The organism is Candidatus Marinarcus aquaticus, assembly GCF_004116335.1.
Lineage (GTDB): Bacteria > Campylobacterota > Campylobacteria > Campylobacterales > Arcobacteraceae > Marinarcus > Marinarcus aquaticus.
In genome coordinates this window covers 1-57,671 of record NZ_PDKN01000011.1, presented here as the reverse complement: position 1 = coordinate 57,671, position 57,671 = coordinate 1, and the positions used below count along the sequence as shown (strand labels likewise).

At 33.7% G+C, this 57,671-nt stretch carries 58 protein-coding genes and 1 tRNA gene (1 of these 59 running past the window's edge); 15 read left to right on the top strand and 44 right to left on the bottom strand.

Annotated features, from left to right (window positions below; all coding sequences use genetic code 11):
* The 4 genes from CRV04_RS12215 to dapE all read right to left on the bottom strand — a co-directional run.
* Nucleotides 1-1,075 carry the 5' portion of a hypothetical protein gene (locus CRV04_RS12215; RefSeq protein WP_128997141.1) on the bottom strand. The gene continues 368 nt to the left of window position 1, outside the view, so only the first 1,075 of its 1,443 coding nucleotides appear in the window; its start codon is at nt 1,073-1,075; its stop codon lies beyond the left edge, outside the window.
* Nucleotides 1,060-2,610: a VPA1262 family N-terminal domain-containing protein gene (locus CRV04_RS12210; protein WP_128997140.1), complete on the bottom strand. Its 1,551-nt coding sequence runs from the start codon at nt 2,608-2,610 to the stop codon at nt 1,060-1,062. Before CRV04_RS12210 ends, CRV04_RS12215 begins: the two co-directional genes overlap by 16 nt.
* 35 nt (nt 2,611-2,645) lie before the next feature.
* On the bottom strand, nt 2,646-3,194 hold the full coding sequence (locus CRV04_RS12205) for an ORF6N domain-containing protein (RefSeq protein WP_128997139.1): 549 nt from the start codon (nt 3,192-3,194) through the stop codon (nt 2,646-2,648).
* A gap of 82 nt (nt 3,195-3,276) precedes the next feature.
* Nucleotides 3,277-4,377, bottom strand: a complete 1,101-nt coding sequence (gene dapE, locus CRV04_RS12200) for a succinyl-diaminopimelate desuccinylase (protein ID WP_128997138.1) — start codon at nt 4,375-4,377, stop codon at nt 3,277-3,279.
* A gap of 84 nt (nt 4,378-4,461) precedes the next feature.
* On the opposite strand from dapE, the gene CRV04_RS12195 reads away from it, so the two are divergent.
* The 3 genes from CRV04_RS12195 (at nt 4,462) to CRV04_RS12185 (ending at nt 8,132) form a co-directional block, all read left to right on the top strand.
* A complete protein-coding gene (locus CRV04_RS12195) occupies nt 4,462-7,056 on the top strand; it encodes a DUF748 domain-containing protein (RefSeq protein ID WP_128997137.1) in 2,595 nt (864 codons plus the stop codon).
* Between the two features lie 143 nt (nt 7,057-7,199).
* Nucleotides 7,200-7,745 carry a hypothetical protein gene (locus CRV04_RS12190; protein ID WP_228126556.1) on the top strand — a complete coding sequence of 182 codons (546 nt, stop codon included), beginning with the start codon at nt 7,200-7,202 and terminating at the stop codon, nt 7,743-7,745.
* On the top strand, nt 7,746-8,132 hold the full coding sequence (locus CRV04_RS12185; protein WP_128997136.1) for a DUF6858 family protein: 387 nt from the start codon (nt 7,746-7,748) through the stop codon (nt 8,130-8,132).
* A 68-nt stretch (nt 8,133-8,200) separates the two neighbouring features.
* On the opposite strand, the gene CRV04_RS12180 is transcribed toward CRV04_RS12185, so the two are convergent.
* Genes CRV04_RS12180 through aroB form a run of 8 tightly spaced genes read right to left on the bottom strand, consistent with a single transcriptional unit; the run spans nt 8,201 to nt 18,255 of the window.
* Nucleotides 8,201-10,402: an endonuclease MutS2 gene (locus tag CRV04_RS12180; RefSeq protein WP_128997135.1), complete on the bottom strand. Its 2,202-nt coding sequence runs from the start codon at nt 10,400-10,402 to the stop codon at nt 8,201-8,203.
* Between the two features lie 17 nt (nt 10,403-10,419).
* Nucleotides 10,420-11,754 (bottom strand): SLC13 family permease, encoded by a 1,335-nt coding sequence (locus tag CRV04_RS12175; protein WP_128997134.1) that lies wholly within the window; start codon nt 11,752-11,754, stop codon nt 10,420-10,422.
* Between the two features lie 17 nt (nt 11,755-11,771).
* Nucleotides 11,772-12,305 carry a molybdopterin adenylyltransferase gene (mog, locus tag CRV04_RS12170; protein ID WP_128997133.1) on the bottom strand — a complete coding sequence of 178 codons (534 nt, stop codon included), beginning with the start codon at nt 12,303-12,305 and terminating at the stop codon, nt 11,772-11,774.
* A gap of 19 nt (nt 12,306-12,324) precedes the next feature.
* Nucleotides 12,325-12,843 carry a pimelyl-ACP methyl ester esterase BioV gene (gene bioV / locus CRV04_RS12165; protein WP_128997132.1) on the bottom strand — a complete coding sequence of 173 codons (519 nt, stop codon included), beginning with the start codon at nt 12,841-12,843 and terminating at the stop codon, nt 12,325-12,327.
* Entirely contained in the window at nt 12,833-14,320 is a 1,488-nt protein-coding gene (locus CRV04_RS12160) for an AAA family ATPase (protein ID WP_128997131.1), read from the bottom strand. The genes bioV and CRV04_RS12160 overlap by 11 nt, the downstream gene beginning before the upstream one ends.
* Nucleotides 14,301-15,566 carry a tRNA (N(6)-L-threonylcarbamoyladenosine(37)-C(2))-methylthiotransferase MtaB gene (gene mtaB, locus CRV04_RS12155; RefSeq protein ID WP_128997130.1) on the bottom strand — a complete coding sequence of 422 codons (1,266 nt, stop codon included), beginning with the start codon at nt 15,564-15,566 and terminating at the stop codon, nt 14,301-14,303. The genes CRV04_RS12160 and mtaB overlap by 20 nt, the downstream gene beginning before the upstream one ends.
* Entirely contained in the window at nt 15,566-17,218 is a 1,653-nt protein-coding gene (locus CRV04_RS12150; protein ID WP_228126555.1) for a mechanosensitive ion channel family protein, read from the bottom strand. The genes mtaB and CRV04_RS12150 overlap by 1 nt, the downstream gene beginning before the upstream one ends.
* The gene (aroB, locus tag CRV04_RS12145) at nt 17,215-18,255 is read right to left on the bottom strand and encodes a 3-dehydroquinate synthase (RefSeq protein ID WP_128997129.1); all 1,041 of its coding nucleotides are present in this window, start codon (nt 18,253-18,255) and stop codon (nt 17,215-17,217) included. The genes CRV04_RS12150 and aroB overlap by 4 nt, the downstream gene beginning before the upstream one ends.
* A gap of 177 nt (nt 18,256-18,432) precedes the next feature.
* On the opposite strand from aroB, the gene CRV04_RS12140 reads away from it, so the two are divergent.
* Both CRV04_RS12140 and CRV04_RS12905 read left to right on the top strand, forming a co-directional pair.
* Nucleotides 18,433-18,657, top strand: a complete 225-nt coding sequence (locus tag CRV04_RS12140; protein ID WP_128997128.1) for a hypothetical protein — start codon at nt 18,433-18,435, stop codon at nt 18,655-18,657.
* A 47-nt stretch (nt 18,658-18,704) separates the two neighbouring features.
* Nucleotides 18,705-18,845, top strand: coding sequence for a hypothetical protein (locus CRV04_RS12905; RefSeq protein WP_164969167.1), 141 nt, complete (start codon nt 18,705-18,707; stop codon nt 18,843-18,845).
* Between the two features lie 143 nt (nt 18,846-18,988).
* Here CRV04_RS12905 and CRV04_RS12135 read toward each other — a convergent pair whose 3' ends face one another.
* From CRV04_RS12135 to CRV04_RS12095, 10 genes are all read right to left on the bottom strand, one after another.
* The gene (locus CRV04_RS12135; RefSeq protein WP_128997127.1) at nt 18,989-19,186 is read right to left on the bottom strand and encodes a hypothetical protein; all 198 of its coding nucleotides are present in this window, start codon (nt 19,184-19,186) and stop codon (nt 18,989-18,991) included.
* A 245-nt stretch (nt 19,187-19,431) separates the two neighbouring features.
* Nucleotides 19,432-19,507: transfer RNA gene (locus CRV04_RS12900), tRNA-Glu, on the bottom strand.
* A 78-nt stretch (nt 19,508-19,585) separates the two neighbouring features.
* Entirely contained in the window at nt 19,586-23,626 is a 4,041-nt protein-coding gene (locus CRV04_RS12130; RefSeq protein WP_128997126.1) for an immunoglobulin-like domain-containing protein, read from the bottom strand.
* 211 nt (nt 23,627-23,837) lie between these two features.
* Complete coding sequence (locus CRV04_RS12125) at nt 23,838-25,124, bottom strand: ATP-binding protein (RefSeq protein ID WP_128997125.1); 1,287 nt, start codon at nt 25,122-25,124, stop codon at nt 23,838-23,840.
* Nucleotides 25,125-25,162: 38 nt separating this feature from the next.
* Nucleotides 25,163-25,606: a Sua5 YciO YrdC YwlC family protein gene (locus CRV04_RS12120; protein WP_128997124.1), complete on the bottom strand. Its 444-nt coding sequence runs from the start codon at nt 25,604-25,606 to the stop codon at nt 25,163-25,165.
* Nucleotides 25,606-28,848, bottom strand: a complete 3,243-nt coding sequence (carB, locus tag CRV04_RS12115; RefSeq protein ID WP_128997123.1) for a carbamoyl-phosphate synthase large subunit — start codon at nt 28,846-28,848, stop codon at nt 25,606-25,608. Before carB ends, CRV04_RS12120 begins: the two co-directional genes overlap by 1 nt.
* A gap of 142 nt (nt 28,849-28,990) precedes the next feature.
* A complete protein-coding gene (locus CRV04_RS12110) occupies nt 28,991-29,671 on the bottom strand; it encodes a HesA/MoeB/ThiF family protein (protein WP_128997122.1) in 681 nt (226 codons plus the stop codon).
* 116 nt (nt 29,672-29,787) lie between these two features.
* Complete coding sequence (locus CRV04_RS12105; protein WP_128997121.1) at nt 29,788-29,994, bottom strand: exodeoxyribonuclease VII small subunit; 207 nt, start codon at nt 29,992-29,994, stop codon at nt 29,788-29,790.
* Nucleotides 29,991-31,106, bottom strand: a complete 1,116-nt coding sequence (gene metX, locus CRV04_RS12100) for a homoserine O-acetyltransferase MetX (protein WP_128997120.1) — start codon at nt 31,104-31,106, stop codon at nt 29,991-29,993. The genes CRV04_RS12105 and metX overlap by 4 nt, the downstream gene beginning before the upstream one ends.
* 84 nt (nt 31,107-31,190) lie before the next feature.
* Nucleotides 31,191-31,634, bottom strand: coding sequence for a protein tyrosine phosphatase family protein (locus tag CRV04_RS12095; RefSeq protein WP_128997119.1), 444 nt, complete (start codon nt 31,632-31,634; stop codon nt 31,191-31,193).
* Nucleotides 31,635-31,717: 83 nt separating this feature from the next.
* Here CRV04_RS12095 and CRV04_RS12090 point away from each other — a divergent pair, with 83 nt between their 5' ends.
* Complete coding sequence (locus tag CRV04_RS12090; protein WP_128997118.1) at nt 31,718-32,212, top strand: nucleoside 2-deoxyribosyltransferase; 495 nt, start codon at nt 31,718-31,720, stop codon at nt 32,210-32,212.
* On the opposite strand, the gene CRV04_RS12085 is transcribed toward CRV04_RS12090, so the two are convergent.
* A complete protein-coding gene (locus CRV04_RS12085) occupies nt 32,209-32,439 on the bottom strand; it encodes a hypothetical protein (RefSeq protein ID WP_128997117.1) in 231 nt (76 codons plus the stop codon). The genes CRV04_RS12090 and CRV04_RS12085 overlap by 4 nt on opposite strands.
* A 105-nt stretch (nt 32,440-32,544) precedes the next feature.
* Here CRV04_RS12085 and CRV04_RS12080 point away from each other — a divergent pair, with 105 nt between their 5' ends.
* Together CRV04_RS12080 and CRV04_RS12075 are read left to right on the top strand one after the other, a co-directional pair.
* Nucleotides 32,545-32,790: a ComEA family DNA-binding protein gene (locus CRV04_RS12080; protein ID WP_128997116.1), complete on the top strand. Its 246-nt coding sequence runs from the start codon at nt 32,545-32,547 to the stop codon at nt 32,788-32,790.
* Nucleotides 32,791-32,918: 128 nt separating this feature from the next.
* Nucleotides 32,919-33,878, top strand: a complete 960-nt coding sequence (locus CRV04_RS12075) for a HEAT repeat domain-containing protein (RefSeq protein ID WP_128997115.1) — start codon at nt 32,919-32,921, stop codon at nt 33,876-33,878.
* A 29-nt stretch (nt 33,879-33,907) separates the two neighbouring features.
* Here CRV04_RS12075 and CRV04_RS12070 read toward each other — a convergent pair whose 3' ends face one another.
* Nucleotides 33,908-34,333, bottom strand: coding sequence for a cupin domain-containing protein (locus tag CRV04_RS12070; RefSeq protein ID WP_128997114.1), 426 nt, complete (start codon nt 34,331-34,333; stop codon nt 33,908-33,910).
* An 86-nt stretch (nt 34,334-34,419) separates the two neighbouring features.
* Between CRV04_RS12070 and CRV04_RS12065 the strand changes: the two genes are divergently transcribed.
* Nucleotides 34,420-34,686, top strand: a complete 267-nt coding sequence (locus tag CRV04_RS12065; RefSeq protein ID WP_128997113.1) for a hypothetical protein — start codon at nt 34,420-34,422, stop codon at nt 34,684-34,686.
* Between the two features lie 4 nt (nt 34,687-34,690).
* Here CRV04_RS12065 and CRV04_RS12060 read toward each other — a convergent pair whose 3' ends face one another.
* Both CRV04_RS12060 and CRV04_RS12055 read right to left on the bottom strand, forming a co-directional pair.
* On the bottom strand, nt 34,691-35,398 hold the full coding sequence (locus tag CRV04_RS12060; RefSeq protein WP_128997112.1) for an NYN domain-containing protein: 708 nt from the start codon (nt 35,396-35,398) through the stop codon (nt 34,691-34,693).
* 37 nt (nt 35,399-35,435) lie between these two features.
* Entirely contained in the window at nt 35,436-36,071 is a 636-nt protein-coding gene (locus tag CRV04_RS12055) for a LysE family translocator (RefSeq protein ID WP_128997111.1), read from the bottom strand.
* An 88-nt stretch (nt 36,072-36,159) separates the two neighbouring features.
* Between CRV04_RS12055 and CRV04_RS12050 the strand changes: the two genes are divergently transcribed.
* The 4 genes from CRV04_RS12050 to CRV04_RS12035 all read left to right on the top strand — a co-directional run bounded on the left by CRV04_RS12050 (nt 36,160) and on the right by CRV04_RS12035 (nt 38,831).
* Complete coding sequence (locus CRV04_RS12050; RefSeq protein ID WP_128997110.1) at nt 36,160-36,774, top strand: acyl carrier protein phosphodiesterase; 615 nt, start codon at nt 36,160-36,162, stop codon at nt 36,772-36,774.
* 88 nt (nt 36,775-36,862) lie between these two features.
* Entirely contained in the window at nt 36,863-37,618 is a 756-nt protein-coding gene (locus tag CRV04_RS12045; protein WP_128997109.1) for a hypothetical protein, read from the top strand.
* Nucleotides 37,619-37,839: 221 nt separating this feature from the next.
* Nucleotides 37,840-38,328, top strand: a complete 489-nt coding sequence (locus CRV04_RS12040; RefSeq protein WP_128997108.1) for a type II toxin-antitoxin system antitoxin SocA domain-containing protein — start codon at nt 37,840-37,842, stop codon at nt 38,326-38,328.
* 29 nt (nt 38,329-38,357) lie between these two features.
* On the top strand, nt 38,358-38,831 hold the full coding sequence (locus CRV04_RS12035) for an SEL1-like repeat protein (RefSeq protein WP_128997107.1): 474 nt from the start codon (nt 38,358-38,360) through the stop codon (nt 38,829-38,831).
* 1 nt (nt 38,832) lies between these two features.
* On the opposite strand, the gene cobA (CRV04_RS12030) is transcribed toward CRV04_RS12035, so the two are convergent.
* The 3 genes from cobA (CRV04_RS12030) to CRV04_RS12020 form a co-directional block, all read right to left on the bottom strand.
* Nucleotides 38,833-39,570 carry a uroporphyrinogen-III C-methyltransferase gene (gene cobA, locus CRV04_RS12030; RefSeq protein WP_128997106.1) on the bottom strand — a complete coding sequence of 246 codons (738 nt, stop codon included), beginning with the start codon at nt 39,568-39,570 and terminating at the stop codon, nt 38,833-38,835.
* A gap of 93 nt (nt 39,571-39,663) precedes the next feature.
* The gene (locus CRV04_RS12025; RefSeq protein ID WP_128997105.1) at nt 39,664-40,347 is read right to left on the bottom strand and encodes a response regulator; all 684 of its coding nucleotides are present in this window, start codon (nt 40,345-40,347) and stop codon (nt 39,664-39,666) included.
* A gap of 95 nt (nt 40,348-40,442) precedes the next feature.
* Complete coding sequence (locus tag CRV04_RS12020) at nt 40,443-41,114, bottom strand: response regulator (RefSeq protein ID WP_128997104.1); 672 nt, start codon at nt 41,112-41,114, stop codon at nt 40,443-40,445.
* 88 nt (nt 41,115-41,202) lie between these two features.
* On the opposite strand from CRV04_RS12020, the gene CRV04_RS12015 reads away from it, so the two are divergent.
* Together CRV04_RS12015 and CRV04_RS12010 are read left to right on the top strand one after the other, a co-directional pair.
* Nucleotides 41,203-43,071, top strand: a complete 1,869-nt coding sequence (locus CRV04_RS12015; RefSeq protein ID WP_128997103.1) for a 7TM diverse intracellular signaling domain-containing protein — start codon at nt 41,203-41,205, stop codon at nt 43,069-43,071.
* Nucleotides 43,072-43,133: 62 nt separating this feature from the next.
* Nucleotides 43,134-44,396, top strand: a complete 1,263-nt coding sequence (locus CRV04_RS12010; RefSeq protein ID WP_128997102.1) for an Ig-like domain-containing protein — start codon at nt 43,134-43,136, stop codon at nt 44,394-44,396.
* Nucleotides 44,397-44,680: 284 nt separating this feature from the next.
* Here CRV04_RS12010 and CRV04_RS12005 read toward each other — a convergent pair whose 3' ends face one another.
* The 15 genes from CRV04_RS12005 to CRV04_RS11940 all read right to left on the bottom strand — a co-directional run.
* The gene (locus tag CRV04_RS12005) at nt 44,681-45,469 is read right to left on the bottom strand and encodes a precorrin-3B C(17)-methyltransferase (RefSeq protein WP_128997101.1); all 789 of its coding nucleotides are present in this window, start codon (nt 45,467-45,469) and stop codon (nt 44,681-44,683) included.
* A gap of 3 nt (nt 45,470-45,472) precedes the next feature.
* Nucleotides 45,473-46,474 carry a cobalt-precorrin 5A hydrolase gene (locus CRV04_RS12000; RefSeq protein ID WP_128997100.1) on the bottom strand — a complete coding sequence of 334 codons (1,002 nt, stop codon included), beginning with the start codon at nt 46,472-46,474 and terminating at the stop codon, nt 45,473-45,475.
* On the bottom strand, nt 46,471-47,211 hold the full coding sequence (locus tag CRV04_RS11995) for a cobalt-precorrin-4/precorrin-4 C(11)-methyltransferase (protein ID WP_128997099.1): 741 nt from the start codon (nt 47,209-47,211) through the stop codon (nt 46,471-46,473). Before CRV04_RS11995 ends, CRV04_RS12000 begins: the two co-directional genes overlap by 4 nt.
* A gap of 8 nt (nt 47,212-47,219) precedes the next feature.
* Nucleotides 47,220-48,383 carry a precorrin-6Y C5,15-methyltransferase (decarboxylating) subunit CbiT gene (gene cbiT / locus CRV04_RS11990; protein WP_128997098.1) on the bottom strand — a complete coding sequence of 388 codons (1,164 nt, stop codon included), beginning with the start codon at nt 48,381-48,383 and terminating at the stop codon, nt 47,220-47,222.
* A complete protein-coding gene (gene cbiD, locus CRV04_RS11985; protein WP_128997097.1) occupies nt 48,377-49,399 on the bottom strand; it encodes a cobalt-precorrin-5B (C(1))-methyltransferase CbiD in 1,023 nt (340 codons plus the stop codon). The genes cbiT and cbiD overlap by 7 nt, the downstream gene beginning before the upstream one ends.
* 5 nt (nt 49,400-49,404) lie before the next feature.
* Nucleotides 49,405-50,145: a uroporphyrinogen-III C-methyltransferase gene (gene cobA / locus CRV04_RS11980; RefSeq protein WP_128997096.1), complete on the bottom strand. Its 741-nt coding sequence runs from the start codon at nt 50,143-50,145 to the stop codon at nt 49,405-49,407.
* Complete coding sequence (locus tag CRV04_RS11975; RefSeq protein WP_128997095.1) at nt 50,138-50,590, bottom strand: (2Fe-2S) ferredoxin domain-containing protein; 453 nt, start codon at nt 50,588-50,590, stop codon at nt 50,138-50,140. The genes cobA (CRV04_RS11980) and CRV04_RS11975 overlap by 8 nt, the downstream gene beginning before the upstream one ends.
* On the bottom strand, nt 50,580-51,290 hold the full coding sequence (locus CRV04_RS11970) for a precorrin-8X methylmutase (protein ID WP_128997094.1): 711 nt from the start codon (nt 51,288-51,290) through the stop codon (nt 50,580-50,582). The genes CRV04_RS11975 and CRV04_RS11970 overlap by 11 nt, the downstream gene beginning before the upstream one ends.
* Entirely contained in the window at nt 51,287-51,979 is a 693-nt protein-coding gene (locus CRV04_RS11965) for an SAM-dependent methyltransferase (protein ID WP_228126554.1), read from the bottom strand. The genes CRV04_RS11970 and CRV04_RS11965 overlap by 4 nt, the downstream gene beginning before the upstream one ends.
* Nucleotides 51,972-52,799: a sirohydrochlorin cobaltochelatase gene (locus CRV04_RS11960; protein ID WP_128997092.1), complete on the bottom strand. Its 828-nt coding sequence runs from the start codon at nt 52,797-52,799 to the stop codon at nt 51,972-51,974. Before CRV04_RS11960 ends, CRV04_RS11965 begins: the two co-directional genes overlap by 8 nt.
* Before the next feature lie 58 nt (nt 52,800-52,857).
* Nucleotides 52,858-53,538, bottom strand: coding sequence for an energy-coupling factor ABC transporter permease (locus tag CRV04_RS11955; RefSeq protein WP_128997091.1), 681 nt, complete (start codon nt 53,536-53,538; stop codon nt 52,858-52,860).
* A gap of 51 nt (nt 53,539-53,589) precedes the next feature.
* A complete protein-coding gene (locus tag CRV04_RS12895; protein WP_164969166.1) occupies nt 53,590-53,766 on the bottom strand; it encodes a hypothetical protein in 177 nt (58 codons plus the stop codon).
* Nucleotides 53,767-53,892: 126 nt separating this feature from the next.
* Nucleotides 53,893-54,438: a DUF3124 domain-containing protein gene (locus CRV04_RS11950; RefSeq protein ID WP_164969165.1), complete on the bottom strand. Its 546-nt coding sequence runs from the start codon at nt 54,436-54,438 to the stop codon at nt 53,893-53,895.
* Between the two features lie 245 nt (nt 54,439-54,683).
* Nucleotides 54,684-56,729 carry a HAMP domain-containing sensor histidine kinase gene (locus CRV04_RS11945; RefSeq protein ID WP_128997089.1) on the bottom strand — a complete coding sequence of 682 codons (2,046 nt, stop codon included), beginning with the start codon at nt 56,727-56,729 and terminating at the stop codon, nt 54,684-54,686.
* Nucleotides 56,726-57,671 (bottom strand): ABC transporter substrate-binding protein (locus CRV04_RS11940; protein WP_128997088.1); only part of this gene is annotated, 946 nt, incomplete at its 5' end. The genes CRV04_RS11940 and CRV04_RS11945, both read right to left, overlap by 4 nt.

Here is a 57,671-nt window from a genome sequence, read left to right as displayed (position 1 = left end):
CAATAAAATCTTTCCATTTTGTAAAAATCTTTTCCATTATATATTTTTGGATTTCATCATCTTCTATTTTAAAAATACTATTATTTAAGGCTTCTTTGCTATCCTCATCAAAATATTGATTTATTTTTACAGTATCAATAAAAATATTTATTGTTTCATTACTACTTTGACTTAATACATCTGCAAGAGGTAAAAAAAGCTGTGGATTTCTTGAAGGGTAGATTAAAAAATATTGAAGAAAATCTTTCCAAACTTGTTTATCTTGTGTTAAAAAAAGCATGTTTTTTGAAATAAGCCCATTTTCGTCTTTTAAAAGATTGCTACAACTATTATGGTTAGATTTAAAATAAACACTGCTTCTAATAGCTTCAAATTTCACTAAAGTATTTTTAGTTTTATTAGCCAATAAAAGTTTCTCTTTTGTGGTTAAATTATTTAGCAAATATTTTATTTTAAAAACATTATTTATATTATCTAAAACCTTAACGAAATCATCAAAAAATATTTTAACAGAAACAAAAGAGAGAAAATCTATATACGGTTCATACATAAAATTCCCTCGTTGTACTGCCTCTACAAAATTATATATCTGTATAAAATCTTTTTGCACTAAAGCTTTTTGATAACTTTCATAAGCTTCACTTTCCCAATGGTATTTTGAGATACTTTTAATATCTACGCTGACACCACTATCTTCAAGAGTACCTATAAAATAATCTTTTACTTCTATAAAATTATCAAAATATTTATTCTCATACAAATAGTTATATAAAGTATTTTCTATGTCTAAATAAACAATTAGAGGGATTAATTTTAACCTTTTTTTATCATCAAATACATTTACAACACTTTCTACGAGTTGTTTATATATTTTAGTAGATTTATCATCATATGGCATTGAATATTTTTTTATATCATATGCTGTTTCCATATCTTTATAAATAGAATCAAAATCTTTTCCAAGATATTTTTTAGTATCAAACAACTGATAATATTTATCTAAAAAGCTACCATCTAACTTTGAAGTATCATTTTCATGTATTTGTGTTAAAATTTGATTTATCTGCTTTTCCATATCAAACACTCTTCTTTATCTAGTTTTTTCCACAAGTCATTAAATGTATTTAAAATATGTTGAGCATGTTTTACTTCTTGCATAATATGGTGGGATTTGCCAAGACTATTTACAGATGTTCCCAAAGACCATACTTTTGGTTTTTCTAACGGAAATATTAAAAACCTATCATGAAAATCATATCCATTATTATCTATTTTCCCTCTAACCTCTAAATTTAGAAATAAAAATTGTTGTTCATCAGAATTAAATATATTTTTCATATTTTCTTTAATCTGTTTTTTATGTTCTTGATTATCATTTTTTTTAAAGCCTCTTATTGCTTTTAATGGAACATGCGCATTAGCTGAGAAATACAATGTCTTTTTTATATCATCTGCACTTAAATATGGATCCCAAAGATAAACGCCATTTTCTCCATACTTTTTAATAAGTTCTCTAACATCTAAAAGTGCCTTACTTTCTTGTTTTCCATAGTACTGAATAAAAGATTTTTTTTCTTCAAGTTCTTTTAACTCATCTTCATATTTTCTATCTGAAATCCATAAATTAAATTCTTTATTATCTTTATTGGCTTTACCATATGTATTACTTTGATTATGTGACACTACAATTTCTTCAGTTTTTCCATTAACATTAAACACTCTTTTTTGAGGTTCTTGTATAGCAATTATAGAATTCATTTCTTTCATAATCGTAAATTTATTTTTATATAATATAAATGAACTTTTTTTATCAAAAATTTCAATAGTTGTTCCAAAACAATCATCTAACAAAATTTCTACAATATTATCTTTTACTTCAATTAATCTTTGTCTTGTAATAACATTATCATTCTCTTCATATATCCTTATAAGTAAATTATCTAGATTAAAGTTACTATTTTTAGGTTCAATCTCCACCTTTATTCCTTCATACCTACGAAGTTCTTTATTTTTAATAGTTGTCCAAGTCATCGTAAAACTATTAATAGGAAATTGAAGAATAATATTACCAAGTCTATCAGAAAGGTTCCCAATTTTTATAGGTAGTTTTTCAGTCAAATTTTCACTGAAACTATTTAAAAGTTCAGGTGCATCAAGTAGAAACTGACAATTGCCTTTATCTTCATCAAAAAACTCTAATATATAAGAGCCGTATTTAAAATTATTTTTTAAAATATGATTCAATTGAGGATTATTAAACCAATCTTCAGATTGTACATATTGTTCAGGAAGAAGTTTTAAAGAACCCACTTCTAATATATCGTCAATTTGAAAAATTTCGTTATTTAATAAATCATCATATAACTTTTTTACAATATCAATATTAACTATTCGCCTCTGGATTCCCCATTTAATATCTTTTATACCTTTAAACTTTTGAAGTTTATCAAATGAAAACTCTTTTGTTTTTTCTTGTTTTGTATTTTCAAAAACAACAAGTGTAAAAATATTAAAAGGTGTTTTATCATTTTTTCTGATACCAAAAACTTCTATAATTTCACATTTATTATATATGCCAATATTACTTTGATTAAGAATAAAGTCTAACAATAATAATTCCTTTCATTCAATTGCTTTTATTATATCTAATTCTTTTTTTCAACCCTAAACCCCATCACTTTATCATCTGTCTTTTTTGTATCTTCAAGTATTTGAGTAAGCAGTTCAAAGGCTGTTTTGATATGTTTTGTATTTTCTATTGTTTGATTTTTATTTAGTTTCAAATCTTCTTTTAGATTTTTTAGTTCTATTACTATATCTTTGTAAGTAAGTGCAAACTCTCTAAGCTTTGTAAAGGTTCGCATGATATTTATTGTTACATCTGTGGCAACTTTGCTTTTTAGTACAGTTGCGAGCATATATACACCTTGCTCGGTAAATACTTTTGGATTATATTTTCTATTATTTAAGCTATTTTTAAAGGTCGAAAATTTCGACCTCAAAATTTCTGTTTCTTCTTTTGTCAATTCAAAATAAAAATCTTCAGGAAATTTTTCAGGATTATTTTTTACAGCTTCATTTATTCTTTTGGTTTCAACTTGATAAAGAGTTGCCAAGTCACTATCTAACATCACTTTTAAGTTACGAATATCATAGATTTGATTTTCAATCAATTGTTTTGCTAAGTTTTCCATAGAACTACTCCATAAATAATATAAAGTAATTCTATCAGTGTTTTTTATAAATAATAAAAAATATTACATAATGTAATCAAATCTAAAAGTTTTTAATCAAGTCCTCAAAAACAGCAGTTAATCCCTCTACTTCTTTAACAGTTGTTCTCTCCCCTACAGAGTGAATAGTATCGTTTATAACTCCAAACTCTATGGCTTCTATTCCAAAAGCTCCAAAATATCTGGCGTCAGAAGTTCCACCGTGTGTTGAGTGTTTTGTTGTTACTCCTAAAACTTCTTTTATAGAGTTTTCCATAGCTTTCACCACTTTTGATTCTTTATTGGTTACAAACGGGAATGAACCTTGTGTCGTTCTAAAGTCATACTCTAAACCTTCTAGGTTTTTATGGATAAACTCTTCTACTGATTCTCTTGTAGTATTTGTTGAGTTTCTTACATTGAACATAAGTTTTAACTCATTTGGAGTTACGTTTGTAACTTGCATACCACCTCTTATATCAGTGATTACCATTTTACTAGGAGCAAAATACTCATCTCCATCATCAAGATTATGACCAGCTATTTTAGGAAGTACATGTGCAAAGTTATGTACTGGGTTTATACACTTTTCAGGATAAGCAGCATGACCTTGCTTTCCCTTGATAGTGATATATCCATTGATACTTCCTCTTCGCCCTACTTTGATTGCATCTCCAAAAATATCTTCACACGTTGGTTCTGCTACCACGGCATATTGTGGAATAAAATCAATCTCTTTTAAGTGTTCTAAAGCCTTGATGGTTCCATAGGTTCCTTCGCCCTCTTCATCACTTGTCATTAAAATAGAGAGTGTTCCATCAAAGTTTTTTGCATGTTTACAAGCATATAAAAAGGCAGCATCACCACTTTTCATATCTTGTGAACCTCTTGCAGTAATTACTCCATCTATAACTTCTGCAGCAAAGGGATCAACCTCCCAACCCTCACCTGGAGGTACTACATCAATATGTCCTGCAAAACATAGGTGCTGGGGATTGTCATTAAACTTTTTATAATAAAATCTGTTTTTTGTATCTTCTCTATCGATATTTATGCAAGTCCATTCCTCGCCTAAATACTCCTCTATAAAATCAAATGCTCCATCATCGGAAGGTGTGACCGATTTATAACGTAAAAGCTTCTGAAAAAGTTCTATAATTGTCATTGTAAGTCCTGTTATTAACTTCTGAGATTGTATCTAAGTTATCTTTATTTTGTTATAATAAGAGATATATGTAAAGGCTTTATTATGAATATGAAACGACTGCTTCAAAACAAAATAAAAGTGTTGATTTCTTTGATTATTTTAATCTATTTGGTATTGGGATTTTTTATACTGCCCATGTTAATTCAATCACAAGCCACCTCTTGGGTAAAGAGTAATCTCAATGCAACACTCAAACTCAACAATGTCCGCTTTAATCCATTGCTTTTTAAACTTCAATTAGAAGAACTTACATTGGAACAAAAAGAGAAACCTTTAGTCAGTTTTCAATCACTTGTTGTGGATTTTGATTTGGCACGAACAATCAGCAATCAATATTTGCATTTCAAACTTATACACATACAAAATCCAAAAATTCATCTGGAGATGAACACAAACAAAGAGTTAAACTTCTTAACACTTTTACCTTCTGATAACAAAGAAAAGACTCCCACCAATAAAGAAGAACCATCAAACTACAGTGAACTTTTAAAACTGAAACTGGACAAACTTCAAATTCAAAATGGGTCCATTGCCTTTACTGACAACTCTTTGCAAACGCCTTTTTCAACGACGTTAGATCACTTAAGCTTTGAATTTCGAGATTTAAGTACTTTAGAAAACAGTGTTGCTTCACACTCATTTGATACCGCCATCGATACAAAAAGTCGTCTCAGTTGGAACGGAGGTTTATACTTAAACCCATTTAAAGTCTATGGAAAACTTGATTTAAAAAACTATGCCGTTTCAAATTTTTGGGAAAGCATCAAAACAAATTATGCGTTTGATTTAAATAAAGATTTGACACTCAATGCGCACATTGGTTTTCTGCTTTCACTTGAAAATGGTTTATTTGCCCAAATCAATGACAGTTCTGTTGAATTTAAAAACCTTGCCGTCTACGATAAAAAAACTCAACCACTGCTTGAACTCAAACAACTTGTTTTGGACGATATGAACCTTTCTTATCCTGCAAAAAAAGAGAGAAAATCACTTCAAACCGATTTTACACTTTTAATCAATGAAGGGGAAATAAAAAACAATACAACACTTCTATTTGAACCTTTTGAAGTTGAAAGTCATTATACAGTAACGCAGTTGCCACTTGATATTTTAAACCCTATTCTTTCACAAAATGTTTATCTCAATATCGACTCTGCTTTTGTAAACAGTACGGGTGAAGTAAGCATGAGAAATGACCATACTGTTTTTAACAGCGATACTTCTATTCATAAAATAGAACTATCTAAAAAAAATCAAACTATTATTAAAGCGAGTAGAGTCAACCTTAATGGTATTAAATATGACTCTTTACAGCAACAAGCGAGTGTCAAATCTGTAGAAGTGGTTGATCCTTTTGCATATGTCCATATCAATAAAAAGAGTCAACTGAATTTAGCAACCATTCAAAAAAAAAGTACCTCACAAACAAAAAAGTCAAAAGAAGAGTCAACCAAAGAGACTCTGCACTTATTATTGGGACCATTGAGTGTTAAAAATGGATTCATCACATTTGAAGATGAAACACTGCCCATACCATTTAAAACCAATATTCATAAACTGCAAGGCTATTTCTCAACCTTTAATACCAAAGGAACCAGACCATCACAAATGAGTCTGGAAGGTGTGGTGGGCAAATATGGTCATGTGGCCATCAAAGGACTTACAACACACAATAACATCAAAGATACCACCGAAGTTAAAGTGGGCTTTTCAAATATCTCTATTCATGATTTAACACCTTATTCAGGCAAATTTATTGGCCGAAGTATTGATGAAGGAAAACTCAATGTAGATTTAAACTACATTATTAAAGATTCAAAACTCAATGCTAAAAACAATATTGCCATTGAAAAAATAAAACTGGGTGAAAAAATAGAGAGTAAAGAGGCTGTCAACTTACCATTGGAGCTTGCCATTGCTATTTTAGAAGACTCCAATGGTCTTATTGATATTTCATTGCCGATTAAAGGGGATTTAGATAATCCCCAGTTCAGTATTGCACCGATTGTTTGGAAAGCGTTTACCAACTTAATTTTAAAAGCCATTACCGCACCTTTTTCTCTTCTTGGATCACTGTTTGGTTTTGAAGAGGATGAGATCAATGCAGTGGCTTTTGATTATGGTGCAAGTGCCATCACACCTGTACAAAAAGAGCCTTTGGATAAACTCTTGAAAATTCTTGAATCAAGAAAAAAATTGGCGATCAAACTTTATCCTACCTATGACACAAAAGGCGACTACTACGCTTTACAAGAAGAGATATTGGATACATTGATCAAAAAAGAACTCAAAGATGTCAAAGATGAAAAGTATAAAGAGCGTTATGTTGAGCTTTTAGAAGAACTTTACGAATCCTATGATTTAGACAGCGATGATTTAAAAGAGAGATTTGAAACCAAAGAGAAGTTTGATGCATTGGCTTATGAAGAGGCATTGAAAAATCAACTCATACTTAAACAAACCGTTTCACAAAAGCAGATCAATGCTTTGGCACTCAAAAGAGTCAACAACATCAAAACCTATTTGCTTAAAAACCAAGCACTCAAACCCGAGCAAATTGAGATAGATTCAACATTTAAAACAGAACAGTTTGATAAAAAAACCATCTTAAATATTGAACTGGATACTTCAAAATAGTATTATATTTAATTATAATACTATTTTCGTTAAAAAACTTTTTTCACTCAATACAGCATAATATAACTATAACTTATATTTATATTTATAAAACCTTAAATTTTAAAAGAGTACAATCACAAATCACTTATAAAAGGGAGATTATGAAAAAAATTGCTACTCTTATTATAGTTCTACTTATAGTCACAATTGGACTATCAATATATAAACAGGTAAAAAAAGATTTAAAAATAAAAAGAGTCGAATGCCAAGAAAAAACCATTACTTTTGAAAAACTTTATAAAAAAGAGAGAGTTGATAAAGCAATTCAACTTTTACAAACACACAACTATCTGATCCACACAGATATTGAATACTCAAAACTTATGAAAAGTAATCTGGTGCACCACTTAAATCAACAACAAAATCAAACACTTTTTGAATCCGTATTACTCTCTTATTTAAAAGAAGCTGAACCTTCTAAAGAGAAGTTGGTCATTGATTATTATATTTATGAAAATGACAAAGAGGATAAAGGGAAAAAACAAGATGGTGCAAAAAAATATGCTGGTTATTTGGTGTTTGAATTCAAACTCAATAAACAAGTCATTTACAAAATTCAAACCGATTACATGAAACTTGATGGTTCAGACATATCTGAACGCATGGATTGTGTAATGAAATCATTTACAACATTAAAAGGAGAATAATTGAAACAAAAAGTTTTTAAAGAAAAATACCATATATTTGAGATTGAGTTTTCAAAAAGTGAATTAAACTACACTACTGTTGATGAGATTATTGATGCGTTAAAAAAAAGAATTGATGCCAATGATGTGATTGCTTACATTGCAACATTTAATCAATATGAGCATACAGTTAATATCAAAGGTGAGATTAATCCTATCATTAAAGATGCCAAAAATATTGTATTTTGTTTTGGTAAAGAGATACCCACATCCGAAGTTCTGGCCGTACGACCAAGGTCAATTGGTGTTGTTGAACTTGAAAAAAGTTTTATTGTGAACTTTCTTGAAGCACCTAATGAACAAGCCAATGTTACGATGGAGAATATGATTAAATCACTTAAAGACTAAAAGAGTTTTCTCTCTTAGTCTTTTTTGATGAAATTACAAGAAAAGAGGATATAAATTTTCTTTTTTCTTTAAAGTTTAATCACTTTTGCACCAAATCCACCTTGACTTGGATGTGCGTCTTCATACCCTTTGATTTTAGGGTGTTTATCTAAATATTTCTTTACAGCATATGAGAGTTTTCCTGTACCAATACCGTGATATACAAGCACTTCATCGAAACCCGCAATCAATGAATCAGAGATAAACTTATCTAAGTTTTCAACGGCTTCATCTGCACGTTGTCCATGTAAGTCTAAAGAGATGGTTCCACTTTCTGGTCGTTGTACATTCACAACCACCTTTTGCTTGGCAGCTACTTTGACAAGATTTCCACTTCGTTGAAGATCACTTAAATTGACTTGTACCCGCATCCCTAAGTCATTTTCAATAAAGGCTTTTTTACCTTTAATAGAGAGAATCTCACCTTTAGAGGTTTTATATTTGATTCTGTCCCCTACTTTAAAGCTCTCCACTTCTTGAACTTTTTGAGTTTTAATCTCTTTGACTTTTTTATGTGCTTCATTTAAGTGTTGGTGAGACTCTTTTGAAAGCTTCGCTTTAATTGCTTTTTTAGCCTCTTCTTTGGCATCATAATACTCTTTATGCAGTTTTGACTTCTCAGAATAAATGTGTTCATCCAGCTGCTTTTTTTGCTCTTTAAGGCTCTTTGTCAACCTTTCATACTCTGCAATATCATCATTGAGTTTGGCGATTTTTGTTTTATACTCTCGTTCCAACTCACTGCTTCGTTCAATCAGTTCATTGAGTTTGTCTTTATCTTCTCCATAGACCTTTTTGGCTGTTTTAATCACATTAATAGGAATACCATAACGTCCTGCTGTTTCAAAAGCGTAAGACTTACCAATGGTTCCTTGTAAGAACTCATAAGTAGGTTTTTGATTGGCTTCGTCATAAATAGCGGCCATCAATTCCACATCTTCATTAGCAGCCATGAGTGCGGCCAATCTTTTATGGTGCGTGGTAATGATGATTTTAATATCTTTTTGGATCAACTCTTCAATGATGACTTTAAACAGACTGGCTGCTTCATCTGAATCTGTTCCCAGCTCTATCTCATCCACACCCACAATGACATTTTTGCTGCCAAAGAGTTTTGAAAACTCCACCATTCGTCCTGCAAATGTAGAAATGTCATTTTTGACATTTTGTGGGTCATCAAGAACGGCTAACACATTTTTAAAATGACCAATTATTGAGCTTTTATGGGCTTGATAAGGAATGAGATATTTCGATAAAAGTACCGAAGAGAGAATCGATTTTAACATCATCGTTTTACCTCCAGCATTCACCCCTGTAATCATCACAACTGATTTTGAAAAATCAACCGTAATGGGTTTTGCATCATGCAAAGCAGGGTGTCTGAACTCAACGAGTTTACACTGTTTGCCTTTACTTGGTAAAATAAAGTTTTTATCTGAAATTTTGGCAAAAAAGACGCGTGCTTGGTAGTGATCAAATCGGTCAAACTCTTTATTGATAAACTTTAAAAACATCAAATTTTTCTCAAAATTTGAGCTTATCTCCTTACACAATTGCAGTAAAATCTCTTCTTGTTTGTTTTTAAGATTTGACTCTTTTTGCTTGAGTTCAGAAATATTGTGGGGTAAGATATAGAAAAACCCTGAAGCACTACGATGAACCACAGAAGCTTTAATAACATGATTAAACCCACCACGCACTAATAGCGTCTCTTCTCCATTGACAAAGTGCACTTGAGCATCGACTAAATAAGGCCGAATTTTAGCACTGTTGATCACTTTATACAAGGCTTGTTTAATCGACTCTTTATTGGAATAAAGCGCTTTTTTAATCATATCAAGGTCATCATCGATACCCTCTTTAAGTTCCCCTTTTTTGTTGAAGTAACTTGCAATGTTCTCAATATCATTAGGAATGATGATCTTATCCATCCACTCTTGCAGTTTACTCTCAAAATTAAAGCCTTTTAAATACTCAAAATAGTGAATGATTTTTACAAACTCATAAATATCATCGAGTTTTAAAATCCCTTGCTTTTGAATATGCATCAAAGCACTGTCAAGGTTTTGTGTCTGTAAAGGTTGTTTGATGTTATAAGAAGAGAGCTCTTGTATGAGCTTATAGTGAAGATTGATATCTCCTTCTAACACCACCTCTTTTTTTCGAGCGAAGAGTTTCGTAAACTCTTCAATATAATCAATTAAATCTAATTTTTTAAATATCTCTTGCATGGATTATTCAAATCACCTTATAAATAGTATTGCCAATATAGAAGAGCTACAGCCGTAATAGACAAGATTCCTAAAATATTAAATACAAATCCATATTTGGCCATGTCTTTTACTTTTACCGCACCACTGCTCATAGCAATGGCGTTTGGTGGCGTTGCAATTGGCAACATAAACGCATAACTTGCACAAATGGTTGCAACAAAAATAATCAACGTACCATCAATCTGTGTTGTTTGCGACAGTGAGTAAATGATTGGCAGAGCAATAGAGATTAATGCTGTGTTTGATGTAATCTCTGTTGTAAATGTAATCAATGACGCCACAATTAAAATCAGAACAATAGCAGGAAGGTTTGAAAGACTCAATAAATGATTTGCAATCTCTTCAGCCAAGCCTGTTGCAGAGAATGCTGCAGCAATAGAGAACCCTGCTCCAAATAAGAAGATAATCTCATACGGAATTTTCTTTGTATCATCCCATGATAAAAAACCAATCTTTGGTGCAAACATCAACAAACCATAACTTAACAAAATCCCTTTTTCATTCAAACCTAAACCTGAGTAGTATGGTTCAATTTTAGAGTTCACTAAAAGAAGTACGACCAATGAGCCTAAGATATATAACAATCGTTTCTTCTCTGGGTCGAGTACTCCTCGATCTTCTAACTCATTATCAAGCTTCACATCTGTTAAACCAATGGATAAAACAAAAGGAATCATAATCAACATTGCTATTGCTAATGGCGTTGTCAATAAAATCCACTTAATAAATGGAATGGCTTGCATACCGTGTTGCTCCATAAATCCAAGCAAAATCAAGTTGGGTGGTGTACCAATGGGGGTAACAATACCACCAATACTTGCTCCATACGCTATGACTAAAATCAATCGCACTTTAAACTTTAAATCATCGCTTAAATACATGGCAATTGGAATCAACAACAGTGCCGTTGTAGAGTTGGAGATCAATGAACTTAAAAATGCTGAAGTAATTGCCAGTGAAAACAATATACCTCTTGGAGTACTTGGAAATATGGTCAACAGTTTGTTTGAAATATATTTGTGCAGATTTGTTTTTTGTGTAGCAATGGCAATCATAAAACCACCCAAAAAAAGAAAAATCGTGGATTTTGAGTAGTTAATCGCCGTTGCATTGGTACTTAAAATATCAAATGATGGAAAAAGTACAATAGGAAGCAGTGAAACCACACCCAATGGCAACCCTTCATTGGTCCATAGAACAACCAAAAATACAATCAGTGCCATTAATGTGGCATGCTGCGTGTTAAATGCCAAATGTGCCACGGCAAACATGACTAACGATGAAATGATAGCTATTAATATCTTCTTCACAATCTCCCCTTTTCTACTTACTTTTTAGGCCTAAAAGGTTTTATGACCTCTTCATTACACTCTAAATACGGACCTTCCATCAAATCAATGCAGTATGGAATAGCAGGAAAAACTGCATCCAAACACTCTCTGATAGATTTTGGTTTTCCTGGAAGATTAACAATCAAAGAGCTTCCTCTTAAACCTGCTGTTTGTCGTGATAAAATCGCTGTTGGTACATATTTTAAAGACTCAGCTCGCATCAACTCACCAAAACCAGGCATCATTCTATCACATACATTTTCAGTTGCTTCAGGTGTGACATCTCTTTTTGCAGGACCTGTTCCACCTGTTGTTACTACCAAACAACACTTCTGTTTATCAACCAAGTCAATCAATGTCTCTTCAATCGTAATTTGATCATCTTCAATCACTTTATATACTGGTTCCCAAGCACTCGTTAAATATTCATTTAATGTATCTATAATGGCTTGTCCAGAAAGGTCTTCATAGATCCCTTTACTTGCTCGATCACTGGTTGTGACGATTCCTATCTTTGCTTTTTCATTCATTATTTGTAATCCTTAAAATTTATAAAATATGTCCACACTCTTTTATATAATAGACCGTGGCAAAGGGTGTAAAAAACTCTTTTATATTATTAGCATCAACAATTTTATCTTCACTACCAACATAAACTTCTATTTTTGTCCCTTTGTTACAAAGTGTTTGTACTTTCTTTGTATCCCAAACATAATGCAACAGTTCATCCAACTCTTCATAAGTTCCTTGTCTGAAAAATGGTTCAATATTTTTTGAAGAGGGATAGACCACATTCTTTAAAAAGTTTTGGCAATATCCTTGGGCATCTTTCTTAAAAAACATCAACTGCATGCGTTTAAACTTCTCATCTTTATCTTGAAAAAAAGCGGGAGAAAAAAGTTGCAACACATCGATGCGTTTTGAAGAGTGTAATGCCTCTTCAAAAGCGTTGATGGCACCATAAGAGAAACCAGCAAGAGTAAAATCATTATTGATTAAATATTCATCAAATAGTCCTTGCTCATTTTGTAAACAAAAACCACTGTAATACGTTGTCTTATAACTCATTATCAGTAATGACCTCATTGTGAAGTAAAATATCTTTGAGTCGTACCACATCAGCCGTGTGTTTATAGATTTCACTCTTTAAATCGCTTTTAACGGCCTCAATAAATGCTTGAACATCTTGTTCCATTTTATACTCATCCACCATTACGGAGGCCAACTCATACGCACTGTGTAAATCCTCAGTATGTATGGCATACGCTTCACCTTGTACTACTTCTACTCCAATAGAACCTGCTAAATACTCTTTGATTTGTTGAGTCAATACACTTTTTGAAGGAAAAAGTTCATCGCTTTTTTTAATTCCCTCTTCAAAAAGACGAATGGGTTTTTGAGCAATATACGCCTTACTTGCTTGATACAACGCCAATACCTCTTTTTGTTTACTGTTGAGCAGTTTATGCTCTTTTTTACCAAACTCAACTTTGGTTTTAGCCGTTTCAATGTCTTCTAAAAGAAGAACTTTGTCGCCTCTTTTTATCATATTTAAAAGAGCTTCATTAATCAATGTAGCAATGGCTGCTGAAGAGAAACCAGCTGTATTAAATGCCAACTCTTTGATATCAAGATCATGTTTTTTCTTATGTAAGTAAAGTTCTAAAATCTTCTCTCTGTCTTGGATGTTTGGAAGGTTTAAAAAGACACGTCGGTCAAAACGCCCTGCTCTAAGCAATGCATCATCTAAAACTTCAATTTTATTGGTTGCTGCAATGACAATCACCCCACTCTCACCATCAAATCCATCCATTTGTGTCAAGAGTTCATTGAGTGTTGCTTCTCGTTCATCATTTGAACTGCCACTTCGTTTCTTACCCACCGCATCAATTTCATCAATAAAAACAATCGCAGGAGCACTCGCTTTGGCCTTTGCAAAGAGCTCTTTGACTCTTTTGGCACCCATACCTACATAAATATGTACAAAGCTGGCACCGCTTTGATAGAAAAATGGAACCTTGGCTTCACCCGCAACCGCACGAGCTACAAGTGTTTTCCCAACACCGGGAGGGCCTACAAGCAATACACCTTTAGGCAGTTTCACACCATGTTTGACATATTTTTTAGGAGCATTTAAAAAGTCAACAATCTCTTCAAGCTCCTCTTTAACACTGCTGATACCTGCTACATCTTTAAAGGTGATTTCAGAAGTCATGGCTTCAATACTTGAATCCTCACTGTTTTCTTGAACAGATGTTGTTGCAGAACTTTTTTGAGAAGCTTTTTGTAACTCTTGGGCAAACTTATTTTGAGGAAGAAATTTTTTGATTTTATCTTTATAAAATCGAAGAAAAATAGCAAAGAACAGAAGAATAAAAAGAAAGATGACACCCACATAATAAGAGGTGGAGTTGATACTTGCACTGCTTTTATAAAGCGTGTAAATAAAAAGAGCCAACAAAATAATGGCTGACATACTCATCATCTTTAGATTTTTATCTAAAACCGTTTCATTATCATTTTTTTTATTCGAATTTTGCAACATTACACTCTGCCTTTGCTTCGTAGTTTGTTATTTGAATCCAATCTCCTACTAAATCAGCAGGACTTTCGACTTCGATTTTATTAAAAAATTGATCCAAACCTATTTGCTTGCCATCTTTTTCTTGTTCAATTAACACATCCAATACTTGCTTGTCTTGTCGAAACTTCAAGTTCTTCTCTTCAATAATAGAGACCAACTCATTGTATCGCTCTTTGGCAATGGCACCATTTATTTCTGGTTTCATTGTCGCACTTGGTGTACCATCTCGTTTTGAGTAAGTAAATGCATGCACGTGTGTTAAAGGAAACTTATGTAAATTCTCGATGGCCTCTTTCCATAAAGTTTCCGTCTCACCTGGGTGTCCCACGATAAAATCTGTACCTAAAGCATACCCATTATTGCTTAAAAATTCAAAAAGCTCTAAGTCAGACAAGACTTTGTTTCGTCTGTTCATGATTTCAAGCATCTGTTTGCTGGTATGTTGCAGTGCAATATGCAGATGACGTGCCATCCAAGGTTCGTGAATAATCTCTTTGAACTCATCATCAATTTGTATGGGTTCAACACTTCCTAAACGAACGCGTCGTACACCTTTAGTCATACCAATCTTTTTAAGCAGTTTGGCCAATGAGGTGTGCTGTTTTTTCCCGTAGCTTCCAACGTTGGTTCCTGTAAGAATAAACTCTCCAAAACCGTTTGAAGCTAAAGTCCTGATTTGCTCTAAAATCTTATCCTCTTTATAGCTTCGTGCATCTCCCCTTACATGAGGAATGATACAATAAGAGCATCTGAAATCACACCCCTCTTGGATTTTAATAAACGCCCTGCTTTTACCAATGAACTCTTCAACAATAGTGTCATCAATGTGTTCTAAATCACCTGCGTCAAAAAAACGCTCTTCATTTTTAAGCAGATCATTGATTTTCTCTTTTTCACTGTGTCCAAAAAGCGCATCAATCTTTTGTTCTTTAAAAAGATTCTCCCCTTTTGTCCAAACCCCACACCCCGTAAAGATAACTCTTGGATTATTCGGCAGTTTTTTCAAGCTGTTGATATAGCCTCGGGCTGTGCTGTCTGCACTGTTTGTAACTGTACAAGAGTTTATCACCACAATATTGGCCTCATGTTCATTTTGTGTGACTTCAAAATCTTGTAAGTTACTCATCATGACTTGGGTATCAAACACATTGGTTCGACACCCAAAAGTCTTGAAGTATACTTTTGGTTTATTATTTGAAAAGTTCATTAAGCCTTACCGTAGTGTGACTCTTGTTGAAGGTCTTTAGGCATTTCACGAGGCGTTGATTGAAGATTAATACTTTGCGTAGGGTATGCAATATGAATATCATCCTCTTTCATAAATGCTTCTAATATTTCAGGACTCATAGTACTTCTTAAAGCCAATGCCGCATAAGAATTGGTCAGATACCAAGATGAAATCACAATACCATATGGCTCAACAAAGGTATAGACACGTGGTTCAACTCCAGTTGCACGTAAAGAGTATTTGCTTCTCATTTTACTTAACTGTTTTCTTGTAATATCGGTATACCCTTTTGAGTACTGTTTTAAAATCTCTTTTGCAATGTGTTGCGCTTTTTTATAGTTTGAATCAAACGTAATCGTAATATCAATTCCATCCCACACCGTTCTTAAATCTGCATGCGTATAGTTTGCAATAAGTTCAGAGAAGATATAGTTGTTTGGAATAAAGAAGATTCTTCCTGTACGTCTGTTGGTTGTATAAGAGGTCAAAGTAATATCTTCTCGAATGGTGATTTTAAACAAAGAGATGTCTAAAACATCTCCCACCGCTTGAATACCATCTCGTTGAACTTTGATTCTATCTCCCACATGAATAGATCCTGATGTTACAATCACCATCCATCCAAAAATAGACATAAACCAATCTTTTAAAGCAATTGCGATACCCGCTGATGCAAACCCCAGAATGGTTACAAGATATGAAACGTTATCAATGTATGAGAACAACACCACCATGATGACCAAAAAGACAATCACAAAATTGATGATTTTATTGACCATATAATAGTTTTCATTTTGGAAGAAGTATCGTTTCAATGTTAATTTGATTAAGAAAGAGGCAATCAAAAGCACAAAAACCGTCATAAAAATCTTAACAGATTTCTCAACTTGATTTGAGATTTGACTTTGTATTTCTAAAATTACTTGCTCAATTTTTCTTGAATATACGTTGTTGGTTGTTGATACAATTTCAAGCACCATATTAAAATCTTTCTTTTGTTGCATTAAGAAGTTGATTCTCAGTTGAAGTGCCTCCGTTGGTTCTATCTCATATAATTCAAGATTTAAAAAAATCTTCTTTTCTAAAAGTTCAGTCAACTCTTCAATATCTTCATACAGCTTTTTAAAACGTACTTTGTTGTTTTCAAGTTTTTTAATATCAGAATAGGCATTGATAATTCCAAAAGGATTGGTTACAGGTTCACTTTTTTGAATCTCAGGAGGATTGATCAAATTCCCAATAGGAGAATCTTTATACTCTGCAATGAGTTCAAGCTCATTCTTTTTAATACGAATTTTATTGCTGGTTTGATACTCCAACTCTTTATATTTTTCACCTTTTTTGGTTTCATACTGTTTATATGCCTCTTCAAGTCTAAAAAGTTCATCTGAGATTTGTCGATAAGCAATATAGTTGCTGTATCGTTTAAGTAAAATATTGTCTTCAAGTTTCAGTCGTATCTCATTGATCTGTAGTTTAAGCTCTTGAATTTTTGCACGTTTATCTAACTCTTCTTGCGAAAGTGTCTCTTGAACTTGTTGTGTTGCTGCTTCTTCATTTGTTGCCGTTGCAGGTGATTGCGCCAACAGCAGTTGAGAACAGAATAAAAACATTAAGATTAAATTTTTCAATGTGCAAACCCTTTTAAAACATCCATGACTCTCTCTTTTTCAATCGCATCAGTGATTTCACAATCCCCGATGTGTTTTGGCAAAATAAACTTGATTTTATTATCCATTGATTTTTTATCTAAGAAGAAGTGTTCATAAAAATCTTCCACATCTTTGATTTCATAATCAGTTGGGATATCATACTTTTCAAGCAACGTTTTGATTCTTTGAGCCTCTTGTGCGCTCATCATGCCAACTTTAACTGCCAATTCATTGGCCATGACCATTCCAATCCCAACGGCTTCACCGTGCAAATACGTGCTGTATTTGGTCTCATTTTCAATGACATGCCCAAAAGTGTGCCCATAGTTCAACGCAGCACGAATACCTTTTTCTTTTTCATCTTGTGAAACCACCCATGCTTTTGTCTCAACCGATTTTGCAATGGCCGTTTTGATGTTCTCTTCAGAGTTTAAATCATTTTGCTCTAACCACTCAAAGAAATCTTTATTAAAGGTAACGGCCATCTTAACAATCTCTGCCACACCTGCAGCAAACTCTCTTTTTGGAAGTGTACTTAAAAAGTATGGATCAATATTGACTTCAATGGGTTGATGAAATGCGCCAATAAGGTTTTTACCAAACTTATTGTTCACGCCTGTTTTTCCACCCACACTCGCATCCACTTGCGAAAGCAGTGTGGTAGGAATTTGCATAAAATCAATTCCTCTTTGGTACATTGATGCTGCAAAACCGGTCATGTCACCAATCACGCCACCACCAAAGGCAATCAAAACAGACTTTCTGTCCAGTCGTTTTTCAAAACAGTGTGTCAAAATCATATCGATGGTTTCCATGTTTTTATACTCTTCCCCATCAGGAACAGTGACGACACTCACCTCTTTTGCTTGGATGTGTTGCATCACATAATCTAAATGTAACGCACTGATGGTTGGGTTTGTTACCACAACAACTTTGGTATCAAGTTTAATCTGTTTTAAACTCTCAATATTAATATCGTATTTCGTATTATCGGGTAATTCTATCTTTACGGTCATAAATCTGGTCCAATATATCTTATAATTTGTTTGAATAAGTAGATATTATATCGCAAAATTACTAAATCTTGATATACCTTTATATTTTCAAAGACTTGACAAAATAACAAAAATATCATATAATCTCTATAATTTATTACTTTTAGTAATATAAAATAGCAAAAAAGGACACAAAATATGGCAAAAGAACTTAAGAAAAAAGTTGTAAAAAAAGTTGCTGCAAAGACAGTTAAGAAAGCGGTTGCAAAAAAAGATGTTAAGAAAAAAGACTCTAAAGATGTAACTAAAAAAGTAACTAAATTAGTATTAAAGAAAAAACCAGCGAAGAAAAAAGTAGCTAAAAAAGTAGCTAAAAAAGCAGTTAAAAAAGCAGTTAAAAAAGCAGTTAAAAAAGTAGCTTAACAAAAAAGAAGTAGATTCCTACTTCTTTATTTACAAAGGAGTAAATCATGTCATGCAGAACAATGGTACTGATGCGTTATGCACTATCAGATAACAACAAAGAAAAACACAAAAGCTGTGACGACAAAACTTTTAAAGAGACGTTACAAACATTTTTAAAAAAGTTTAAAGAGTTCAAACTCTTTTAATTAATGACCATTTAAATAGCTTGCCGTAAACTATTTAAATGGTTGTTTTCAAACTCATAATCAAACTCTTGATTGAACTCATAGTCATAAATAGAGACTTTCTCCTTTTGACTTCACCTTGAAAATGAAAAAACCTCCCATAATCATACCCTTTTAAAAGTGTGACCCAAAATACTGAGTTCTACAAAGTGTTGTCCTGTAACATTAAAGAGTTCATAACTATTGTTATAGCTATCTCCTAAGTGTTTACAACAATTCTCTTTATCTTCTATTTCTACTTTAAAACTACCAACCACACCATTTAACGCTATACTTTTTTTCAGTGCAATCGTATATATCAAAAAGCTCTTTGTTAAGGACAATTCTTCCAGCCGTATATGCAATATAAGCTCTTACATTTGGTTTTATTTTTTTCCTATGTTACGCTTATATCATTTTACTCCTTTTTTATCACGAAAAAGTTTTTTTGATAATTTTTTAAAATATATTATGAAAATGATTTGTACGGATATTTTAATATTTATTTAGAACAGAAGAAAAAGAGATTTATAAAGGGAATCAATTTTAAGAAAAATCACAAAACAGTTGGCGACCCCAGTATGATTCGAACATACGTTTTCAGGAGGAAATCCTGACGTCCTTGGCCTCTAGACGACGGGGTCAAATGTAGAGTCGCCATTATAATCAAATTATTTTTTAGGACAGCTTAAAAATTAAAAGAGAGGTGTTCCTCTCTTTTATTAAATACCTCCAGTGATATTTGTATCTGCATCACTGTCAATAAATACGGTAAGATCTTGGTTGGTATAGACATCAAATGTTTCACCATCTTCATCAGTAAACTGCTCTTCAGATTTCGTCCATTTGTTGTCTCCTTCACCATCTTTGAGGTTAACAGTATCTTCACTGTCACCAAGAATTTTGAAGATTTTTTCAGAATTCTCATCGGTACTTGCCATGCTTAGAATATCTTGATATTCAACATTTTCAAGTGTTTGTGCACCATTACCAAGTTCAAGTGTAGATGCTTGTGGCAATTGATCTTGTGATAATGAATCAAAGTCAAGTACAGTATCTTCTTCAATGATAAAAGAGTCGTCAGTTGCAGAAACCGTTTCGGTATCGCCTCCATTCTCTTCTGTTGAAGTCACACTTGCTTTAATCTCTTTTAATGCACTCTCGTCAAGTTGTGTTTGACTTGATAAAGTCACACTCACTTCTCCACCATTTTCATCTACAGGCACCGTATAACTTCCATCATCATTTGCTGTAAGCTCATTGCCATCACTGTCTTTTAAAACCGTTCCTGCTGGAAGATTTGTTAATGTGATATCCGATAATGTTTCACTGCCATCCGTATCTGTTAATTGTGCATTTAAGTCAATTGTATATTCATAACTGTCTTGCGCATTATCAGCCATATCACCTTCAAATACAATTTTCTCAATGCTCTCAACTTTTAGTGGATTACCTTGAAGCGTACCATTACCATCAACTTTATAAATTTTATATTCATGTCCAGTGTAATACTCACCTGCATTATAATCCTCAAAAGAGAGTCGATTACCCCAGAAGTCAACGATGGCATAATTTGATGCATTTCCCGTAAAGAAAAGAGTATCTTTTCCCCAACCTCCATCAATTTTTGCGCCACTGTTAAAATTAGCATCCGATGCAATTTGGATATTGTCATCTCCTGAACCTAAATGCACATATGAACCCATATTTCCATCGATTTGCACATTATCATCACCGCTTCCAGCATAAATTGTACTATTATCAGCACTTCCACCTATGACTAAATTATCATCACCGCCACCCAGTTCAATATATTTTCCATTGACACTGTATTTGATACTGACATTGTCATCACCATGACTTAAATTAATAGTATGTGCATTCATATTATCAATTTTCAAATCTTGATCATGATGATTTGAATAGTAACTGTGATCCAAGTTTTGACCATCTTCAATTGTTAAATCATCAAATAATCCCCCTTGTGGTTCACCTGCGATAACATTCGCATCGCTGATATCCATATCTAACGTTGGTGCATCAGCTACTGCCGTTACTTTAATGGTAGTGGTATGTTCTGTGTTTTTAAAGTTTCCATTTCCATCATCTGCTTGAAACTTAAAGCTACCATCTTCATCACTGTTTGAATCTGGTTCAAATGAAACTTTTCCTGCTGCAATATCTGCCATTGTTATAACTGTGCCAGCTGCAATTGGTTGTTTATTTTCATAAACATTAATCTCTTTTCCATCATTGGTGACAATAGTTTCTACAATTTTTCCACTGTTCATGTAAAGTGTACCATTTTCAGGTAACTCAGTAATTTTAACTTGTGAAACATTTATTTGTTCATCTCCAAAGTCTGTCGTATCCAAATAGTAGGTTTGGTCTTCTACTGCATCAATATTGTCATCTAATGAAATAAGTTCTGATGCTAAATCCCAATTGGCATTTGAAGTATCCACATCTTCAAAATTTCCACCAATAATCTCTTTTACCGTTGCTGTTAAGTCTGAATCACCATTAACTTCAACATTTAAAGTTCCTCGACCATTCACATCCAATTGTACATGATACTCTTTTCCACCTACTTCTACAACAGCTATTGCCGTTGTTCCTGCTTGTGGAGGGTTTGACGTTTGAATTTCTAATGTAACTTCTCCATTATTTGTAATAACATCCGTTACATCTGAATTAACGACTTCTTTATAAGTGATTTTATTAATTAAATAATCATCATCATAACCTGGTGCTGAGAACTCTACTTTAGAGAATGTTTGTCCATTTCCTGGCTCAAATTTATATGATAAGTCAACTTTGTCTGAACCACCTTGTGCAGTTTCAACTTTTGTTACATTACCATTTTCATCATAATATGTTACAAGTGCTTCATTGTTGTTTCCACCTCCAGAAACTGTCGCAGAACCTACTTCATTTCCTTCGTCATCAAAAAATGTTACTTTTGCGGTTTCTCTGTTGTTTCTCCATGCAAAAGAGACATCTAAACTTTTTACTTCAGAATCAAAATCTACAACAATTTTTTCGCTCACTCCATTGTTACCATGACCAAGTTCTGAACTTGCTCCTGAACCAGAAGTTTTTCCATTTACACCAAAACCATCATGGTTGGTTCCTTTTACAACCGATAAATCTTGAACGTCTCCATTTAAATCAAGAGCATAAACATTGATCCCATTTGGTTCTGAATCAATATTGGTTACGTCAATGGTTGAAGGACTTGTAACTGTTCCCGTAATGGTTACGGTGGTTGTATCAATGGTATCTGTGATGGCTGTTGTTACAGTCGCTCCTGAAATATCTAACTTCTCAAAGTTTCCACCTGTGGTTGATTCTACTGTTGCTGTGTAGCTTCCGTTATCATCATTATACACATCACTCATCTCTGCTAAATTAACTTCCGTGCTTCCTTCTGTTTTTCCAGCTTCAATCGTAATCTCTGTTCCATCTTCTAATGTTACTGTCATATCTGTTTGTGCTGGGTTATCCAGTTTTGCAGTCACCGTTACGGTTTCACTGTCTTCATTAATGGCACTTGTTTCAAGGGTCATGGTGGTTGTATCAATGGTATCTGTGATGGCTGTTGTTACAGTCGCTCCTGAAATATCTAACTTCTCAAAGTTTCCACCTGTGGTTGATTCTACTGTTGCTGTGTAGCTTCCGTTATCATCATTATACACATCACTCATCTCTGCTAAATTAACTTCCGTGCTTCCTTCTGTTTTTCCAGCTTCAATCGTAATCTCTGTTCCATCTTCTAATGTTACTGTCATATCTGTTTGTGCTGGGTTATCCAGTTTTGCAGTCACCGTTACGGTTTCACTGTCTTCATTAATGGCACTTGTTTCAAGGGTCATGGTGGTTGTATCAATGGTATCTGTGATTTGTGCAGTTGTTGTCGCATCAGAGAAATCAACATTGTCAAAATTACCACCTGAAACTTCAGAAACAGTAGCAGAGAATGTTTGAGGGTCAAGATATACATCAGAGTCTTGTACATCTACAACTAATGTACCTGTTGTTTCACCTGCTGGAATAAGAATATCACCATGCTCTGTTGTAATAGTTACATCCGTTTCACCTGCAGTTGTAAGTGTTGCAGTGATAACAATCTCACCCACATCTTCATTGGTATCTGTTGCAGAAAGAGATACGACTGTATTTAAAGGTGTTGCCTCTGTACCTGTACCATCTGTACCAGCATCACCTGTACCCGTACCATTATTCGCTGCTTCGCCCGGTACTAAGTCATCATTTAAATCGGCTTGTGCTGTTCTTAAGTGACCCAGCTCATACTCATTGTCACTTGCTTTATAATCACCAATATTAATCTCTGGTGCAGCACTTCCGTCTTCTAACACTTCTTGACCAGCGGCTGCTGCTTGCAATGCATTTAACAACTCTGCATAATTTGAAATCACAGCACCTTCATCAAACAGGTCATTTTGAAGAAACTCTAATTTTGTTGTCAAACTGTTTATTAACTCTTCATCACTGAACTGCGGTGCTATCTCTCCGGTTGGGTTCTCGCTGATTAATTTTGCGATATCATTCAACACAACTTCATTACCATTTGGAAATACTACTTTTAGGTTATCGTTATTGATAATCTCTAATTGTACAGCATTCAATAGTTCATCAATAAAAACATAGTCCCCACTTTGGACGCTTAATTCTATGTTCTTATCTACTTGTAACTCTTGGATATTCCCATTTTTGTCTGTGATTTTAATTACGTTTGACATCTTCTTTCCTTAATGTAAAGTTAATCTTCTCTATATTAATTTTATGTCAGGTAGTGTTAGCTCAAACTTAATTTGGTGGTCACAAAAAAGAAATTTATAAAAAAAACGTTATTTATTATGTAAACAAACATAATTAAAACTGTTATACAAAACATGGATTATTGGGAGTTTACCACATGTACAAAACATGTGGCATAGGAATTTCTTAGAATTAATGAGCTGTTTTAGAAAAGATTATAAAATTTTTATTTAATACTGTATCAAAAAGTCTGGATTTTTGTTTTAAGATTTCATACGATTGAGAAGCCGTCTCTTTTGTTCTCCATTTACAATCAATAAACGTAATCTCACTGTTATTATATGCAACAATATCAATCTCTTTGTCTTTGTTGTTCCACCATCGACCAATCTTTATTGGAGTAAAACTTAAAAACTGTTCTGGCGCATTATTAATAAGCTCAAAAATATAGTTTTTGTATGCAGGATGAACCATCTGTTTACTATAAGTTGTTCGTATTTGATTTAAGACACTGTAGGTGTCATGTTTATTAAGCTGAGACATGTTGGGATAAATATAGGCAAACCAAAACTTTAAATAGTTGTCTTCAATTCTATAACGCCCAAATTTACTTTTAGAAGGATCATCTGTGATTGGAACTTGTTTGGCAATGATCATCATATCAACCAATTTTTGTAAATATCGTGTCAAATATGATGACTTTACATCTAAAAATGAAGCAATATCTCCTATTTTAGAATTTCCTTTTGCAATGGCATACAATATAGAAGAATAAGTTCCTATCTCACTTAGATCATTTTTCACAATATTCAGACCATCATGAAAAATATCACTGTTGGGATTTAAAAAAATCTCTTTTAAATTCAGAACAAAATCTTTTTTTATATTGTATTGTTGAAGGTATTTTATATTTGTACCCAACGAAGCATAAATATACATCAAATCATTTTTAGAGACATCTTTAATGATGTCTTTAATCACAGTAAAATGAAGTGATTTTAAAACAATTTGAGCATTGGCACTCTCATACACTTTTCTGTCTTCAGGCAAACTTGAATTAATTGATGTGCTGATGATCAGTTGTATGTTTTTTTGTTTCAGTTTTTTATTCCAAACTTTATATAAAACGGCCAAAGCATCTTTTTCTATTTTTGTTAAATTTTGAAAATTATCTAAAACAACGACTGTCTTTCTTTTGATATCACAACTGCTTAAAATTTCTAAAAAAGTACTGAACGAAGCGGTTTGTGCCATATTTTTATTGAAATATTTACTGATAATAGCTGTAAAATTTTCAAACAAAAGCTTGGAAAGAATCTCTATACAAGAGAGATAAATGGTATCTTTATTTTTTGTATACTCATTAATCAATGCGGTTTTCCCCACTTGTTTTCTTCCAAAAAGAAAAACCAAAGTAGAAGTTGGTAATTTGTAGTCTGCCTCTAACTGCTCTAATTCTCGTCTTCTGTTTAAAAACATGGAATACCCTATGAGATTATTTAATTAAAATATAATTTTTATCTTAACTTTTTTATTTTATTACAAGAAAACTTAATTATCTGTGAAGAGTTTGTTTCAAAAAGTTGATTTTTATCTTCAACAATGATATTTGCATGTTTTAGCGCATAACTTTTTTCAAAAGCATGAGAGGTGCGGTTGGCAGAAGTGGAGTATATGACATTAAATTTTTTTACAAAGTCATGATGAGCACTTGTATAAGGTACAACTCTGTAAGACTCACCGTTAGGATAAATAAATGTTGTCTTTTTTGCATTTCTAACCATTTTACGATACTTCTTAGGAATGCGAACTTGGAAGTTTAATGTGGCAAAAGAGTTCACAACTTGAAGAATTTTTTGTGTTGTGGGACGTTGTTTGATGCGGCTGAGCTTTTCATCATCTTGTGATAAAAAACCAACCGTTGTATCCGTTTGAGCTAAATAGACTTGTTTTGAGTCCATCAGTCATTTAAAAAGTCTTGGATAGACTTCACATTGCTTGCGTTACCTGCTTTAATCTCTTTGATTGCCTCAACAGCTGGTAAAGCTGCAGCAACCGTTGTAAAGTATGGTACGTTCATTTTTAGAACCGTTCTTCTGATATCTCGTCCGTCATCTTTAGAGAGCTCTTTTTCATCTGTGGTATTGATTGCCATGGCAATTTCACCGTTGGTTAAGTGGTCAATGATGTTTGGTCGACCTTCACTTACTTTCAGTACTTTCTCACACTCAATACCAGAGTCACTGATGATTTTATGTGTTCCACCTGTAGCAACAAGAGTTAATCCTTGTTCAATCAATCCTCTTGCAATCACTGGCGCAAACTCTTTATCCAAATCACATAAAGAGATAAATACTTTACCTTCAGTAGCTAAACTGTTTTTAGCTGCACTTTGAGATTTTGCAAACGCAATACCAAAGTTATCTGCAATACCCATAACCTCACCTGTTGATTTCATTTCAGGACTTAAAATAAGGTCAGCACCATTGAGTTTATTAAATGGAAAAACCGCTTCTTTAACAGCAACGTGGTTTTTCAATCGTGGTTTAAGTACTCCGTTCTCTTCAAACACAATGTTTTTGTCATATACTGCTAACGCTTCTCTTAAAGGCTCACCCCACATAACACGAGTGGCTACTTTTGCTAAAGGCATTCCTGTTGCTTTAGAAACAAATGGTACTGTTCGTGAAGCTCTTGGGTTTACTTCAATTAAGTAAATTTGCCCTTTATGAATTGCGTATTGTGTGTTCATTAAACCAACAACACCTAGTCCTAAAGCCATCGCTTTTGTTTTCTCTTCTAACTCTTTGATTAACTCATCAGAGATAGACACAGGAGGCAATGAACAAGCTGAGTCACCTGAGTGAACACCTGCTTCTTCAATATGTTGCATAATTCCACCAATATAGACCTCTTTCCCATCACAAATACAATCTACATCAAGCTCGATTGCACGATCAAGGAATTTGTCAATAAGTACAGGTGCATCATTTGAAACCGATACTGCTTCATCCATGTACTGTTTCAACTCTTCAGTAGAGTAAACAATCTTCATACCTCGTCCACCTAAAACAAATGATGGTCGTACAAGTACTGGGTAACCAATCTTTTCTGCAATGGTCACTGCTTGTTCAAAAGTAACTGCTGTTCCATTGTCTGGTTGTAGTAACCCTGCTTTTGTAACAAAACTTGAGAATTTTTCTCTGTCTTCAGCTAAGTCAATTACTTCAGCAGTCGTACCAATGATTTTAGCTCCCGCATCGGTTAAAGCATTTGCTAGTTTAAGTGGTGTTTGTCCACCAAAGTGTACAATAACACCATCTGGTTGCTCTTGTTCTACTACACTTCGTACGTGTTCAAAATCAATTGGTTCAAAATAGAGTACATCGGATGTATCATAATCGGTTGAGACTGTTTCAGGGTTACAGTTGTACATGATGGTTTTTACACCCATTTCATTCAAAGCAAATGAGGCGTGTACACAACAGTAGTCAAACTCAATCCCTTGACCAATTCTGTTTGGTCCACCACCGATGATAAGAACTTTCTTCTCATCGCTCTCTGGTTTTTTAACTTCTGGTAAGATAGAGATGTTTGTTGTAGAGTAAAGGTAAGGAGTTAATGCTTTAAACTCAGCCGCACACGTATCTACTTCATTGTATTCAAAATCAACCCCCAATGCTTTTCGTGCTTCATAAATATCCTCTTCAGATTTTCCAAGCAGTTTTGCAATCATCTTATCCGAGAAACCATTTGATTTGATGTTTCTCATTGCTTTTGCATCACTTAAAAGTGCTGGTGTGATTGATTGCTCTAACTCATAGATTTCTCTGAATTTACTTAAGAACCATGGGTCAATTGCACACAATTCAAAAATTTCTTCGTTTGTTAATCCCTCTCTCATACCTTGCATTACGTATAACATTCGAGAGTCATTTGGTCGTCTGATTTCTTTTTTGATGAAGTCTAAGTCTGATTCAATCATGTCAAAACCAATCAGTCCGGTCTCCATAGAGCACAGCGCTTTTTGAATTGATTCATTAAATGTTCGACCAATCGCCATGGCTTCACCCACTGATTTCATACCAGTTGAAAGGGTTGAATCTGCTTTAGGGAATTTTTCAAAAGTAAATCGAGGCACTTTTGTCACGATGTAGTCAATCACTGGTTCAAATGATGCAGCAGTTCCTGTAATATCATTTGTAATTTCATCTAACGTAAACCCAACTGCAAGAAGTGTCGCCACTTTTGCAATAGGATAACCCGTCGCTTTAGAAGCCAATGCAGAACTTCTTGAAACTCTTGGATTCATCTCAATAACAATCATTCGACCTGTTTCAGGATTGATAGCAAACTGTACGTTTGACCCCCCAGTATCGACACCAATCTCTCTTAGAATTGCAAATGAAGCATTTCTCATGGCTTGATACTCTTTATCTGTGAGTGTCAATGCAGGTGCAATCGTGATAGAATCACCTGTGTGTACTCCCATTGGGTCTAAGTTCTCAATTGAACATACGATGATACAGTTATCTTTATGGTCTCTGATAACCTCCATCTCGTACTCTTTCCAACCAAGCATTGATTCCATGATTTCAATTTCGTTGATTGGACTTGCGTCAATTCCAGCTTCAGCCAAAGCTTTAAACTCTTCCATATTGTAAGCCACACCTGACCCACCACCAGCAAGTGTAAATGAAGCTCGACTGATTACAGGAAAACCAATCTCTTTTGCAACTTCAATTGCTTCTTCTAGCGTATATGCATTTTTACTCTTTGGTAAGTCCATACCAATTTTAATCATTGCTTCATTAAAAAGATGTCTGTCTTCACCCTTTTTAATTGCTTCTGGATTTGCCCCTAAAAACTTAACATCTTTTAACATCCCTTTATCATACATAGAAGTAGCAACATTCAGTGCAGTTTGACCACCCATTGTTGGTAAAATTGCGTCAATATTCTCTTTTTCAATTATTTTTGCTACCACCTCTTCTGTGATAGGTTCAATGTATGTTTTATCTGCAAATTCTGGGTCTGTCATAATCGTAGCTGGGTTTGAATTGATCAGAACAACTCTGTATCCAAGCTCTTTTAATGTTTTTGTTGCTTGTGTACCTGAATAGTCAAATTCACACGCTTGACCAATGACAATTGGCCCTGAACCGATAAGTAAAATAGATTTTATGTCTTCTCTTTTTGGCATTAAATTTCCCTGTTTGTGTATTTAAAAATTTGATTATTTTATCCAAAAAGTGCTTAAAAAAATGTTAGATTTAAAGGGGTTAAAAAGAAGTTCGATTTTATAGTGTGTTTCGTTACATTCAAGCAAGACACCAAAGGGTGGCTTACTGTTTAGGAAGGTTAAATTTCTTTGTAGTGTATTCGCCTTCTTCGTTGAAAGAGATGTAGTATAAAACATCTTTTTTAACACTCAATCCTGTTAGATATCTTATGGCCAAATTGGCTTGAAGTGAAGCAATGTGCATCACGATTGGACACGCAATTCCATTAGGTTTTCTGTCATTTATTTGGAAAACTGCTTCATATGAGGCCTCTTCAAAGAAGCAGACTTGTCCATGAAACTCCTCCACGCTTCCATAAATCCAAGGTTGGTTTTTACTCATACAGTACTCGTTAATTGCTGCACGTGTTGGAAGATTGTCTGTTGCATCAATGATTAGGTCAAACTCTAAATTCCGCTTGGCAAAATCTTCAAAACCTTCAGTATAAGTGGTCACCTTTGTATATGGACAACGAGACTCAACCAGCTCTTTTAAAACTTCTGATTTATACTTTCCATCATCTCCTACTTTAAAACCAATTTGACGGTGAATATTGTGTACACCCACTTCATCAAAATCGACAAAAGAAAATTCACCAATTCCACTGGCACCCAAAGCAATCCCTAAAGAACACCCCAGACCACCACTTCCTATGATGGCGACCTTTTTTGAAGCCAATGAATCTTGTGTTGCTTCACCCCAAAGTTTAATTTGTCTGTTAAAATATTCATGTGCTTCATTCATTTTTAATCCTTACTAAATAAGTAGAGTTTATTTATTGTTTTGTATTGTAATAATAGCAGAATTTCTTTAAAATTGTTTGACAAGCATCAAACAATACCCAACTATTTTAGTTGGGTTTATTTATTGAGTTCTTCAAACTCCAGTTTAGCTTCTTCCAGAAGTTTTTGTGCTTCGCTTAACTCTTTCATACCCGCTTTGTAAACTTCAACTGAGTCTGAAAGAGTAATTTCTGGGTCAATGAGTTTGTTTAACAATGCTTTTGAGTTTTCCAATTTTTTCTCAAAACTGACTGCTTCTTCTTCATTTACGGGGGTATCACTCACTCTATTTCCTTTAAAATTGCTTTTACGTGGTCACTGAATTTATCCACTTCCACTAAGAAGGAGTCGTGTCCATGTTCACTCTCAATCTTTTTATAGGTCACTAAATCCTCTTTTCCCAGTTCAATCATAATATCTCGTATCTCTTCCATCTCTTCAGGGAAGAACAACACATCATCAGAAAATGAAATCAGATGCAGCTTTCTTTGAACATTTGCTAAAGAATCAGGAAGCTTATCACTTCCTCGTGAAGCATCAAAGATATTCATGGTCTTACAAATATAAAGATATGACAAGGGGTCAAAAATCTTTGGAAAATTGTATGCGTTGTATTCTAAATATCGTTCTACTTCAAATCGACCAAAGAGTTCATACAAACCATCTGTGTGGGCATAATTTCGTCCAAACTTGTTGTTCATTGAGTTTGGTCCCACATATGCAATCAGACCTGCCATTCGTCCAATGGCAAGTCCCGGAAGTGATTCAGCAATTAAATCGCCTTTTTCATACATCCCATTTTTAAAGGCAGGATCATGACGTATGGCTTCAATGGCAATTTTATTCAAAGCAATCGCCCAAGGTCGTGTATAAGCAGTGGTTGCCATCGCAATATAGGTATCTGCAAAAGTAGGATACTCAATGGAGTAACACAGTGCTTGCATTCCACCCATACTACCACCAATCACGGCTTTCACATGTTCTATACCTAAATGTTTATAGAGTTGCATTTGTGCTTTAACCACATCTGAAATCGTCAATACAGGAAATTTAAATCGGTAGGCTTTATTTGTACGTGGTTCAATGCTCATAGGAGAGGTTGAACCAAAACAAGAACCCAAGTTATTGGAGCAAATTACAAAATATTTTTCAGTATCTATTGTTTTCCCTGGTCCTATAAAGTTATCCCACCATCCCGGTTTGGCTTCATCTTGGTAACGACCTGCAGCGTGGTGTGAACCACTTAATGCATGACAAATCACAATCACGTTGCTTTTGTCTTCATTGAGTGTCCCATAGGTTTCATATCTGGTTTTATAGCTTTCTAAAATTCGACCGCTCTCTAAGTGTAACGGAGTATTAAATTTAGCGGTAAGTGTTTGTATATTTAAATCCAATTAAAATCCATCATTATTAAATTGAGTTATTTTAACAAAAATAATCTAAAAGTGGTATATGGGCATCTAGTAAGAGGTGCCCTTTTACTCAAGTTCATCTGGAGTGATTTTCATGAGTTCTTGCCATTTTGTATTGGGACACCACTCTTCAAGCAGTGTAAGATCAATCTCATCAAATGGAGTTTGATAGATGTATTTATGAAAAACATACATAAAGGCACTGACCCGATAATTCAACGCACAATGAATCCATACTTTTCGTTCATCTAAACTGGCAAGTATTCGTAAAAACTGTTTTAAGTGCTCTTTTGAAGGCTCTTCAAAATCTACAGGAATATGAATATAGGTCATACCCAACTCACTGACAATTTTGTCTTCATCTTTAATGGCATTTGAAGAGGTACTCAGCGCTAAATTAATAACGATTTCATACTTTGCATTGGCAATCTCTTCAAACTGTTTGGGTGTGGGTTGTCCTGAAGTTGCAATATTATTGTTCACTTGAATGTAGTTTAATATTTTATGCATCATACTCCCCTTTTTTCATATCTTACGGTTATCTTTCTTATTTAAAGATAAATTCATCAGATTAATTCAAGTATAATGTTTTCATGAAAAAGATATACATAGCAGGATTTGATGTCTTTAAACAAGACTCCATACAAATCGGTCAACACTACACTCAATTATGCCACAAGTATGGATACCAAGGTTTGTATCCTTTGGATAATGTGGTTGATTTTAGTCAAAGTAAAAACAAAATTGCACACGACATTTACAAAGCCAATGTCAAACTCATTCATGAAGCAGATATTGTCATTGCAAATCTCAATGCTTTTAGAGGCAAAGAGGCAGACTCAGGTACGGTTTGGGAGTGTGGATACGCCAAAGCTTTAGGCAAACACGTATTGGGTTACATGCAAGAAAAGAAAAGCTATTTGGACACTTTCAAAAAAGAGGAAAAGCAACTGATCAATGATACCTACGTGGACAAAAATAACATGGTCATTGAAGATTTTGATTACCCCATTAATCTTATGGTTGCTTGCAGTGTGGATAAAATGGTATTTGGAAGCTTTGAAGATTGTCTTAAACTCTTAGATTAAACAATCTCATCAATTTCAAATCTTGCGTATTGTTCAATATCACTGAATTCAAAATCTGTATACTCTTTAGAAACCACTTCATAATTGAGTTTAATCAATTCTGTGTTCAAACTCACTTCCTTAAAATCAATTGTTTTAAGATGTTTAAATTTTGAGATAATATCACCTACAGTAATGGTTGAAAAAAATTCATCGGGATTAAATGCCATGATCTCTCTTTTTTTCATTTACTATGCATTTTTCATTCCCATAAAATAACAGAATTAATTACTTTTAAGCGACTATTAATCAAATATTCACAATAATGTGATATTTTACTTTAAGGAGATAACATGAAATTACTTTTAGGAATGATGCTTTTTTGTGCATCACTTTTTGCAGTGGATATTAACAATGCAAGTGCTGAAGAGTTAATGCAACTCAAAGGTATTGGTGCAGCGAAAACTGAAATGATTGTTCAATACAGAAGTGAACATAAGTGTTTTAAAAGTAAAGAGGAGCTTCTTAAAGTAAAAGGCATCGGAAAAGGTTTGCTACAAAAAAATGAGAATATGATTGAACTCTCACAATGTAAATAACTCTTTTTTAATGTGATGGATTCCCTTTAAGCCTGCCTAACTAAACGTTAGGTGGGCTTTTTTATTTTGTTAAAACATTTTAACAGAAAAATGTTGTTATAGTAACAATTAAATAATTAAGGATAAAAATGAAAAAGAGATTAATATATACACTATCATGTTCTTTAACTATAATATTTATGACGGGCTGTACAGTTAAAATACCAGTTAATGAGGTGATACCTTCAAAGCATTCTTTTTTGATCAATAAAAAAAGTGAAAAAAGTTTAGCATTAGTAAATGGCCTTCAAGAAAATCACACTGTAGAAACAGGAATATTTAAAAAAGTTTTTTTACTGCATTATAGAAATCAAAGAATTAACGGTTACAATTTTGTAAAAGAAAATTTAGAAAAAGAGTTATCGGCTCGTTCCCTTCCACTTTCTTTAAATGCAGCATCTCATGAGAAAATTGTACTTGATGATTTTTCAATTTTAACGTATAGAAAAAATGCATATGTACCAACAGTTACTCTTTCAACGTTAAAATTAACATATAAAAACAAACCAATTGTTTCTTTAGTTAAACGAGCTAAATTTCAAGTTGCAGGAGTGGAACCAATTATTGATGCGTGCTACAATGATGCAATAACCATACTTTTTAGAGAAGCCGTAGCAAAACTGAATAAAACAATCTATGGTTTTTCTTTGGATAACTCAACAATACAAAAAATACAAAATAAAATAGATTTAGGATTAAAAAACAAAGATAACGATATATATAAGAAAGTATATGCATTAGGGTTTTCAAACAATAAAAATGCGCTTCCATTTCTTTTAAATCTTGTTGATAATCCAGATGAATATGTACGAATTGCCTCAATTGGTACACTTGGTTTATTAGGAGGAGAGACTTATTTAAAGGAACTCGTAAATATATACTATACATCAAAATACTGGTCAGATAAACTTATGGCATTAAAATCAATTGGTGACATACAAACAACTTCATCTATTCATTTCTTACAACAAGAGAAACAAAAACTAATAAGCCCCTCTTCTATTGAAGAAGAGTGGTATTTAAATACAATTAACCTCTATTTAGAGTGATTTAAGATTGTACATACAGATGCTTACGTTTACTCTTTTTTTACAGTAATTGGTAAATCTGTTGTTCCTGCATAAAACACCATTATTTGTGCAGGGATATCCCCTCTGTTTTCACCATAATGCCAAGTGTTGACAAGTTCAACGATGCTCTCTCCTTTTTTGAGTTCTAAGGTCTCTCCCTTCTCACTGATGACACTCAACTCTCCGCTAAGTAAAACCCCTGCATTAATCACAGGATGTTTATGCCAAACCAACTTTGAGTGAGGCGGAATTGTAATATTTAAAATCGTCACCTCAGGTTGCCCTTTGGGGTATGACGGCAAAGCAACACCATTCCAACTTTTCGTTGATTTTGCCAAAGTTTCTACGTGCAATACTTCACTTGCTTCATGTGCAAACCCATTTATTGAAACCGTCGTAATAATTACTAAGTATAAAAGTAATTGCCGAACCATAATGCCTCCTAAAATAATTTAATATCCTAAGTCTATTCTCTTTTAAATAAAAAACTTGTATAGTTTCACATATACAAAGGATCGTTATGGATAAAATCAAAGAGCTCGAAACACTGTTAAAAGAAGATGTACTTATTGAAGTTGCTCAAGATATCAAAGAACTTGAAGAGCAACTGGCTAAAAAGAAAAACAGTAAAACACTTCAAGAAGAACTCGATTATATGAAACAAGTCAAACTCTATTTTGATGAAGTCATTTTGGATATTGAGCATAATAATCTAAAAGAGCAAGATGCCATAGACATTTTAGAAGGGCTTGAAGATATGAGAGCAGAGAATCAACCTGACTTTTAGTCGGTTAATTCTTTCCTCTTCTTCTGTCTCTGAACCACAACGACTTAGGTCCCTCTTTTTTCATTTCAAACAGATCAATTGCCCCAAACAAATCACTGAGTTTTTTAAAGCCATAGTTTCGCTGGTCAAACGATGCGTGGTTAGAGATATGTTGGCCTATTCTATCAAGTCGTGCCCAACCATCTTCCTCTTCTACACTCTCAATGGCTTGTCGAAGCAAATTAATAAGTTTTGTATTTCCTTTGAGGTTGACTTCACACTTCTCTTCATTATCACACTTTTTCTCTTCATCCAAATATAAAAAGTGTGAACAACTGTTTGCAAAAGCATCGGGTGTTTTTCGCTCTCCAAAACCAATCACAAATTTTCCATCGGCCAATGCACGTGTGACTAATGGTGTGAAGTCACAATCAGAAGAGACCAAACAGATAATGTCAATATCTTTGGTATAAAGTATGTCCATAACATCAATCACCAAGGCCATATCTGTAGCATTTTTGCCTTTGGTTAAATCAAACTGTTGTACAGGTTGAATGGCATGTTCATGCAACACATCCACCCAAGATTGAAGCGTTTGATTTTTCCAGTTTCCATACGCTTTTCGAATATTGACCACACCACGCAACGCTAACTCTGAAAGAACGGTGTCAATCTTTTTTGCAGGTGCATTGTCTGCATCAATAAACATTGCTATTTTTTTATTATTTTCCAAACATTATCCTCATTTGATATGGTGTATTCTACCTGTATTAATTCATTTTATTCTTAAGCTGCAACAATCCAATGCCCATGGCAATAAACAGACCACCCGTGAGCTTATGAAACCAATCCATTCTGCTTTGTTGTGTCAACCACATTTTTGAACGTCGAGCGATATATGCATAAGTGCAAAGAGAACAAAAAGAGATACATAAAAAAATCAAAGTCATCACAAAAAATTGTTCTGTGATATTTTTATGAATATCTAAAAACTGAGGAAAAATGGCAGTAAAAAACAGTATGGGTTTCGGATTAGTCACCGCTAAAAAAAAGGCTTCAGAAAAGTAAGATTTTTTACTTTTTTGAATCACTTTTGTTTCACAATTGCTCATATTAATCTGCGTATTAGAACGTAAAAACTTCACACCTAAGTAGATTAAATAGAGTGCTCCTATAACTTTTACAATCATGAACAGTGTTGCAGATGTTGTGATAATCACACCCAAACCTAAAATAGAAGCCGTTGATAAAATAAAAAGCCCCAATACATTAGCACTTGAAGAGATTGCCACAGTAGGCATATCGGAACGTAAACCATTGGCAATGGCTAAAAAAATGGCAGGACCTGGGCTTGTGACATAAAAAAAAGCTACAACGGTATAAGCTAAAAGCAGTTCCATATTCATAAGGACTCCTGATATAAAGTGATGTATTATACTCTTTATTCGTCACACTCCCAAATAATATGTTAAAATAGAAATATCAAGGAGCATTATGAATTGGCTGGCACATATCTTTTTATCGGAGCAAGATATCGACTTTCAAATTGCAAACTATTTAGCCGACCCTTTAAAAGCAAGAGCTTGGGAGAATGCAAATAATGCCATACGTAAAGGGATGCAAACACATATATGTATCGACTCCTATACAGACAAACATCCTCTTTTTTTACAAAGTAAGCAACGCCTTAAATCAAGTGGACTTTTAAGAGGCATTGTGATTGATTTAACATATGATTATTTATTGACAAAAAACTGGGAACGTTTTTGTAATATCCCACTTAAAGAGTTTTTAAATACCTATCATAATGAAGCAAAAAGAGTTTTGCCCACTCTTCCTTTAAAAGTACAAATACCTCTGCAAAGAATGGTCGAGTTTGAAATTTTGCACCAATACCAAACACTCAACCAGTTACATGAAGCTTTTCAAAGAGTTGACAAAAAAGTTTCACAAAGAGTACTCAACCGCGACAATGCTACACATTACTATGATGCCGTTAAAGAAAATATTGAAAAGATTGAAGAGGATTTTTTAGCTTTTTTCCCTCAACTGTGTTGGCATATAAAGCCTTTATTAAATGAAAACAGACTCAATCACTGGCGTATTTAATTTATTTTATACTTGAATGACTATTCATTTAAGCTGAACCTAAAGATATTGATTATACAATTCTTAAATATAGATAAAAGGATAAATCATGCAAGTAAACAGCACTTATCACACGCGAATTTTTGGAGAAGTACAAGAGCTTCCTGAACCTACAAGAGTAGACAAAGATACATTTAATGCCATCAGAAAAGCTCAAGCAAAAGTAGAGGAAGAGAGAAAAGAGTATACTCCTACTCATAAACAATTAGAAGAAAATCCTTGGTTGAAAAATGCAGCAATTGGTCTTAATAAAGTCTCAGATATTATTAAAGATTACGAAAGAGGCATTGATGGTTCTGGAAAATTTTCACTATCAAAATTGACCAATGACTCTATAGATATCGTAAATGACAAAGACCAAGTTACGGGTACTTACGGTATTTTTACAAAAGTAGAGGAAACCACTACTCACTTACCTTGGGATGATGAGAACTATACAAGACAAGGCACAAAAGAGACAACGGGTATGAGTTTACGATATACATACACTTCATACAAAAGCAACTCTTTTAAAAGTGCTGACATAACATTTGATCTTAAAAACACAGATGCAGAGATTGATTTTAATAAACTCACCGATAAATTAAAAGCGGATAAAGAGTTTGAAAAAAACTTTTTAGCTTCAATGGAAGATTATATGAATAATAGTGACAGCAGTAAGCTCATTAAGTATGTAAAGCAAGCCTTAGAACTTGAAAATGCAGATATAACTATAAAAGAGCCTAGCAGTTCATCAATCTATGGTGATAAAGGACAATTAAGTTCTGTAGTAAATAATAGTTCACATTTACACCTTTTAGCATAAAATTGATTTTTACTACTATCTAAGAGGAGAACTCCTCTTAGATGAAATACCTGCACTAACGAACAGCATTATAAAAAACTTAAAAGAGTATTTTAACCTTTTTCATTCAAAATTATCGTGCTTATATGGCCTGTATTAAATAAAAACAGACTCAATCACTGGCGTATTTGAATTATTTTAAATAATTTTGTATACTTCGACAAACCAAACAAGGACTCCTTATGGATATGACCAAAGTAGCAAACGTTATTTTATACATGCTTCACAAACAAGTAAAACATCTTAATGATAAAAAAGTATCCATTCTTCTTTTTTTAATGGATTATAACCACCAAAAATTTTGCGGACAAAAAATTTTTGGTGATGAATATGTCAAAGTTTCAAGAAACCCAGAACCTGTAATATTAAGTGAAATTTTTGATATCATTGCCAACCAAGAAGATTTGGATGAAAGCGATGAACGTCTCTTTTTGATTCAAGAACTGCTTGATTATTTGGACATTGAAATCGAAACTAAAGAGAACTATATTGAACTCGATTTTCTACAAATGGAAGAAGAGTTTGATGAATCACTCTTTTCAAAAGATGAGATGAAAACCATTCATAAAATCATTCAAGATTTTGCAGATACTACTCCAAGAAATATTGCTAATGCTTGCTTTAAACTTGAAGAGGTTCGTAATACAACAAAAGGTGATGTAATTCTTTGATGCGCTTTTTCCTTTTTCTATGCCTGTTCTTGTTCAGTTTCACTGAAGCAAAAAGTACCAAACCAGAGTTTTTAAGAACTTGCCAAAAGAGTCACACTCACAATATTTGTAAATGCAGCTACAGTCTTTTTACTCGTCGTTTTCAACCTAAAGAGATTAAAGACAAAGAGAAACAAACACAACTGCAAAAATATGTTCAAGCATGCACGAATTTAAGCAATCAGCTCAATATCTATAGCTTTGATAAGTTTGAAAAAATCGTCACAACAAGTCAACATGTCAATTGGAAATCTTTTTCAAATGAGAAACAAAACAGACTTTTACATATCATCAAAGAGAGTCGTCGAGTCTATTTTAAAACATGTCAAGTTGGATTTGAACAAGGGTGTTTTAATATTGCTACTATTTACCAACAAGGTTTAACCACCGCTAAAAATCTCTCAAAAGCAAACCTCTTTTTAAAAAAAGCGTGTCAAAATGGCATGAAGAGTATCTGCCATTAAGTTAACAAAGTAATACTTTTGTTGCATTAAGCGTTTCACCCACAAAAATAATCGCAGGTGTAAGTTTTTTCGCCTCTTCAAAAAAACTTTTCTCTTTGTGTTTCAACTCTTCAAGTGTAAAGAGAAGTTGTTGTGCATTTTGGGTTGTACCTCGACTTAAAATGGCAATAGGCATACTGCTAGGAAAGCCTTTTTCCAACAGGGTATGCACAATCTTTTCTAAGTTGTGTACACCCATCATAATTACCAAATTTTCTCGGGGATGAAAAGCGGTAATAATTTCAGAAAAACGTTGAGTGTCATGCCCTGTAATGGTTCTGTATGCATCACTGAACTCTCTGTCAATGGATGGGATCATAAAATTTTCAAGTACAGACGTCGTGGAACTCACCCCACTTATTACCACAGGTTCATATCCTGCTTGTTTAATTGCACGAACTTCTTCATAGCCTCGTCCAAAAACAAAAGGCGTTCCTCCTTTAAGGCGTACTACAACTTCATACTCTTTGGCATAGTTGATAATGAGTTCATTAATCTCTTCTTGTTTTTTTAAATGATAATCTTTTCTTTTTCCCACATTGATTTTTAGGGTATCTTGTTTACAAAACTCCAGCATTTTTGGATTAACTAAGGCATCATATAAAACCACATCTGCTTTTTTTAAGATATTCAAACCTTTGATGGTCAACAGTTCAATATCCCCTGGTCCTGCGCCCACTAAATATATTTTTTTACTCATAATATTATTCTCATTTGTATCTATATACGTTTATTATAGCGTTTCAATTTTACAAAATACTTGATATATACTATAAAAGAATTATTTTAAGAGTCACAGAAGCTCTTCTGAAATAAATTTATAACCTACACCTTTGATGGTTTGAATATTAAGTTGGGGCAGTTTTTTGCGTAATCTGAAAAGAAGTTGTCGACGTGTTGTATCATCCACTGGATTATCGTGCCAAAGCAGTGAATCGATTTGTTCATTTAAAACGATTCTGTTTTTATTGACCACTAATAAATGCAGTAGTTGTTTCTCATTCCGACTGAGAATCATCTCTTCTTCGTTCTCTTTAAGACTTTGTTCTTGAATGTTATATGACAAAGTTTGAGTAAGTTTTAGGCTGATGTTATTATGAGAATTCAAGATCGTATAATAAGCAAGTTTGACCTCTCTTAAAAATGTCTCTTCAAAATAGGGTTTAACAATGTATCCTAAAAAGTTTACTTGTGAAGCTTGTTTTAAAAACTTCTCTTCTTGGTGGGCTGTGAGAAAAATAACAGGTATATCAAAACTATTTTGAATCAATTTCACCGTTTCAATGCCATTTAAATGACCTGCAATATAAATATCAGCTAATATCAAATCGATTTTATTATTTTGAACATGAAACAGTGCGCTACTGCTGTCTTTTGCAATGCCAATAACTTTATAATTATTTCTTTCTAATATCTGTTTTAAATTAAGAGCAATGAGAAATTCATCTTCGATGATTAATATATTAAACGTCTTCATGGTCTTTGATTATAACTAAATCTTGTTATATTAACGTTATAATTGAGTTATTAAATATAATGAATGATTATAGATATACACACCAAAACTGAACCTTATACCTTTAAAATATACCCTTTACCTTTGAGTGTTTCAATGTTCAGTTCAGGTACCTTTTTTCTTAAACGAAAAAGCAACTGACGTCGGTTTTCATCATAAGTTGTGGAGTCATGCCACAAAACCAAATCAACATATTCATTGGAGATCATGCTGTTTTTATTTTGAACTAAAATATGCAAAAACATCTCCTCTTTTTTGGTTAATGTAATCTCTTTATTCTCTTTATGCAACCGTTTACTGGTTGCATCATAGATATAACCACTGTTTAACGTGATGGGTTCAATTCTATCATTTAATCCAAAACGAAATGAAGCCAATTTGACCTCTCGTAAAAGGTGTGCATCCAAATAAGGTTTTACAATATAACCTGTAAAATCAACACTTGAAGCTTCTGCCAATGTAGAATCATCATGATATGAAGTTAAAAATATAACGGGTACATTGAAGTTTTTTTGAATCACTTTTGCTGTTTGAATACCATTGATTTCCCCTTTGATATTAATATCAGCAATAATAATATCAATGTGCTCTTTAAACATCACACCTATGGCCGCATCACTGTTATATGCTATGGCAGCGACATGGTAACCCGCCCACTGTAATGTTCGTTTCATTTTTTGGGCCGTCAATGTGGTATCTTCAATGATTAATATATTGATTTTTTTCATAACTTTATTCTATCGCTCTTGCGTTATATTTACCGTTACATTTAAAAAAGTAACTTTTTTTATGTTAAAATTTTAAAAAAAGATTTTTATGCGCTCTTTAATTCTGTTTATTCTGTTCTGTTTTCATCTGCATGCTTTCAGTGTTACTGAAAAAGACAAAGTAATACCGCTGTTAGAACATGCCACCATTTATCATGACATGGGAAATAAAGAGAACATTACAACCATTCTGGCTCAACCAGAAAAGTTTTCATTACCCTCAAAAAATCAAATTGATTACTGCAACTTAAAACCCGAAAGTGTTTGGATCAAATTCAGATTAAATAATGAAAGTGAAATTTCACTTGAACGCATCATATCCATTAATAACCTTACAACAGAAGAAGTCACTCTGTATGAAATAAAAAACAACCAAATACTTTGGGAAAAAACCACCGGACTTTTTCACCTTGATAAATTTGCGGGAACCATTTTCTACAATATCACCTTTACACTGCAACCCCATACGACTCATGAGTTCTATTTATATGTAAAAAATGAACAACTCTCACTGTGGTTTAAACCTGAACTTTTTACACCCGATGAGTTTTATAAAAAAGATTCACTGGAACAACTTATTTGGGCTCTGTTTTTTGGAGGAATTCTCTCTTTAGCAATCTACAATGCCTTTTTGTTTTTCTTTACTAAAGATCGTATCTATTTTTATTATCTGTTGTACCTTGTTGCTACGTTGATGCAAAATCAATTATCTCTTTTTGCTAAATTCCACCTCTTTCCAATGCAAAGCATTGAGTTTATTAAAGTGGATCATTACTTCTCTGTTTTTTATATCAATGTACTGGTTACTTTTGCTATGGCACTGTTTATACGATGCTTTTTAAATACCCCACAATATAAAAAAATTGACATCACTCTAAGAGGCCTCATTTACATGATTCCGCTCTATTTTATATTGCAACTGTTTAATGTGTTTACCATTTCTCAAGTGGTATTTTTCCAGTTTTTTACGCCATACTACTTTTTATGGATTGGATTTTATGCACTGTATAAAAAGAATCCACAAGCAAAGTTTTTTATTATGGGATGGAGTTTAGCCCTTTTAGGTTGGCTAAGTGTCTTCTTTCAATACATGGGGATTTTCCCTGTAGAAGAGTTTTTTGCTTATACTTTTGAAGTGCTGATCATCTCAGAAGTTATTCTTTTTGCTATTTTTCTTGCTTACAGAATCAAATCATTGGAGAAAAAAAAGAGTGACTTAACAAAATCTTTACTCATACAGCAAAGAAATGAGTCCAGACGTTTAGAACAGATTGTGCAACTTCGAACACAAGAGTTGAACAACGAATTAAAACAAAATGAACTGCTGCTTAAAGAGTTGCATCATCGAGTCAAAAACAACATGCAATTCATCACCTCACTGTATGCACTGAAACTCAATGACAACAATGATACACATATTCAAGAAAAACTCTATGATGTGGAGCGAAAAATCCATGCCATGAGTATTGTACATCAAATGCTTTATAACCAAAAAAACCTCGTCCATATCGATGCAAAAGAGTATTTTGAAAAGGTGCTTGATAATATCAAAAACAGTTTTGAACTTGAAAACATTACGTTTCATCTTAACATCAATGCGACACTGGACACGGAAGAAGCGATCTATTGTGGATTGATTGTCAATGAACTCGTTACCAATGCCATCAAACATGCCTTTGATGGAGCGCAAGGCATTATTTCTATTGAATTGCACGACTTCAACAGTGGAATCTTGCTTAAAGTATCCGACAATGGAAAAGGTCTTACAAAAACAAACAAACTCACTTTTGGGCAGATGATGGTTGAATCCTTAGCTCAAGAACAACTCGAAGGTGAACTCAAAACCGTTGTGGATAATGGCACGCATATCTCTTTATGGTTTAAAAACAAAAAATATCACACACAATATAACGATTAATCATTATAATTCCTTAAATATTACAGACACATGATGATTGTGTTTATATTAAAGGAACAGAGATGTCATCTTTTTTTAAGAGTCAAAAAAAAGAGTTCAAAAGTGTGGTGGCCGCATCACTTCTATGCTGTGGTACATTAACCTTTTCAACCTCATTAGAAAATGAATTCACACAATCCAGTATCTCAGATAATGGTTCAGAAGTAAGAGTCTTTGGTGTGGGTGAAAAAAGCAACGATGAAACCTACTCAGGAGTTGGAATTGAGTACAAAGATGACCAAAGCCAAGCTGGTTTAGAGTACGGCAATGATTATCAAAAACTCTATGGGGTCTATAAATATGCTCTTCCACAAAGTTTTTATATCAAAGGTGGACTTGGGTATTTAAAAAAAGAGGTACTCTTTGGTACACACAATATTGATATTAAGCAATACACACTGGGAACCTCTGTTGGTTGGGGAGATGATAAGAACTACAATATTGAGTTGGGATATGTGGGGAACAGACTGCGTGATGCGTATGAAGCCAATGGTTATACCAACACTGCTTACATTGAAGCTTTGGGTCAATATGAACTCAACTTTACCAAAGATTGGGGAACTCTTGAAGCCATGCTCACATACCAAAACTCACATGTTTATCACAACAACTATTCAGGTCTGATTGCCCAAGGGGCATATTATCCCATAGAAGATATACGAACCTTTGTACAATACAACGATGCAATGCAAACGGATGAAAACGATTATCGCATCACACTGGGAGTAAAATATGCCTTTGCTTCAAAAAGTTGGTCACCCATATTAACTGCTCAAGCGAATACTTCAAACTCTGTGTCATATGGCATTGTTTATGATGAAGATATTGAAAATGATCCGTTAAGTAACCGAGACTTCTTTGAAAGCCAAGTAAGTACTGCCACTTTTAAAGCACAAGAGTTGGCTTCCAATGAGTTCAATCAACGATTAAATAAGAGTCTCAATCCCAGACAAAAACCAAATGTAGAACCAAGTAATTCTGCTCCTACAGGAGAGAGTTTCACCGTCAGTGCAGGATGGACCAAAAGTGTTACTGTAGACTTAAGTTCACACATCCATGATGCTGATGGCGACGCACTTACAATAAATATTGTGGGAAAAAGACATATTGGTGGTCTTCCTTACACCATTACTGTGACGAAGTCAGGCACCAATGTAACAGTGGCTTACCCTGGAAGCGTAGCATTACCTACTTATGAAACTTTTCAGGTTATGTATACCGTCAGTGATGGGGAAAATACAAGTGAAGTCTATACTATGACAATTGCACATCTAAAATTGTCATAAGAAGTCGCTGCATTTGTAAAATTGGTATTCAAAACCATTGACATACTTCTATTCAATTTTGTAGAAAAATGAATTTGAAGGATGTCAATATTGATTGGTCAAATGTATGGTGATATTCAATCTTATCGAAAAAGAAAGAGATAGTTCAAAGCGACATAAATAAAAATACCAATAGTAAGAAGGGTTGCAAAAAAGACTCTATCCAAAATGACTCACTCTTTTCATATTTTATAGAGTTATTATAGTGAGTCAACGTTATGTTAAGTGTTACATTATATTTTTGTTTAAACGTTTTCTTTGAGTTCACCTTGCATATCATACTTATTCAAATAACCTCTTGGAGTTAGCACCAATCCATTTTTTGTCAATTTACTGCTGCTGTTACAGACAATAATCATGGTATTCATGCCCACTTTTTCATAAGCAATGCCTTCCTTGATTAAGTGTGTCGTGGTTGTAACGGTGATTTCCTCTTTCTCTTTTCTGCCCACATTTTGAGCCACAATAACAATACGCTCTGGTACTTCTTGAAGTCGAAATAAAAAGTTCAAATACGGTTGTATTCGTTTTTTGGATTTGGGATTGTAAATACCCAATACAAAATCACAATCAAGTGCCAAGTGTACTCTTTTATCAATCAGGTCAATATTGGTTAATCTGTCCGATAATGAAATGATAGAAAAATCTTGTGACACAGGAGCGCCTGCTTTTGAAGCTGCTGCTAAAAATGAAGTTACGCCCGGAAGAGAAATAAGTTCAATCTCATCCCACAGATTTTTCTCATCCATTAATTCCACAATGAGTGTTGCCATGCCAAAGACATTGGCATCTCCGTTTGAGATAATGGAGGTGGTTTTACCACTTTGTGCAAAGGTTATGGCCTGATTGCAACGCTCTATTTCATGAGTCATCCCCGAAGTATAAAGCTCTTTTCCTTTTAAGATGCTTTCCAATTCACGTGCATATTTTGAATAAGCAACCACCACGCTACTTTCTTCAATCGCTTGGTATGCTTCAGGAGTCATATAGTTTACTCCTCCTGCACCACTGCTTACGATGTATAATCTGTTCATATTTTATATTGCTCCTGCTATGGTAATTTTTTTATTGTAAATCTCTTTGGGTAGAACCAACTCTTTAAAGATTGATATCAAAATACTTGAAGGTTCAGCGACCCCTTTTAGGTTAAAAAACTTTTGTGCTTGTGAGGGGGAGAACTCACCTTCTAAAGTGTTGATATCTTTTTCATTAAAAAAAGTAATTTCTAACTGATGTTTTAAAGCAAACTCTAAAAGACCTTGCTCATCTTTTTTTGCTTCATACGAAGCAATACTTTTAATCTGTTCTTTGTGCAAACTGTGTTTTTGTAAAAAAGAGGTAAAAGCTTCTTCTATCTCACCGCACGTAGTGCCTCTGTTGCACCCTATTCCTAAAAACACCATTGGTTTTAGATGCAGTTGTTCAACTTTCCCAAATGCAGAGATAAGCACACTGTTTTCATCGACTTCATCAAAAGAGATACGCTCTAAATTCTTTGTATTTTCTATACTTTGATACACCGCATCATACGTTGCAACTTTAACTCTTTTTTGATTGATTAATCGGTTTGAGATATGGGCTAATTTATCTAAGTTTTCAATGTTCATCTCATATTTTTTGGCAAACATATCAAAAGCAAAAACTTTCATTTGATCCGTTGCCGTTGTTACAAAGTTGATACACCCTTTAATACGTTTTGAAATTAGTGTTCCCAACTCATTGGCACCACCAAGATGACCACTTAACAAAGGCATCACTTTTAACAGATCAATACTCATGACTAACACGGCTGGGTCATGGGCTTTATTTTGTAAAAAAGGAGCAATCTTTCGCACAACTATACCTGTGGCCATGATACAAATAAAGGCATCATAACTATTCCAAGCGTCTTTAAAAATATCATCCACCTTTTCATAAAGCAAACATGAACTCTCTTTCTCTTTAGCATAGATATCAACTTCATGTTCATCCAGATACGATGCGAGTGTTAGTGCACTTTGATAACTGGGTTGATTAATCGAGATAATAGCAATTTTCATGCTCTGTTTTCCAACTCTTTGATTAAAGGTTTCACATACAAGTGTGACTCTTCACTCTCTTTTTGATGCAAAAATGCACCAAACAAAATCAGTGCCACACCTTTGATGTGTTTGACTTTTTCTTCAATGGTAGTAATCGAACCCTTATATATCTTCTCATCACTCCATGTTGCTTTTTCAACCACCCAACACGGTGTCTCTTCAGAGTATCCCAGTTTCAGTGCTGTATTTTTTATCTTTTTAATCAATAATATCGAAAGATAAAACGCATGTGAAGAGTGTTTGCATGACAAGATATTCTCCAGTGCTTCAGGGTTGGGTGTTTTTCCTTCCACACGTGTTAAAATAATAGTTTGTGAAACACCTGGAATAGTATACTCTATACCCAAGCTGGCAGCTGCACCAAATGCAGCAGTAATACCAGGAATAACACTGTATGCGATATCATGGGCTTTGAGATACTCTATTTGCTTGGCAATGGTTGAGTATAAAGAGGGGTCACCCGTATGAACACGAGCGACTATTTTTGCTTTATGTTGTAATAAAAACTCAAATATCTCTGGATATTTCATGCCTTGACTGTCTTGAATAATGGCATCTTCTTTACACCATGAAAGCACCTCTTTGGGCACAAGTGAGCCTGTGTATAATACAGCATCGGCTTTTTGAAGTATCTTCATGGCTTTGACACTGATAAGTTCAGGGTCACCCGGACCTGCTCCAATAAAATAAACCATCTGCGCTCCTATGCTTTAAGAATTTTTATTTGAAAGAGTTGTCGCTCTGGTTCAACCAAATCCAACTCTCCTTTGTATGTTGTTAAACTTAAAGAGAACACTTCGTATGTTATGGCGTGCTCTTTTAAAATGTGAATGATAAGAGTGAGGTGCTTTAAAGTAATTGCATTAATAAGCATGATACCTTGTACATCTAATCGTTCATACAAATAAGGCAATGTTTTAATCACCTCTTCTCCCCCTCCACCTACAAAGATGCGTTGAGGGTTTTTTTCTACAGACGAAAAAAGCGTTTGTGCTTCCCCTTCTAACAATAGACTATCCAATACACGATGCGTTTGTAAATTGCTTTTGATGTTTTCTACTCTTTCACTGTTTTTTTCAAAGAAAATGGTTTGTGTTTTATATCGTTTATAGGCTTCAATACCACAACTGCCGCTGCCTGCACCTACATCCCAGAATATTTGATTGGGCAATAAGTCTAAGTTTTGCAAACTCAAATGTCGTTTATACTGTTTGGTTATCATGCCTCGTTGGGTTTGAAATGCCGAATCTTTTTCTATGTTATAAATCGTATCATACTTTCGTTTTATCAACAATACATAGGGTTGAGTTAAATCAAATTTTTCATTTGTTGTTTCAAAAATATCAATGAATTCGATGCATTCATCGTCATAGCCTAATTTATACCCTATCGTCACTTCTATCTCACTTTTATCCAAATAAAAAAGTGCTTTTTGTAATCGCTTGATGGATACCGCATCACACAGAATAAACGTATACTCTTTAGTTAAAAATTGTGTTAAGTCAAGGTTGTCTCGGCCATGCAGTGAAAGTGCTTGAATATCTGAGTAGGATAAACCACATCGTTGCATCATATAATCTAAAGAAGAGGTGTTGTTGATGATTTGAACGTTTTCTTTGGGCAAACTTTTGGCTACAAGAGCGCCTGCACTAAAAAAGAGTGGACTGCCCGTCACCACATATAAAATATGCTTTGAGTTATGATTGTTTTGAATGTACTCTTTTATCTCTTTGTATTTAAATTTTGCAATCTTTTCATGCTCATCTTTGAAGTTCACATCACATAAAACAGTGTCGTAAGCACTGAAATCAATATTGAGATTTTTTAACGAATACTCTCCCATACCATTGCCCATAATTGTTACCATCCCAATACCTCTTTTTGTTCAAGTATGACTGCTTTGATATTCACATCTTTATGCCAATACGCTATTTGTTGATTGGCTTTTTGTGTGACCATGTCGTAAAAAGCTTCCAATAAACCTTGCTTTTCCAACTCTTGAGAGACACCTTTGACCGTTAAAGTAGCCTCTATATCAACTTCATAGTGAAGTGTCTTCATAATATCTTGTTTTAACTGTTCAAAATCAATCACCCCAAAACGATTATGCGTATTTTTAAACCCTTGATACACTTTTGTCATTTTACCAATACCACATAAAAAAACAACCTCTTGCACTTTTAAATGTTTGGCAATTTCAATAGAGTCATAAACAAAATTTCCAATCTCTATGATGGCCTCTTCACTGCTGTGTCGTTTGGCTTGTTCATACGCCGAATTTCCCAAAGTAAAGTAAAGTCTTTTATGCCCATTTTCAACGGCAAACTCAATTTCAGTGCGCACGGAATCAATGTAAGCTGAACTTGAAATGGGTTTAACAATGCCCGTCGTACCTAAAATAGAGATACCCCCTAAAACACCCACTTTGGCATTGGCCGTTTGTTTGGCTATTTCTTCTCCATTACTCACCCCAATACAAGCAAACAGATCCAGACCTTTTATATTTGTTGTCATCTTTTTAAACGTATTAAAAATGGCCTCTTGAGGCACAGGGTTAATCGCCGGAAATCCCGCACTCACTTTCAACCCTTTTTTCGTCACAACGCCCACACCCTCACCTGCATATAAAAAAAGTTGATTACCCTTTGATTCACACACAAATGGCTTATGTATAATGGGATTTAACGTTAACTCTTCAAAGCTACAAGTAAGTGTAAAAACAATCTCACACCCTTTTGTAACGTCCAAATCATCATTGTCCATCTTTGTGGTGTAACAATGAACGGTACTTCGTGTAACTAAAAAAGACTCCAATGCTTTTATAAACAGCATATGCGCATGAGCGCCTGTGGTGTATCCTTTTTTCAGTACACGTTCACTCATAAGAACTACTTTGCTATAAGCTCTTGCGTGGCATTGAGTGTTTGCCCTACAAAAATAATGGCAGGTGTTAACTGCTTCATCTGTTCAAAAAAAAGGGAATCTTTTTGTTCTATCTCTCCCAATGTTGAAACAACTTGTTGTGCATCTTTACAGGTACCTTTACTTAAAATGGCAATAGGCAACGTGCTTGGATACCCTTTTTCTAAAAGAGTGAAAACAATTTGTTTAAGATTATGTATCCCCATCATAATGACAAGATTTTCTCTTGAATGATACTGTGTAACAATTTCTGAAAAAGACTTCATGTCATGTCCCGTAATGGTTCGATACGCATCACTGAACTCTCTGTCAATAGAGGGAATCATAAAGCTTTCCAGCACAGAAGTTGTTGAACTTACGCCACTTACAACCACGGGTTCAAAACCAGCTTTTACAATAAAGCGAACCTCTTCATAACCTCGACCAAACACAAAAGGTGTTCCCCCTTTGAGTCGTACTACCGTCTCATGTTTTTGTGCATACTCAACAATGAGTTCATTGATCTCTTCTTGTTTTTTTAGGTGATGGTCTTTTCGTTTTCCAACATTGACTTTGATAACATCATCTTTGCAAAACTGAAATATCTCAGGGTTCACCAAAGCATCATACAATACCACATCAGCTCTGTTTAAAAGCTTCATGCCTTTAAGCGTTAATAACTCAATATCTCCTGGACCAGCACCCACTAAATAAACTTTTTTACTCATCTTCTAACTCACTCATAGGGATTTGTTCATACTCTAAGCCCTCAAGGGCATGGTTAGAGCTTAAATCATTAAACAAAGACTCCCACTTTTTCATATCATATTTATGGATGTTTTTAAGCCAAATGTTGTTGTTTGCAAGGTAGCCATTGGCTTTTGTATTTTCATACACCACGGCAACTTGTCTGAAACGACACGCACCAAAACAGTTGGTACGAGATATTTTGATACGGTTTTTCCCCGTATGCAGTTGCATACGTTTAAGCAACTCTCGCAAATGTGCAGCCAACTCTTTGTTTTTATTGGCTGCACTGCAACGCTCACCATCACATAAAAAGATTTGTGTTTTAAAATACATGATGGGTTTATCAGAAATAAGTTTTTTAGGTTTGCATACATAACCATCGACCACTTCGCTGCCCATGGTATTAAAACGTCTATTTTCCATTGTATTTACTGGTTCCATCAAAATTCTCAATGAGTTTATAAACAGCATGCAACGTTGCGACGGTCATTGTTGAACTTCCAAAACGTCCTTGCATTATTATTGTAGGCACATCAAAAGCTTCACAAAATCGTTTTCCATACTCTTTTGATTCAACGACATTAACAAAACCAACAGGAAAGAGTAAAAGAGCCACCTGACTTAAATCGACTTTTTGTTCAATCAGTGTGTTAATTGCAGCATAGATAAATGTCGGCGCATTTCCACATGCTAAAATCAGAGGTTGGTCTTTATGACGTTTAATCGCTTCTACCACCGCAGCATAACTTCGTGTGGTTCTGTTTTTTTCAGCAAGTTCGTATGTAAAGGGTTCATTCACATAACAGATGACTTCATTATCATATTTGTTCAAATAAAATTGGCTCAATCCCACTTTTATCATGTTCACATCCACAATAATCTTGGCTTTATTGAGTAACAGGTTTTGAATTCTTGTAATGGCATTGTCTGAAAAGAAGACATTCTCAAGCACTTCATCAAAACAGCTGGTTGTATGAATCAAACGATGTATGACTTCAAGCTGTTGAGCATCAAACTCTTTTGCTTTTTCATACTCTTGAAGCTCATTTGCAATGATTTCAAATGATTTTAAAGAGATATCTGCTCCAATGTTTACAGGTGGTTCTTCTTGTACAAATGTCATGCAACATCTCCTTTAGCTGGTTTTACAAAATCAATCAGTAACGTCATGTATTTTCGTACAACACTTATTTTGCTTTTTTGTATGTGTTCACCTTCAAAACAGAGATTCTCAAAAGTGTATATCTCCCCTTCATCTTTAATACTGGAGGTCTGCATTCCCACAGATGGTCGCATGTATATCTTGGTACTTGGTACTTCTTCTCCGATTAAAGGGATAAGTTCCAATCTGCTTTTGCCCAAACACAAAGGTTTTTTAACTTTGGATGACGCATAAGAAAACGAAGTAATGCCCGCAATGACCTCACTGCGTTCATACAATTGAGGGTTCTGCTCTTTTATAATATCAAGCAGATAATAGACCGTACTGTATACGCCTGCATCTCCTAAAGTAACAAAAGCAATTGTACCATACTCTTTGACGGCCTCTTGCAAAGTTTGTGCCTGATTGAGCCAATCAGAGTGTTTGAACTTCATGGGTGTATATACAGAAATCAAAGGCTTTGCAAAATGATACTCTTGCATGAGTCTATCCACAATTTTAAACGTAATGGAACGCTCAAAAGAGCCCTCTTTGTTTTTAGTGGGTATGGCAATGGCCTGCACACTTTTAAGTCGATTCAACGCTTTTATTGTCACTAACTCCCAATCAGATGGTCCTAAAGAGACCATTGAAAGCCTTATTTTACTCATGTCCATGCCCCAGTTTTATCACCTCTTCTTTAATATTGTTTAAAATAATATTGGAAATTATCGGTATCTCTATAAGATTAAATCGTTCATCTTCAGTGATGCTTTTTACAATGCTCGTATCAAAATGTTCGCTTAACTCTTCTTTAATCTGCGTCATGTCTTTTATGTAGTGATTTCCACTGACAAGCAACATCGGTACAATTTGCACCTTTTGTACACCATCTTGTTGCATTTTTTCAACCAAGGAGTCTTTCATCACAGAAAAAGGGAAAGCCCCTTCCAAAGAGCACGTATAGTTTAATCTTCGAGTATGCTCTAAAAATTGTGCCGTGTACGAAATGGCTTCTAACCCACCCAACTCCAACTTCGGAGATCCATGAATGATATACAAATTGGCTTGATTTGGTTTCGAAACGGTCTCATCTAATTCTTTTAAAAAGTGTGTGGTATCTTTTGTTTTTGTAAAAATTGCGTTACTTAAACGGATATTAGCGTAAGAGAAGAGCTTAAAACCTTCTACAGTTCTTTTTAATAGTTCATGTTCTTCTGTAGGGTAAAGGTTGATTGAAGAGACAATAATGTTTCGGTATCCAATGTTATCTATATCTGCAAGTGTTTGAGCCACAGATTTATACTCAAATCCTTTTTTTAAAAGCACTTTTAAAACCATTCGAGAACTGACTGCAAGATAGACATCTGCACCCTCAAACTGCGCTTCAACTTTTTGTTTCAAATCCAAATATTTCTGTTGTTCTACGACCGAACCAAAAACAGAAAGAATAATGGCTTTATCTTTTTTATAGTGTCTGTATCGTTTCATTTTTGACCTTGATTATATGTAATAGCAGACAAAAGAGACGCTGCTCTTTTGCCTAAGACTATGAAAGTTTGTTATAAAGTCTCTGGTTAACAAAACGACTGTTTTGGATGCTTTTCAAGCTTTTCGCTCCTGAAAGTACCGCTAAATCAATGAATGGTTCTAAAATAACCACACTCATATAAGCTGTTCCAAAACTCAATACATTGGCAATATTTTCTGCACCAAACCCTTGACCATACAGTGCCCAAAAAATAACCCAAGCAACAATCCCACCTTGATACGTCACTGAAAGTTTCAATGCATCTTTGTATCGAATATCGGTATAAGCAATATTTTCTGGGATGATTTTACGTGCCACATAACTCATGGCAAACAGAGGCATCAAAAGTGTGGTAACATTAATACCATATTGTGGTAAATCAAATGGTGCAAAAAAGAGACCTTGAACCAATAAACCTAAAGCCAACCCCATAGCAGCTGGAGCAGCTCCAAAAATTAGGTAAATTGTTGAACCTAAAATAAGGTGAACCTCTGATACACCTACGGGATGATGAGGGAATACTTCAAAGAAAACAAACACCAAAAGAGTTGAAATCAATGTTTTTACAGCCAAAGGTAAAAAACCACTTTTTTGCATTGTTTCCCATGCTAATTTTCCTGCAATACCAAATGAAACGGCAGCCGTTCCATAACTTAAAACCATTTTTGCACCGTTTACTACACCTGTTTCTATATGCATCATTTATCCTTTTATATTTTGAAATCGTAAATTTTAGTTTTTTGTATGAAATTAATTTTCAGTAAAGTGTCGTTGCAAGGGAGGTGAAGTTTTGTACTCTTGATACTCAACCGCTTTTAAATGATACTTATAGTTTGTCCAAAGTGTTGCCAACTTATTTAAAGTTGAGTACATTGATATAATGGCTAAACTGAAGTAGCGTTTTGTGTATCCTCTGAGGTGTTTCATAAGTGAAATATACCCAAAAAATGATTATGTTTTACTTATTGATAGCCTCTAAGAACGAGGCAAAAAGAGCTCATGAGATAAATGATATCTTTTTCTCATATCTCTTTTTTTATCTGTTTACAAAGACTATTTAATCATTTGCCCTTGTGCAGTAAAACAGAGATTGGAGTTTCCTGAGTTATTGATCATAATGGCTTGAATAATAGGTTCAGTTAAATCATTTTCACTGGCAATATCAATTAAAAAGTTTGCTCCGCTTCCACCACTCATATCTTCTAAGTTTACTACGTAATCAACAGATGCCATTGGTTTTAAAATATGAGGTTTTTTAATATAATGTTTAACAAGTTTGCCTTCTGTATTATAATAATCAATATTTTCAACGTAGAGATCTTTTTCTAAATCGGTATTACGAATACTCAGAGTAATGGCCAATCTTGTAAACCTGTTTTGGGCATAATAGATGTGTGAATATACAGGGACATAAAACCTTTTTTTAGCGTATGACGTATCAAACGTCATATCTACTTCTTTAAAGTGCTTATACGCATCTTTTTGTCTCTCTTTAATCTCTTGTTTATAGTTTTCATGTTCTTGCTCTTTCTTACTATCACATCCACTCAATGTAATAAGAAAGGTTATCATTAAAAAAGTTTGAACGGTTTTTATCATAAGAACTCCTAAATAAGCTTTCAAAATAATAACACACATTTACTCTGATAAAACTTTGTGTTTTGAGTTTCTTTGGATAAGACACTGTGCAAATAATTCTATATCATACAAGCTCAAAGCAGTGTTTTTTAGGTTGAGCCTATTAAATATAGATTTTAGAACAAATCAAAGTTAGGGAAAATACACTTCTAAAGTGTACTACTTTGAAATAACAATACTCATTGATTATGACTATATTTGTGAGCTTAAAGTGGGACTTTTATAATAAATGTAGTGCCTCTGTTTTCTTCACTTATGCAATCAATTTTCCCGCCTAAATTAATTGTTATGAGATTATAAACAATATTTAATCCTAATCCAATTGAACCATTATTTCTATTGGTGGTAAAAAAAGGCTCATAAATTTTCGATATATTGCCCTGTAAGATTCCTTTTCCATAATCACGATATTCTAAAATAAACTCTTTATCTTCAATTTTAGCATTTAAAGAGATAACTCCTTTTTCAGTATCTTTATAGGCATGTTCTAAAGAGTTTGAGATCAGATGAGTAAGAACTTGTGCAAAAAGACCGGGGAAAGATTCAATTTGTAGCATCTCATCACACTCTATTTTAAACTCAATGTTTCTTTCATTTAATAATCTATCCATACTAATCAAGATCCCTTTTATATACTCTTTAACGTTAAAAACTCTTTTTAATTCACTGGTTTGATCCACTGCTACTTGTTTAAAGTTTTTTATAATCTTTTCTGTTTTTTGTAAACTTTTTACAATGACTTTAACCAAATCATTTGAACTTTGTAAATAACGCTCCCACTCTTCAGGTGGAATTGTGCCACTCTCATATTTTGAAATCACCTCTTCACAAATATACTCTAAATGTGATGCTCCTGTAATTCCAAGACCAATGGGTGCACTGATCTCATGGGCTACACCTGAAACCAAACTACCAAGTCCCGCCAATTTTTCAGATTCTATGAGTTTATTTTGAGTGATTATCAGATTTTCCATCGAAGCTTCAAGTTCATGATTTGATTCTTGCAAATCAAGATTTTTATTTTCCAGCTCCAGCTCCAGCATTTTTTTATCTTGAATATCTCTCCAAACTCCATGAACTACAACTTCACCATTAATGACTATTTTTGTAAGTACAATCTCACACCAAAACTCTATACCTGTTACTTTTTTGTGAAGCCATTCAAATCGTATACTACCTTTCTCTAAACATTTGTTTATATTCTCTTTTACCAAAATAGCTGAAGATATGCCATTTGCTTGAATCTCTGGAGATATCATATTGAGATTTAAATTTAAGAATTCCTCTTTTTGTTTTATATCGAGCAATTTTAAAAGTGCAAGATTACAATCAATAAACTTACCATCTTTTAATAAACTTATTCCATCGGAACTGTCATTAAACAGTGTTTCAAAAACTCTCTTTTCTTCTTCTAACTCTTTTGTTCTAAGTCTTACATCTTCTTGAAGTTTAGAATTAAATGCTTTTATTTTTTCTTCTTGCTCTTTTAACTGTTCAATATCTTCAACAATTTTATCCCTCATCTTTTCAAAATTTGATGATAATATTTTTAACTCTTTTACGCCTGACACTTTAATCTGTGTATCTAAATTTCCAGATGCAATTCTTTTAGAAACTGTCGTTAACATATCAATAGGTTTTAACACATTTCTAACTATCAAAATAATCATTAGTGAAATCACGAGAACAATTATGAGGGATACAGTTAAAAATATCTCCCTAAATATATATAATTGTTCATATTTAACATCCTTACTAACCCTATAACCTATAATCCAATCCCAAGGTTCATAATATTTAAAAATAACCCATCTGCCATTATTTTCCCTTATGATATCAAAATTGCCATTCTTATTTTTTAATATATTTTTATACTCTTCTCTATTTTTATATAAATGAGCATTTTGTTTATTATATATTTTATGTAACACGACAAAACCATTTTCATCTATAATAAAAGGGAAAATATCTTTCTTATTTTTATCAAAAACTTTTTTTACAATATTTAAAGTACCTTTTTTAAATGACTCTTCATAGGATTTTTCCATTTGTGTTTTTAAAAGTATTTCATATTTTTGATTTATAAGATAGATAATATTATCTATCTTTTCATTATATATTTCCTCTTGTGATATATCTATCTCTTTTTTTAAATAATTGTAAGAGAAGTAAAAAATAGCACCTATTCCAAGTATTATTACCAAAAGGATTGAAATAAGAAGTTCCGTTTTTAAAGAGCTATTTTTTATCATTTTATTAGCACCGCATTATCAATTAATTCAAAAGGAAAAACTATATTAAACTTTTTTGCTAACGTTGTATTTATAAAAATATTTGATTTTTTATTTACAACAATAGGAATGTTTTTTATGTTTTCACCTTTTAGAACTCTAAGAGCTGTATTTGCTGCCCACTCACCTTGCTCCTCTGGTTTAAGAGGTAGAGACAAAAGCGCATATTCAATTAAATTTCCATCACCTGTTCCAGTTGGAATAATAGTATTTTGAAGTGTAAAGTCTTTTATCTCTTTTTTATTTTTATCCCAATCTTTTATAGAGCCCCCATATCCAATGATAAGAATATCTACATTATTTTGTAATTCAATAAATCCTTTTTTCCACTCTTCAACAGAAGTGACTAATCTTGCCTCCATTTTTTTATTTAACTGTTTTTGAAAATAGGCTAACTCAATTCTTGTAGTCAAGGAATCATCTTTTAAAAAACCTACTCTATTACCTTTTGCATACTTGCTTAAGATTTCAACAGTTTGAGGAACTAATTGCACCTCTTCCATACCTGTAACATTAGATATTGGCAACCCATATTTTTTGCTAGAACCATTTATCCCACAAAAAATAACAGGAATAGTACTGTCTTTAAAGTAAGGTAAAATTATATATTTAAAAGCATTGTCATCTGAGGTAATAATCACCTCAGGTTTAAAGTTTTCAATTTGATTTTTGATTTTTTGGGCTATTTTTATTTTGTAAGGCTCATCATTATTTCTTTTAGAGTCCATTTCGGCTCTTTTAAATTTAATGGGCATTTTAGAATTAAAAAATACTTTTTTTATACTTTTTTCAATTCCATCACTCCAATAAAGACCAGAATTATAAGAATTAATATAAAAAACTCTTTTTTTTACAATAAGATTTTCTGCTTTAATAAAGCTAAAGAACAAGAATAATGAAAAG

Excerpts from the sequence above, each read along its gene's own strand:
- CRV04_RS12205 (WP_128997139.1), bottom strand. The coding sequence starts at position 3,194 with ATGGAAAACTTAGCAAAACAATTGATTGAAAATCAAATCTATGATATT.
- dapE (WP_128997138.1), bottom strand. The coding sequence starts at position 4,377 with ATGACAATTATAGAACTTTTTCAGAAGCTTTTACGTTATAAATCGGTC.
- CRV04_RS12195 (WP_128997137.1), top strand. The coding sequence starts at position 4,462 with ATGAATATGAAACGACTGCTTCAAAACAAAATAAAAGTGTTGATTTCT.
- CRV04_RS12190 (WP_228126556.1), top strand. The coding sequence starts at position 7,200 with ATGAAAAAAATTGCTACTCTTATTATAGTTCTACTTATAGTCACAATT.
- CRV04_RS12180 (WP_128997135.1), bottom strand. The coding sequence starts at position 10,402 with ATGCAAGAGATATTTAAAAAATTAGATTTAATTGATTATATTGAAGAG.
- mog (WP_128997133.1), bottom strand. The coding sequence starts at position 12,305 with ATGAATGAAAAAGCAAAGATAGGAATCGTCACAACCAGTGATCGAGCA.
- bioV (WP_128997132.1), bottom strand. The coding sequence starts at position 12,843 with ATGAGTTATAAGACAACGTATTACAGTGGTTTTTGTTTACAAAATGAG.
- CRV04_RS12160 (WP_128997131.1), bottom strand. The coding sequence starts at position 14,320 with ATGTTGCAAAATTCGAATAAAAAAAATGATAATGAAACGGTTTTAGAT.
- mtaB (WP_128997130.1), bottom strand. The coding sequence starts at position 15,566 with ATGAACTTTTCAAATAATAAACCAAAAGTATACTTCAAGACTTTTGGG.
- aroB (WP_128997129.1), bottom strand. The coding sequence starts at position 18,255 with ATGACCGTAAAGATAGAATTACCCGATAATACGAAATACGATATTAAT.
- CRV04_RS12140 (WP_128997128.1), top strand. The coding sequence starts at position 18,433 with ATGGCAAAAGAACTTAAGAAAAAAGTTGTAAAAAAAGTTGCTGCAAAG.
- CRV04_RS12905 (WP_164969167.1), top strand. The coding sequence starts at position 18,705 with ATGTCATGCAGAACAATGGTACTGATGCGTTATGCACTATCAGATAAC.
- CRV04_RS12130 (WP_128997126.1), bottom strand. The coding sequence starts at position 23,626 with ATGTCAAACGTAATTAAAATCACAGACAAAAATGGGAATATCCAAGAG.
- CRV04_RS12125 (WP_128997125.1), bottom strand. The coding sequence starts at position 25,124 with ATGTTTTTAAACAGAAGACGAGAATTAGAGCAGTTAGAGGCAGACTAC.
- CRV04_RS12120 (WP_128997124.1), bottom strand. The coding sequence starts at position 25,606 with ATGGACTCAAAACAAGTCTATTTAGCTCAAACGGATACAACGGTTGGT.
- carB (WP_128997123.1), bottom strand. The coding sequence starts at position 28,848 with ATGCCAAAAAGAGAAGACATAAAATCTATTTTACTTATCGGTTCAGGG.
- CRV04_RS12110 (WP_128997122.1), bottom strand. The coding sequence starts at position 29,671 with ATGAATGAAGCACATGAATATTTTAACAGACAAATTAAACTTTGGGGT.
- CRV04_RS12095 (WP_128997119.1), bottom strand. The coding sequence starts at position 31,634 with ATGCATAAAATATTAAACTACATTCAAGTGAACAATAATATTGCAACT.
- CRV04_RS12090 (WP_128997118.1), top strand. The coding sequence starts at position 31,718 with ATGAAAAAGATATACATAGCAGGATTTGATGTCTTTAAACAAGACTCC.
- CRV04_RS12085 (WP_128997117.1), bottom strand. The coding sequence starts at position 32,439 with ATGAAAAAAAGAGAGATCATGGCATTTAATCCCGATGAATTTTTTTCA.
- CRV04_RS12080 (WP_128997116.1), top strand. The coding sequence starts at position 32,545 with ATGAAATTACTTTTAGGAATGATGCTTTTTTGTGCATCACTTTTTGCA.
- CRV04_RS12075 (WP_128997115.1), top strand. The coding sequence starts at position 32,919 with ATGAAAAAGAGATTAATATATACACTATCATGTTCTTTAACTATAATA.
- CRV04_RS12070 (WP_128997114.1), bottom strand. The coding sequence starts at position 34,333 with ATGGTTCGGCAATTACTTTTATACTTAGTAATTATTACGACGGTTTCA.
- CRV04_RS12065 (WP_128997113.1), top strand. The coding sequence starts at position 34,420 with ATGGATAAAATCAAAGAGCTCGAAACACTGTTAAAAGAAGATGTACTT.
- CRV04_RS12055 (WP_128997111.1), bottom strand. The coding sequence starts at position 36,071 with ATGAATATGGAACTGCTTTTAGCTTATACCGTTGTAGCTTTTTTTTAT.
- CRV04_RS12050 (WP_128997110.1), top strand. The coding sequence starts at position 36,160 with ATGAATTGGCTGGCACATATCTTTTTATCGGAGCAAGATATCGACTTT.
- CRV04_RS12045 (WP_128997109.1), top strand. The coding sequence starts at position 36,863 with ATGCAAGTAAACAGCACTTATCACACGCGAATTTTTGGAGAAGTACAA.
- CRV04_RS12040 (WP_128997108.1), top strand. The coding sequence starts at position 37,840 with ATGGATATGACCAAAGTAGCAAACGTTATTTTATACATGCTTCACAAA.
- cobA (WP_128997106.1), bottom strand. The coding sequence starts at position 39,570 with ATGAGTAAAAAAATATATTTAGTGGGCGCAGGACCAGGGGATATTGAA.
- CRV04_RS12025 (WP_128997105.1), bottom strand. The coding sequence starts at position 40,347 with ATGAAGACGTTTAATATATTAATCATCGAAGATGAATTTCTCATTGCT.
- CRV04_RS12020 (WP_128997104.1), bottom strand. The coding sequence starts at position 41,114 with ATGAAAAAAATCAATATATTAATCATTGAAGATACCACATTGACGGCC.
- CRV04_RS12015 (WP_128997103.1), top strand. The coding sequence starts at position 41,203 with ATGCGCTCTTTAATTCTGTTTATTCTGTTCTGTTTTCATCTGCATGCT.
- CRV04_RS12010 (WP_128997102.1), top strand. The coding sequence starts at position 43,134 with ATGTCATCTTTTTTTAAGAGTCAAAAAAAAGAGTTCAAAAGTGTGGTG.
- CRV04_RS12005 (WP_128997101.1), bottom strand. The coding sequence starts at position 45,469 with ATGAACAGATTATACATCGTAAGCAGTGGTGCAGGAGGAGTAAACTAT.
- CRV04_RS12000 (WP_128997100.1), bottom strand. The coding sequence starts at position 46,474 with ATGAAAATTGCTATTATCTCGATTAATCAACCCAGTTATCAAAGTGCA.
- CRV04_RS11995 (WP_128997099.1), bottom strand. The coding sequence starts at position 47,211 with ATGGTTTATTTTATTGGAGCAGGTCCGGGTGACCCTGAACTTATCAGT.
- cbiT (WP_128997098.1), bottom strand. The coding sequence starts at position 48,383 with ATGGTAACAATTATGGGCAATGGTATGGGAGAGTATTCGTTAAAAAAT.
- cbiD (WP_128997097.1), bottom strand. The coding sequence starts at position 49,399 with ATGAGTGAACGTGTACTGAAAAAAGGATACACCACAGGCGCTCATGCG.
- cobA (WP_128997096.1), bottom strand. The coding sequence starts at position 50,145 with ATGAGTAAAAAAGTTTATTTAGTGGGTGCTGGTCCAGGAGATATTGAG.
- CRV04_RS11975 (WP_128997095.1), bottom strand. The coding sequence starts at position 50,590 with ATGGAAAATAGACGTTTTAATACCATGGGCAGCGAAGTGGTCGATGGT.
- CRV04_RS11970 (WP_128997094.1), bottom strand. The coding sequence starts at position 51,290 with ATGACATTTGTACAAGAAGAACCACCTGTAAACATTGGAGCAGATATC.
- CRV04_RS11965 (WP_228126554.1), bottom strand. The coding sequence starts at position 51,979 with ATGAGTAAAATAAGGCTTTCAATGGTCTCTTTAGGACCATCTGATTGG.
- CRV04_RS11960 (WP_128997092.1), bottom strand. The coding sequence starts at position 52,799 with ATGAAACGATACAGACACTATAAAAAAGATAAAGCCATTATTCTTTCT.
- CRV04_RS11955 (WP_128997091.1), bottom strand. The coding sequence starts at position 53,538 with ATGCATATAGAAACAGGTGTAGTAAACGGTGCAAAAATGGTTTTAAGT.
- CRV04_RS12895 (WP_164969166.1), bottom strand. The coding sequence starts at position 53,766 with ATGAAACACCTCAGAGGATACACAAAACGCTACTTCAGTTTAGCCATT.
- CRV04_RS11950 (WP_164969165.1), bottom strand. The coding sequence starts at position 54,438 with ATGATAAAAACCGTTCAAACTTTTTTAATGATAACCTTTCTTATTACA.
- CRV04_RS11945 (WP_128997089.1), bottom strand. The coding sequence starts at position 56,729 with ATGATAAAAAATAGCTCTTTAAAAACGGAACTTCTTATTTCAATCCTT.